Here is a 55,837-nt window from a genome sequence, read left to right as displayed (position 1 = left end):
CCTTGGTAGACCGTTCTACCTGTGGCAGGGAAGGCGGGGGCAACGATGGTCAGCCGCGCATTTAAGGCGTCGAGGAGGTGGTCGGCAACTGGTCCGATGTTGCCGGCGGGTGTCGAGTCGAAGGTGGAGCAGTATTTGAAGTAGAACTGGTCACACCCCTTGGATTGAAGCCAATGAAGGGCGCGAAGAGACCGATCGACCGCATCCTGGACTGATGAAGTGCGTGTCTTGAGAGCCACAACAATCGCATCTGCAGTTGATGGGTCTTGTTCCCTTGTGGGCTGCACGAGCCCGGCTTCGGGAACGACAACGGTAGCGAACCCCGCATTGGTCAATGCGATCGCGAGGTCGGTCGCCCCAGTGAGGTCATCGGCGATGGCGCCTAGTTGCATGGTGTTGCCTCTCATACGACTCCGGTGAGAACCATGAGGTTCAGTACGAGGAAACCGGTGACGCCGGAAATGAGCGAAGCGACACCGATGGATCGAATACCTTGGCCCACGGTCATGTTGGACAAGGTGGTCGTGACCCAGAAGCCCGAGCTATTGGCGTGTTTCATGATCTGAGCTCCGGTGGCACAGGAGAGGTACACCACGATGGGGGCAAGTCCGAGGGTGTCCATGAGTGGTTCCATGATGGCTGCTGCTGTCATGACACCGAGAATGTTGGACCCGGTGATTGTGCAGACTGCGGCTGCAACGAGGAATGGGATCAACAAGGGTGCGATGCCGATCGACTGAATCCCGGTGGCGACGTTTTCCGCCACACCGGTCTCGCGGATGAGCAAAGCCAGCGCGCCACCGACGCCGGTCAGTGCCAGAGGGAGGGCGGCGACTCTTAGACCGCCTTCGAACATGTCGTTCAGGGTCTCTTTGTCTTTCCAGCGGCGGCCAAACATAGGCAGGACCAAGAGGCAACCGAGGAACAAGGCCACCACGGGGGCTCCGATGAACGTGAGTACTTCATAGGCAACGCTGCCTTCTGGGAGCAAAGGAGAAACGAAAGCGGAGATCGTGATCAGCGCGATGGGTGCTAGGACAGGAGCCAGGGCAGAGGCCAGGGAGATTCTATTGGTGTCGATTTTCGTGGTGCCGCTGTGGGCCTGCGGAAGTGCGCTTTCGAGATCGCCGGCTTCGTTGACGAACTCTGGCTTCGGATTCACATGGGTCTTGGTGGTCAGTAGATACAGCGTCGCGGCGATAATTCCGGGAACTCCGACTGCCAGACCGTAGAGGATGGCCTCTCCGATACCTACTCCGAGAAGGGAAGCGGATGCCAGGGGTCCTGGTCCTGGTGGCACTACGGAGGTCATCACGTATGCCCCTATGTAGAGGATGGGGCCCAGTTTCATCATGGAGATGCCAGTTTGTGCTGCGACCATCGAGACCACGGGGATCAGCATGATGACTGCAGAGTCGGCGATCAGCGGGATACCGATCAGGGATGACGCTAGGGCGATGGCCCAGGGCACGCGTTTTTCTGAGAAGAGCTTCAGGGCGGTTTCAGTGATCTTTAGAGCTGCCCCGCTGAGTTCAAGCAGCTTCCCCAGCACGCAGCCCAGGATGACGAGAAGTCCCACGCTGGCCATCGTGTTGCCGAAGCCCTCGTTGACTAAGGCGACAGTCTCCGCGCCACCCATTCCCAGGGCAAGACCGAGAGCAACCACGACAATGAACAGAGTTGCGACCGGGTGAACCTTCAGTCGTGCGATGAGCAAGACAAGGGCTATTACGGCTGCGAGAAATACGGACAGCACATAGACATCGGACATGGAGAATCCTTCGGAAGTGGCGAGAGTAAAAAGGTGTGACCTTCGAGGGACTCCGGTAGGAGTGCCCCGGGGTCCGATTAGAAGTCGACGCTCGTGATGAGTGCGCCCTTCTTGACGTCTCGTGTCAGAGTGTTGTGAGCTGCAGCGTAGAGCGGGGCAGCGGCAGATTCAGGATGCTCCGCGGTGTTGAGTAGAACGGGAAGCACCCCCTCCACCTCGTGGTGGTGGCCTCCCATATGGAGGACGGTGCCGCTGGGGAGGTCAGTTTCTGCCCTCCCGGCCAAAAGGACATTACTGGTAGGCATGCGATCGGACACAGCGCGACCCTGCGAAGCGGCGAAGATCGTTTCGACGGTTTCGATGCCCATCAGGTGATAGGGGAGATAGAGGCATGCAAATCGACCACTACGGCTCACCACGTGGCCCTTACCGCGGAGGATCTCCCAAGTTCCTGAATCGTGGGTTCGCACTACGACGAACACTCCTCCGGCAAAGCTGGCTTCGCCATCGACCCGGAGGGCGCTGAAGACGTCGACTATTCCGTGGGCGTTCAAGATTCCACCCTCAAGGCGCGTGGAGTAAATATCAGCGAGTTCCTGAATACGGGCAATGGGGTAGTGCATGGACTCGGTATCGGCGCTCGTTCCGGTCCACGACGCGACCACAGCCATTTCGCAGTAGTCGGCTGCTGCTTTTCGCGGCAGCGTGGTCGCTAGTTCGGCACGCCGGTTGAGCGTTTCCTGGACGTTGGATCCAAGGTCCAGAAGCTCTGCCATCTCCGGTGCGGGGATCTCTCGGTCCAGATAGCTCAGGGTCGCCTTCGAGGTGCTGTAGATGAGGTCATATTCTCCGGACTTGCCCAACGCGACAACTTCAAGGCCCCAACCAGTGACTCGTTCGTACCACTCGATGAGATTCGCAGGCTGGTCCCCGTGGGCGGGGGTGTACACGACACCGAGGGATCGGGCCTGTTCTGCTAGCTCCACGCCACTGACAGACTCCACCTCTTTGCTGACCATCACCACGTGGCGTTGATGGGCTAAAGCTTCACGGGCGACCTGGGTTCCAGCTGTAGGGTTACCTGTTGCTTCTACAAGGACTTCATACTGGGCGTTGATGAGCATCTCGAGGTCAGGCACGATCGCGATGGTCTCGTCGGGGATGGACTCGAGGTCTTCAGACGGGGTGCATATCTGCAGCTGGTGCTCGGAGTAGCCCAATTCGCGGCACAGAGCGAAGACCTTGTCGGTGTCGCGGTCGCACAGGACCGCTGGTTCGACGTGCTTCGATAGAGCGCTTTGAGCCAGCAGCGTGCGAGCGTAGCCCCCGGCGGCGCCGGTGAGAGCGAAACGAACCTTCGGGTGGGAATTCACCTGGGACCAACCTTTACTCAGTGATATGTGTGGCTTGCGTCTCAGAACCTCTAGAATATGACCATAAAGGAACGCCAGCGTCAAATATACGCTCAAATATTCACACGCCGTATCCTGTAAAAGACTAGAGGAGGACTATTGATCCCTGATCAGAGGCGGGAAGCACTTCTGAGTGCATTGAGGGACTCGGGTGTGCTGAGCGTGAAGGAGCTGTGCAGTCTCCTGAAGGTTTCGCACATGACGGTGCGGCGAGATATCTCAGCGCTGGAGTCGGAGGGGGAGGTCCACTCAGTTCCAGGGGGAGTCCGAATCTCCCGATCGATCCGGATCGAGCCGACTTACCAAGATAAGTCCACGGCCCATCTTGCCGCGAAGCGGGCCATGGCGGCTCACGCGGCCACCATGATCCGCAGCGGACAGACCGTTTTCCTCGATGCTGGCACCACCGTGGGGCACGTGGTACAGCACCTGGAGGGAAAGAAAGATCTCACGCTCGTCACGAACGACCTCACCACGGCGGTGCGACTCAGTGATATTTCCGGACTTGACGTGTTCCAGATCGGAGGTCATGTCGATGTTCGGAACCGATCCACTGTGGGCCTATTTGCGGCCGGCATGTTGGGTCACTTCAATTTCGATCTGGCATTGATGTCGACAAGCTCATGGGACTCCGCGAGTGGGGTGACCACGCCGTCTGAGGCAAAGGTCGGGGTGAAGCAAGCGGCGATGTCGAACTCTGCCATGAATGTTCTTGTGTCCGGGTCGGAGAAGTATGGGCTAATCGGAACGTTTAACGTGGCGCCTCTCGACCTGTTCGACCAAGTCATCACCGATTCCAGTATGCCGAGTGAGGAGTTGGCGCAACTAAGCGAGGCAGGCGTCAAGATTCACGTAACGGAGACCTAGGGCAAGGTTGGAAGCGCTGCTACGCCGACACGTTTGTCTCGCTAATCAGTAGTTTTCTGAGACACCTCGTGCCAACGGTTCGACGTGGTTCTCGGAGCCTAGCGGCGTTCGATTCTGCAAGGGCTATCAGGTTGCGACTTGGCCGTGCCGGTGAGAAGTCGATCGTTCAAGACTGTGGATACTCATCTCGTGGTCTGATGTGTTCAATCAGGGGGGGGTTATACCGTGGTGCCGTGGGCAGACTTACGGAGATGTGGGAGTGGCTGACCCAGGTGTCTGCCTTCCTAGGAGCCATGTTCCTGGTCTGCGTCCTGGTTCTCATTGTCTTCGGCGGGCGGCGGAGATAAGAGGAACCACAACGGGGGAAGGGTGAAGCCTTCTCGACTGTCAGTGACCTGTCTGATGGAGAGCCCCGCCAGGAATGAAAAGTTCAAGATACTGCCCAGTAGGTCTCGAGAAGTGTGCAACAGCTCGCTAGGCTCAGCTCATGCTTATGGGGTTTAAAGATTTCCTTATGAAGGGCAACGTCGTTGATCTCGCGGTCGCGGTGGTTCTGGGGGCCGCTTTCGGGGCAGTCGTGAACGCGATGGTCGAGAACGTGCTGATGCCGTTTATCTCTGGCCTGATCGGGTTCCCAGACTTTGACAGTTTCGCGGTCGTGAACTACAACGGGAACCTTCTTCAGTTTGGTGTGCTCCTCACCCAAGTGGTGAACTTCCTGCTCATTGCTGCCGCGATCTACTTCGTCATTATCTTCCCCATGAACAAGATGATCGAGGCTCGTATCCGCAAGTTCGGCGGGCCAGTCGAAGAAGAGGACCCCCACGTCGTGGTGTTGAAGCAGATCCTTGACCAACTCCGGGTGCAGACCGAAGTGGTCAACCCGGCTGCCTTCGCCGCCGCAGTCGAAGCGGAACGTCTAGCCGAATCAGAAACGCTCGCGAGGATCGAGGACTTGGAGGAGAAGAACAAGACCTTCCTCGGCAAAGCCAAGAACTTCGTGTGGGGTAAGGAAGGCTAGAAGAACAGGCCACGTCTGGAGCTTCGGGAGTAGCGCGATCGGCTCATGGATCTTTCGGAAGCCGAGTCTCTCGTTCTGCTTCTTCTATCGCTTTAGGATGCGTTTGTGAAAAAGCCCCAGGTACTCAGAGCTGCCGGCTCTGCCCTTGCCGCGCTGATGTTGTTCAGCCTGGCTACCCCAGCCTCTGCAGTGACCGAGACCCAGTGGGGCCAGTGGGGCCCATTCGAAGGTGAGGCCCGGGCCTACACCACGACAGTAGAAACCAACGCGATTGGTTTCCCCTCCGCGGATGTTGCTACTGATTCGCGGTCAGGCAGCGGCACTGGAGTCATCAGTGGGGCGAGCACGTGGCTAGGTGCGGGCACTCCAGTCGGGGAGGTGTACGGCTCCAGCCGAGGTCAGCAATATCTGAACCTGCGTCCAAACGCCGATAACGCAACAGCGCCCTCCACGACCACGTACTCCTTCGATTACCCGACCCCCGCGAATGGGTGGGCGTTTGTGCTGGGGGACATCGATGCTGATGAAGTCACGATCAACGCCGTCACAGCCGACGGGGAAGCAGCGGGGGCCGATCAGTTGGGTTTCCAGGGTGGTTTCAACTACTGCGTTCCCGAAGCCGCTGGCCCCTGTAGTTCCCAGGGTTCCGCGACGGACGCCCCTTCCTGGGACCCCGCCACCAGGACCCTGACAGGCAACGAAGCAGCCGCCGATACCTCCGGCGCCGCCGCCTGGTTTCAACCCACCGCACAGCTTGAGTCACTGACTTTCACCTTCACTCGACGCGCCGGGTTCCCGGTCTATCAAACCTGGGTGACGAGTTTGTCTCGATCTGTGACTGGGAGCGTTGTGCTGGAAGACGACAGCCCGGTTCCCGGTGCAACGGTGAATCTCACCAACGACAGCGGCCAGGAACTGAGCTCGACACAGACTGCCGAGGACGGGACCTATTCATTCCCTGAAGTGGTGGCCTCCGATGGGTTCACGGTGTCTGTGGAAGTGCCGGCTGGGTTGGCTCAGGCAGGAACCGATTCATTCCCGGTAGACCTGACCGAGGATGACGCGCAAGTGCGCGATTTTGTCCTTGGTGTACCCGACGAGACTGCCGCGATAGAAGGGGCCGTGGTCTCCGATGACGTTGCCGTGGAAGAAATTGAGGTCCTTGCCCAGGGCCAGGGGGACGACATTGAGGTGCTGACCGATGAAGAGGGGGAGTACTCCTTCGAGGAACTTCCCTTAGGGGAGTGGACGGTCTCGGTCGAGGTCGATGAGGATCTCGTCGCAGTCGAGCCCGGGCAAGCCGAAGTGGTGCTCAGTGAGCCGGGACAACGAGTGAGGCTGGAGAATTTCGTGGCCTCGGCTGCTACCGTCGAGCCGGAGCCGAGTCCTGAACCAGAGCCGGAGCCGAGTCCTGAACCAGAGCCGGAGCCGAGTCCTGAACCAGAGCCGGAGCCGAGTCCTGAACCAGAGCCGGAGCCGAGTCCTGAACCAGAGCCGGAGCCGAGTCCTGAACCAGAGCCGGAGCCGAGTCCTGAACCAGAGCCGGAGCCGAGTCCTGAACCAGAGCCGGAGCCGAGTCCTGAACCAGAGCCGGAGCCGAGTCCTGAACCAGAGCCGGAGCCGAGTCCTGAACCAGAGCCGGAGCCGAGTCCTGAACCAGAGCCGGAGCCGAGTCCTGAACCAGAGCCGGAGCCGAGTCCTGAACCAGAGCCGGAGCCGAGTCCTGAACCAGAGCCGGAGCCGAGTCCTGAACCAGAGCCGGAGCCGAGTCCTGAACCAGAGCCGGAGCCGAGTCCTGAACCAGAGCCGGAGCCGAGTCCTGAACCAGAGCCGGAGCCGAGTCCTGAACCAGAGCCGGAGCCGAGTCCTGAACCTTCGTTAGATCCGGCCAAGATCCCTGCTCATGAACCCAGTTCTGCATCGAGCGCGGTTGGTGGGCTGGGAAGTGTCGCCTCGGAGGAAGATTCAGAGGCTGGGTCCGCTGAGAGTCCTGACTCATCAATCGGCCCTGAAACGGCGCAGGGGAGTCAAGACGCCAGCGCGTCGCCTCTTGCCCGCACGGGAAGCAGCGCCTTGGCGCCTGTGATCTTGGGGGTTGTCCTGATAAGCGTCGGTGTTTTGACTGTGACCTGGATCCGTCGCCAGTCGTCGTATTAGAGATGCCCGCGGTCGCTTGTGCCATCCCTGGTGGTCCGCTGTGGTCTCCGCAGAGGACGGTGGAACCGGCTTATCCAGATCACGAACATGCCGAATACAGCGATCGTGGTGGCAATCGCGACAACATAGGTGGTGACGGAGACGTACCCAGTGGCGGGGTCTAGGAATGGGTAGGGGACCCAGCCATCGGTAGCTCCTCGGATGAGGACCACGGCACACCAGGTCAGTGGGTATATCAGCATCAGCCACACCAGTTGCATGGGCAGTTGGTAACGGTCGTTGAAGAGAATCCAGTCGGCCAGTGCGTAAAGCGGGAAGACGATGTGGAGGACGGCGTTCGCCCATCCGAGATCCACACCGCCAGCGAGTCCATCGAGGAGAGTGTTGTACACGATTCCCACGATCAGCATGTAGGTCGTGGCAGCGGCACGGGCAGGGACTATCCATGATGGGCGGCGACTTCGCCTGGTGAGTTCTTGTGCTGCGGTGATCAGGAGTAATGCAGCTAAGAGGATGTTGCTCTGCATGGTGAAGAAGCCAAAGAAGTTGAACGGGTTGATCGCGCTCCGAGACGCCGTGTCAAAGAAAGTCGCAGTGACAGCGGCGAAGACCCCCATGGCTGCGAGGAACCGGATGGCGGTTCGAGCGATATGTCGTGCTCCTCGCTCTTCATGGTCGGGACTGTGGGGTCTAACTGGGTTCACGGGGGCCCTCGCTTGTTGGTGCGGCGCTTTCTGCCATCATCTCGTTCCGCGAGTCACTATTTCGAAGCACGGTCCGGGTCGAAGGGAAACTCAAGAGAGAGGGCGGTGTTTTCGACGAAGGCATGTGACGGTGTCACGGCTCTGGGTAGGCACGTTGAAGTTCCCTGTAGATCGTCGCGCGAGAGACGTCGAAGAGCTCGGCCAATTCGGTCTGTGTATGAGTCCCAGCCTTGTGAGTGGACAGGAGATGCTTGCGTTTCGAGGGGGATAGCTTGGGTTGCTTGCCGCGGAGCCGCCCTTTCGATTTGGCGATGGCCATTCCTTCTCGAGTTCGCGCTCGAATGAGGTCGGCTTCAAACTCGGCCACCATGCCGAGGACGTTGAAGAGCAGTCGACCCACTGCGTCGTTGGGGTCGTAGAGGCTGCCCCCTATGCTCAGCGTCACCCCTTTGGTGGTGAGTTCATCGGCGATGTTGCGCGCATCGGGGAGAGATCGTGCGAGGCGGTCGAGTTTTGTCACGACGAGGGTGTCTCCTGAGCGGACAGCGGCGAGAGCCTCTCGGAGCCCGGGTCGGGTTCGGTTGGTGCCGGTGAGTCCGTGATCGACATAGACCTGATCGGCGTCCACGCCGAGGGCGATGAGTCCTTCGCGTTGGGCGGTGAGGTCCTGCCCGGTAGTCGAAACCCGGGCGTATCCGATCTTCAGTTCAGTCACGGATCCCAGTGTTGCAGATAAGGGGCCTTCACCGGGCCTTTAATCGGGCGGGGTATACGTGCACCGTCAGCCCAGTATCTATATGAAGTGGTTTTGGGGTGCGGGAGTGCCCGGTGAACGACCGGCTTACGGGCACCCCGCAACGACGTTCCGGGTAGCGTTTAGCTCCATGATTGAGCTACCAGTTCCGCCTACGCTGTGCCAGCCGTCCGTTTCGGTGAGGACCTCTTACCTCATCGGCGAACAGGCCGACATGTTGCACCGGGATTCGGATACTTCGTGGTTGACCGCAGCCAGTCGCGACTTCGATGCCTTCGTAGCCAAAAGAGTAGGCGTCCGGGAGAGATGGGGCGTACCGTCAGAACTCTTTTGGTACACCTCAAACGAGTACTACATAGGATCTCTCGTCATTCGGCATGAGCTGAGTGAAGACGAAGGCGGCGGCCATATCGGATACCACGTTGTTTACCCGTGGCAACGGCAAGGCTACGCAACTCGAATGCTGCGGGAAGCACTGGGCCGGTGCGCAGCTCTCGATATCCGCCACGCATTACTTACTGTCGCGCCGGATAACGCCGCGTCGCTCACTGTTGTTGATCGGTGCGGGGGAGTCGCGGATGGAGTTAACGAGGAGGGTGAGCTTCGGTTCTGGATTGACACGCGTTTGCCGTCTCGTTCCAGCGCAGTGCATGCCGCGCGGTAAGGGACCGTTCCCGGTCTTCCTGCTGGTCCAGGAGCAGCATCATTTAGGCTGAAGCTATGAGAGCTAAAGCCGCTACATACGGATCTGTAGGTATGGCCCTGCTCATTTTCGGTCTTTCTGCGCTGCTTGGCGCAACTGGATCGATTCTTCTCGGCACGCTTGGCGTTCTCGGAGCCACAGCTGGCATCGCATTCTTCGTCGCAGGGGTTGTGTTGTACTTCCGTGATGCCGCCCGAGCCCCTTTGGTCCAGTCGAATCACCGCTGAATGAACGCGGATCTTTAGCGCCTACGCTCGATCGCGATGAGAAGTGCACTGTCAGGGTCCCTCATCAAGGGACTACTTGCGTCGTTGGTACGACATAGAGGCGATCACCATAGCCATACCCGCGACACTGATGATGATGACCATGAGCGCTGTTGAATCCATGGGGCAAGGTTAGTAGGTCAGGTGACCGCATAACCATCCCCTTGCGGGGCCCAGTTCAGTGCTGTGGCTGGCACACTGGCCGCATGGCCTTCGAACGGTTCCCCATCCGAAGACTCACCGAGAATCCGTCCAACACACTTGATCGGCAGAGTTGGCCGGCGACTTTGGCGCCTGTTGCGACGATCCTTGATCACGGACTGGATCTTGGCTTAGCTACGGTTCTGGTGGGTGAGAACGGGTCCGGTAAGTCGACCATCATCGAGGCAATCGCGTTAGCCTACGGGCTCTCTGCCGAGGGAGGCTCGACCGGAGCCCAGCACACCACGCGTTCTACAGAGTCGGTACTCGCGGATCACCTCCACGTGGTCCGCAACGCCGGCGCTACCCGACGCGGATACTTCCTCAGAGCCGAAACCATGCATAGCTTCTATACCTACCTCGAGTTGAACCCCAGCACGAGCCGGGCGGACGTTCCTTTTCACGAGATGTCGCACGGCGAATCGTTCCTCGAACTCGTGGGTGATCGATTTCGCGGTTCGGGTCTGTGGGTCCTCGATGAGCCAGAATCAGCACTGTCCTTCTCTGGTTGCCTGGCGTTGCTCAGCGTGTTGAAAGAACGCGTGGCGGCGGGGGATTCCCAGGTGATCCTTTCGACGCACTCACCGCTACTGGCTGCCTTGCCAAATGCTCAGATCCTCGAAGTGGGCAGTTGGGGTCTGCGTCCTCGACAGTGGGGGGATCTCGACCTGGTCACGAGCTGGCAAGCTTTCCTCGCTTCGCCCGAGCGCTACCTGAGACACCTCTAGCTGAATCACCGCCCCCGTGCCTCATCTGACAACCTCATCTGTACGCTGAGGGATCGGCTTGCGTGCACTTTGACGGCTTCCTGCCGTAGCTTTACTGACAGGTGTTCAGAAAGAGTAGAGTGTCCGCATGTCTGTGACCTCCAACACCCGAGTGGTTGATCCTCGGCCCGCGCGCACTCGTGCGGCCATCTATGCGGCCGTTCGACGGCTCGTGACTGTCGATGGCGCTGAGATCACAGTCAACGCGATCGCGACCGAGGCGGGAGTCAGTCGCACGTCTTTCTACGCCCAATTCGCGGACTTGGACGCCCTAGCGGTGTCGATGCTCGTCGATGCTTTTCGCGACATCGGGCACGAGGACATCACTGCTCGTCAAAACAACCGAGCCACTAGACGCGACCTCGCCCAAGCCTCCTCGCGGCGGTTGGTTCAGCACATCGCTGGGCGGCGACCATTTTACCGAGCATCACTCGACTGGAAACTCACATCACGAGTTCACGAAACAGTCATCGAGGCGTACGCAGACCAAGTTTTGGCCGTCATCGCTGTGGACCCACCTATTTTGCCGGCGGACCTCGATCCAGGTGATGCGGCTCGCTTCGTCGCAGGCGGTGTTCTCGCCGTCTTGACGACGTGGCTTCGCGACGAGGGACACGACTGGGGATCCGATCATCACGTACTCGCAGATCGTCTTGTATCGGCGATGCCGCCCTGGCTCACAGAGTCGAGCTGAGAATCACTTTTCGCCCACCAGGACGAGGACCACGCGCCAGCAGGTGCGTTCACCAAGGAAGATAAGGAGAACACCATGAGCAGGACCTATGTTGTCACCGGATCCGCCTCAGGAATCGGGAAAGCCACTACCAAACGACTCCGTGATCAAGGCCATGACGTCATCGGGGTCGATCTCCGCGACGCCGACGTCACCGCAGACCTCAGCACCCAAGAAGGCCGCACCGCCCTGGTCACACAGGTACAAGAACGCACCGGCGGAACCGTCGACGGAGTGATTGCCGTGGCGGGTCTAGTCGCCGCAAGCCCGGTGACGGTCGGGGTGAACTATTTCGGCGCTGTCGCGACTCTAGAAGGCCTTCGGCCGCTCTTGGAAAAGTCCGCCGCACCGCGGGCCGTCGTGGTGGCCTCACTTGCCGCTCTTGAAGAGACTGACGAGGGTCTACTGAGGCAACTACGCGCCAATGATGAGGCAGCGGCTTTGAAAGAGGCGACTCGCATCGGCACCGAGACCAACGCTGCCGGGAGCAGCCCGATCTACACGACCACGAAGCTGGCGATCTCGCAGTGGGTTCGTGAGCACGCGAAGACTGCAGAGTGGGCCGGTGCGGGAATCGCGCTCAACGCGATTGCTCCTGGTGTGATTGAGACTCCGATGACCCTTGCTGCGCTTGAAAGTGAGGAAGGTCGCGCGGCTCTGGATGAGGGGGCGCCGTCCCCGCTCAATGGTCCTGCTGCCCCGCCTGCTGCTCCTGCTGCGTTGCTTTCCTGGCTGGCGAGTGAGGAAAACACGCACGTCACCGGGCAAATAATTTTCATTGATGGCGGGGCAGAGAGCATCCGTCGTCCCGAGCTCGTCTAAACCGCTCTTGCTACTGAACAGCGGGAAGGGGGACTCCACCGCACCTGCTCAAGTGACCGATAGACCGTCCCTTTGCGGTCACCGCTGAACCAGACAAGACCCTCTGCTAACCGGCAAGGGGTGGAGTGAGGAGCGGACGCAACCACAGGCCCCATTACCGCCGGACGCATTAGCGGCCATCAGCTCGTGCCGCGCGACGGGTCTCCCGCCTTGTACCCGGTTCCTGTCTGTCTGGTTTTCGCTACCCCGGAGATCACTCGTAGGGTGAGGATTGTGTGCAGGGTTGTTCCTTCTCCTGCACATGGGTGTTAGAACGTGTATGAGGCCCCGTCGATCCACCTACCGGTCGGCGGGGCCTTGTTCGTGTCCGTCCCTCCTGAGACGATGATCCTTGCCGGCCTGGTGTCCCCCCCCCGGAAAGCCAGGCCGGTCCAACACCTTTTCGATCCGATGACCTATCGTAGGAGCCACGACCTGGTTCTTGTCCTTTCGCATCAGGTCCGTTCCTTGACAAGGGAACATCAATGAGCAGGAGCCCCGCCGATTCGCATCAGGTCGGCGGGGTTTCGTCATGTGGCCTGGAGCACCTATGATCGACCGGTCGGTGAGGTATGCCCCCTGCGTCCCACCGATGTCCCTACCTCATTGGGGATCTCTGAATAGGTGATGCCCCGTCAGTGTCCTAGCCACCGGCGGGGCATCATCGTCTCAGTCTCAGCATCGAGGCATAAGAGGAATGAGAACCGTGCGTACTTTGCTACTGACCGGCTTCGAGCCGTTCCTGAACTACTCGTCCAACCCGACCCAGCTCATCATTGAGGAACTAGAGGGACGAACCATCGGTGACTACACGGTGGCATCTCGTCTACTGCCGGTGGACTATGCCCACAGCGGGGAGCAGCTCGAGCAAGCGATCACTGCCTTGGACCCGGACGCAGTGATCTCGTTGGGGCTGGCGGCAGGTCGTCACAAGATCACCCCTGAGCGCATCGCCGTCAACGCCAACGACGGGCCGGTGGACAACACCGGATATACGCCTCACGGGGAGAAAATCGCCGAGGACGGCCCTGATGGTATTTTCAGTCGGCTGCCTCTCGCGGTGATGGTCGAGAGGCTCAACCGAGCTCAGTTGCCGGCCGAGATCTCCAACACCGCGGGGCTGTATCTCTGCAACCATGTGATGTACCGCGGTCTGGACAGCCTCAGACGCCGTGGGCGCAACGAGGCTCCTTGTGGATTCATCCATATTCCAGCCTCCTATGACCTGGCCATCAAGCACAGCCAGGTTCCCGGCTGGCGGCAGGAGGACCTCACAGAGGCGATTCGCCTGTGCATTGAGACCCTCTCTGATCCGCAGGCCGATCACCGCACCCCGGGTGGGACAGCGGTCGCCTGGTGACTCAGCATCGAGAGGAGAAGTCACAGCACCTCGTGAGGGAGTCCCGCCCCTCGGCAAGCTGCACCCGGTCGGCGATCGGCTAGCGTGCGCACGTATCCATATTTCATCCTCCGCCGAGGGCTTCGAATCCACCGACTGTAGCCACCGCGACGACTAGTGCCCACGCTACGGTCCCCGCACTGACCCAGAGGAATGACCGTGTCGCGGAGATGCCCATCGCCACAACAGCCACCGCGATGAACTGGGTACCAATGATCGGACCCATCACGGCGAGGGCTGGCATGCCGCCCCGGTCCATGACCCGTTGAACTCGACGTTGGCGCTTGGCGCGCTGAACTTCCTTCCGGGCCAGTGTCTCTTCATCGAGTTTCTTCGCGTCGCGGGACGCACGCCGCCGGGTAAGCCAGCCCCGGATCTGCTCGCCACACCACGCGGCGATGCCGATCGTCAGAAGATTCCCGGTCGTCGCGGCGATGACCACCGGTCCTGCGGGAAGACCAGCGAGGATGCCACCAGGGATCACCACCACAGCTTCTAGCCAGGGCAGCGCCCCGCCGAGGAACATAGTCAGCAGGCCCCACCAGTGCGCGGTACTCACGACAAGTCACCGTTGCCTTTCATTGGCAGTCTTGTCGTGGTGCGGGTACTGCTCCCTCGTCCGCGGACCCACTCACCGGGCCCTAATCGCCAAGGTAGCACGCCGATTCTCTGCCCCTTCGCGTCGTTCTCGGACGGGGTTTCTGGGTGAATCCTGAGCGGCGCGTATGGATTCCCACCGAATCGGCCCCGCAGCCGGTGAATCGCTGGTGATGGTCCGGCTGAGGTGGAAGTGTCGAGAGCAACGCCGTCGGGGGCGTTTGATGACCCCACGGTAGAACCGCGGAAAGGCCGCGCAGCATCTTTGTGATGCAGACGATGGAGGTCAGTACCCTATGGCTACCACCGAGACCAGCAAGCTTCGCACGATCGCCGGCGTGATCGGTGTCGGTTCCCTCGCACTCTTTGGTGCCACTGCCTGCGACGACTCGGGCACTGAGACCGAGGACCCGGTCGAGAACGGTGAAATGGAAGACCAGGGCGGGGACATGGCCGAAGAGTCCCCTCTGGATGAAGAAGGCGACATGTGACCTCACCGTTCTCTGACGATGCCGGCCCATTGATTCCAAGGGCCCTAGTGCGGCCCTGTGGAATCAAACCGCTTAACTCTGCAGAGGTAAGTAACTCTGAGGCAGAGAGTCTTATGGAGAGGAAAAGAGATGCCGACCACGGCTGACGGATCAATTATTGTACGGGCGCCCATCAGCGCGGTGTACGCCCTATGGACGCAGTTTGAAGAGTTCCCCCGGTTCATGGGTGGTGTGACCAGTGTGCGGTTCCTCACCGATACTCGGTTGGAGTGGGTCGCTGAACCAGAGGGGGGGCCGTCAGCAGTGGGAGGCTGAGGTTCAGGAGCTGGTGCCGGAGGAGAAGGTGTCCTGGGTTGGTGTGGATGGTGCGGTGAACTCCGGAACCGCGACCTTCACCGAGACCGAGGAGGGAGACACTCAGATCCATCTGGTCTGTGAGTATCCGCGTGGGGATCAGGACGAAGCGTCCGAGACAGGCCATGTGGAGGTGGTGCGGAACTCTGCGCAGAAGGATCTGCAGCAGTTCAAGGAACTCATCGAAGGCAGTGCCGACGAGACAGGGGAGCCCTATCAGGGCGGCGACGCTGCGGCCGGTGAGCCCACTGGCTGAAACGGTGGGAAATCGCACATTACGACCAGGGTGGTAGGTCTGCTGATGGTCTCTTGCGACCTATTTTTGGAGAGCTTGTTCTACGTAGAGGAGTTTCAGCGTGAACTATAACGACGATCCAGCACGCCCGCCGAGTGGTACGTTTCAGGGCCACGGCGCCGGCGAGCCTTGGGTGATCGAGGGCGAACAGCAACTCCAGGGCTCGTTTTCTGGTGCCGCCCATGTCCTCGGCGGCGCTACCCTAACGATCGCAGAGCATGGGCAGCTCTACGGGCCCTTGACGTTTTTCTCCGGGAGCATCGGGTACTTGGTAGGGGAACATCTCGGTCCACTGCACCTGGAAGAGGGTGCGCACGTCGAGATTGAGGGTCTGCAAAATGGCCCGGCAGAGGTGGATGCTGGGGCGGTGCTGAAGATCGCGCCCCTTGGCAGGCTTGCCGGGACTGCCAGGGTCGCGGGTGTTATTGAGAGTCGTGGGGTCCGTGCTGGGAACACAGTGCTTGCTGGGGGAGAGGTTCACGATATTGACGGTGGTGGGATCGAACCACCGATGATCAACCGTTCAGTCTCCCCTCCAGAGGCTTGAGCCCTGTGCTGCGCAGGGGTCTGGAGTTCGATGTTGACCCGACGGCTTCGCGCCGCTATTCGTAGAGGCGTTCTAGCTGCAAGGGGTTTCAGTGCGCGGTGATTATCCCAGGGCTGCCGGCCGCCGGGATCCTTCTTCAACGAGTTAGTCGAGGAGAGCGTCATGAAGAGCGTCGAAAGCATAGAGGCAGAAGCGACGGATATCGTTGCAGAGATTGGCGAAATCATCAGCGAACGACGGTTGACCGTCGCGGTGGCCGAGTCGCTGACCGGAGGCAAGCTTGCCAACCAGTTTGCGGCAACTGAGGGCTCGGGGGAGTGGTTCGCCGGGGGAGTGGTGGCCTATCAATCCGAAGCCAAGCGTCGTGTGCTGGGCGTACCTCCGGGGCCGGTGATATCCCAGGAAGCTGTCACCAGCATGGTCCAGGGCGTGACCGCCTTGTTTGGAGCCGACTCGGGTATCGCGGCGAGCGGTGCCGGAGGACCCGGCGGACAGGAGGGACAGGCGCCAGGGACGACGTGGATCGCCGCCAGGGTGTCCGACACTGTGGAGACAGAACTCCATTTTTTCTCGGGTGAGCCGCTGGAGATCCTGGCACAGACTCAGCTGCATTGCTTACAGCTGTTGCGATCGGTGTTGATGCGCCAGCGGCCCGCGGCCTGGGAGGCAGAGTTTCCCGGTTGACGCTCCGGCGTCCCGAACTGCCCTACGTTTAGAGCGCCAGCAGTTCGTCGACAACTTCGACGAGATCTCGACCGGTGACATCAGCCGGGAGGAAGACCTCGCCAGGTCTACCTTCTAGGCGTGAACACCACCCAGCCATGGCGCCGGCTTTCTTCGCACCATGGCAGTCCCAGGCATGGACCGCGATCAGCGCCATGTGCTCGAGGCTGCACCCTAGGGTCTCGGCCGAATAGCGATACACCTCTGGAGCGGGCTTCCATACCCCCACCGCGTCAGAGGTCACAACATGAGCCACGTGGGGATCCAGACCTGCCTTCCTGAGGAATGAGCGCGTGTTCTCCGGGTCTCCCACAGTCAGACATCCGATGGTGACCCCCGCCTCGGAGAGTCTGCGTAGGGCAGGGGCAGCGTCCGGGAACGCGGGCATTGCACTGAAGCCGTCCAGGACGTAATCGATATCGTCGTCAGACATAGTCTGCTGGGTTTCGGTGCGCAGTGCCTGGCGTGCAGTTCGGGTGAAATCCGCATTGTCGCCTGCAAGGGACAGTGCCATCGCGTCGCGTTGGAAGCGCATGAAAAACGAACCCAGCGCGGAAGACGGCTGGCCGACCTCCTCCAGCCTGGTCCCGATCTGGTCTAAGTCCAGCAACGTCTCTAAGACGTCGAACACCACCGCTTCAACACGTCTCACCACACGCATCTCCTTCCACCTCGGCCCGTTACTACACTCCTACTCGGAAGTCCTTTACCTCAGGCGAATTCTTCCGAGAGGAAACGTCATGGTCTCCGGGGAACGCCCGGGTGCGCAAGACCCCCGAGTCCGCGGCAAGGACCAGCGGCGGCAGGACTAGGACTCGAAATTTGTAGATGCCGGGCCGTGCCCCACCGTGGCGATGATCTGTTCGGCGAATGTGCGCAGCTTGATGTTGCGGTGGTTCGACGCGCTCTTCAAGATCGTGATCGCCTCCTCCTGGCTGCACCTGTTCTGACCCATGATGATCCCCGCCGCGAGGTCAATCGCAGTACGTGACTCCATGGAGATCCGTCGGTCTTCAGCAGATTCTGCGTGCCCAGCGGTGCGCAGCGCGATCCCGACCACAGCGGAGGCGACCTCGGCATACCGCTGTGCGGATTCACCGTCCTCGTCATTAAAGGCCCCAGGTTCTACGGAATAGAAGTTGATGGCAGCACTGGCCGTCTCATCGAGGCCCAGCGGTACCGCCAGGACGCTGCGCAGCCCATGGTCGCGGACCTCGCACATGTAGCGGGGCCACCGGGTCTCATAGCGCACGTCGGGCACCCTGATCAGGGTGTTCGTGCGCTGGGCCTCTAAGCAGGGCCCTTCATCGAAGCCAGCTTGGACCTCGTCAAGCTGCTCAGCCTCGGAGGAGCTACTGGCCACCACGATGTTCCTTCGGTTGCGCTTGAGCACGATGCCGCAGAGCACTCGGCGGTTGACCGAGAGACGGTCGACGGCGAGCTTGGTGATCGAATCCAACACCTCGGCGAGGTCACAGTCTTCCAGTAGGACCTGGTGAAGTTCGGCGGAAAGATCGCGCACCTCATAGGGGTCAGCCAAGGGAAAATCCGTCCTTTCGTGGGGCGCCAAGCCGGTGACAGTGTGTTCCCGACACTACGGGAGAGCCCCGAGAACTGACTACATCTGACCACCGCGCACCACGGATGACACGGGTAAAAAAAGTAACGAGGAGCAGGGGGATCGGGGCCCTTTACAAGACGCGGGTCCACCCAGTAGCTTGAAAATTGTTGCTCAGGCCACGGGCACTTGAATCTCTTTTCAAGGACTGTGTCATGCAGCATTCTTCTCGCGTCATCATCGACGCCGCTGGCCTCGCTGGCCCCATACGCCTCCAGGTGCTGGGATGCCTGACGCTGAACACGGTTCCGTCGGTCACCGAGATACTGGACCGCGGTGCCGCCTTTCTCTCTTGCCCCGACCTGGTCATCGATCTCCAGGGTCTGGACCATCTCGATCCGGTCGGCATGGCCGCACTCGAGCTCTACATCGACCAGCTCCGCTCCAAAAAGGGCCTGCCGAAGATCACCACATCCCTGCCCGCCCTGCCCTGTGACTGCCAGGCGGTGAGCTCATGAACTGCGTGGCTGAACTTATGTCCCCGGTGGAGCACACCATCGTCTCCACGCAACCGCTCGGTGACGCCGCGAACCTGCTTCGAGACTCAGATGCGGCCGTCCTGGTACGTGACCCCTCGGGACACACCAAAGGACTGCTGGCAGCACGGGACCTCGCCGCCCACGCAGCCCAGAACCCCGAAGGATGGCACCAGATTCTGTGCGCGGCAGCCTGCCCCGCAGGGACCGGATTTCTCCGAGCGCAGCAGCCGGTCGAAGGCGTGCTGTGGCTATACCGCACCGAGAAGGTTCAGCCGTTGCCGGTCCTCAACGGCTGGAAGCCGGTGGGGATTCTCTACCCCGAGCCAGTGTTCCTCTGGTGTGCGGAGCAACCAGATCTGGACTTCCCCGCACCGCCCCAGCCACGCCAGTGACGGTGTCTTCGCAACACATCAACCAGCCATCTGTACCCCGTCCGGGAGCAGGGCCCCAGCACGATGTGAAACCAAGTGTTTCTCCCACCGCGGCCGGTGACCCAGCGTCCACCCGGTCGACAGTGAACCCGAATGACCCGAACGACCCGATCCAAGCTGGATCCACTTTTGGAGGTAAAGATGCCTACACGAATCGGTGACCTTCTCCGACCCATGGGATGTTCCGTGTGTGAGACCCAATCCGTCGGGGCCGCACAGCAGGCTTTGGCTCGAAACCAGAGCGAACTAGTCATCATCCGAGATTTACATGACCGGCCGATCGGGGTGCTGACCAGCGAAAACATCGACGCCTTCACCGCAGCCCACCCACAGGACTGGTGGCATCGACGTTGCGCACAGGCGGTGGTCCAGATGCCCGAGACGCTGGGCCCGGAGGACTCCCCCGGAGCCTGTGCTCAGTACTACCGGGAACACGGGGTACGACCGGTGGTGATCTTTGATCAGGACGACCCATTGGGACTGCTGCACCCGACGGAGGTTTTCCAATGGTGCGCCCAGCACGATGATTCCGTGGTCGAAGAACTCGCTGCCCGGGCCCGCGCGGTGCCCCACCGGCAGCAGAGCCCGGTACCTGCTGCCGCGGGGGGCCGTCCCTGATGCCTTACTAACTCCCAGAAAGAACCAACAACCGACAAAGAAGGAGTGGGGAGATGACCAAAGCACGCGAAATCATGACCGGCGGAGCCGAGTGCATCGGAGAACATCAGAGCCTGGAAGAGGCCGCCCGCATGATGCGAGATCTCGGTGTCGGGGCGCTTCCGATCTGCGGCGAGAACGACCGACTCCAAGGCATGGTTACCGACCGCGACATCGTCCGCGAATGTGTCGCAGCCGGCACCGACCCCAACCAGGTCAAAGCGCGCGAGCTCGGTGGCGGCAAACCGGTCACGATTGGCGCCGATGACACGATCGAAGGCGCGATCGCCACGATGACCGAGCATCAGGTGCGCCGACTTCCGGTCATTGACGGTCACGACCTGGTGGGCATGTTGACTCAGGCCGATATCGCCCGGTCCATGCCCGAGGACCGCGCCGGGGAACTCGTAGAACTCATCTCCTACGAGTAAGCGTCGAGTTCACAAAGAGAACCGCCGGAGCTTTCGTCGGCGAACACGCCGCCGGTGAAGTCCGCGACGAGAAGGGAGAACGATGACGACTCCAATTGCCTCTGCAGAGAAGAAAGAAACCGTGCGGTCCCCGGCCCAGTGGGTCACGCTGAGCTACGCGGCGGTGTTCCTTCTGGTCGGAGCGGCCGGGTTCATTCCTGGCATCACCACCGGCTACGACACGTTGCAGTTCGCCGGACATCACTCCGAAGCGATGCTGTTCGGGATCTTTCAGGTCTCAGCTCTGCACAATATCGTGCACGTGCTCTATGGACTCGTCGGTGTAGCGCTGGCCCGCTCAGCGACTTCAGCACGGCATTTCCTCCTCTGGGGAGGTGTGGTTTACCTCGGGCTGTGGCTCTACGGGCTGATCATCGACACCGATTCGGTGGCCAACTTTGTGCCGCTCAACACCGCTGATGACTGGCTGCACTTGGGCCTGGGAGTCACGATGATTGCGTTGTCCTTCCTTCGACGCGAATCACGTCACGCCCGGAGCATCCGATGAACAACGCACGCACCCGTCGTCGGCGCCCTCCGGAGTAGCACGGGGCGTCGAACGAGTCTGAAGCCACCACCGAGGAGGACAGCATGGCTGTATGCGATACGTGTGGAAATGAGTACGACGCCGCGATGACCATCACTCAGGACCAGACGACTTATACGTTCGACAGTTTTGAATGCGCGATCCACAAGATGGCTCCGAGCTGTGCCCACTGTGGATGCCGCATCATCGGGCACGGAACACGCCGCAACGGGCAGATCTTCTGTTGCGAGCACTGCGCCCAATAGCCCCCCCCCCAACACGCGACGCATCACCCGGGCAGGCAGATCGTGCCCGCTAGTGGGAGTTGCTTCGTCTTGAGGCCTGGCACGACAGGTGTGCAGGCCGCATAAGCCAAGTCTCAGACCGCGGTGACGATTCTGGGACTGGGTGTCATAACGGGCAGCAAGATGTGCTGTGACCGGTGTGGCACGAAGAACGGAGGCGCTGCGCCTCACCTCAGGTCTCAACTGAGACTGAGAACAAAGAGTAAGGAGATTGTCATGGCTGATCAGAACAACCCAGGACAGTTCGGCAACCGCAACGACACCGAAGACCAGGCCAGCAAGGGCGGCCAGCAGAGCACGGGCAGCTTCGGTGAAAAGAACGCTGCCGACCCCAGCCAGGTGGGTCAGCAGGGCGGTCAGCAGAGCTCCGGCAGTTTCGGGGACTCCAACTCGGCGGACCCGAGCCAGGCTGGTCAGAAGGGCGCCGAGGCCCAGTCCACTGAGGACAAGGCCAAAGGCGGCCGGAACAGCTGACCCCATGCCCGTTCATCGGATCCAGCGGCATTATCCGCGGATCGAGCTGGTTCGGCGGGAAGGGTGACTCCCTTCCCGCCGGAGAGCCGCTGAAGGCAAGAGCTTCCGACTCTTCGCGCGGCCCTGGACAGGAGCCCCCCCGGACAGTGGTGGGAATGACCGTGGCGAACAATCCGTGGCGAACCGCTCCGAAGCTCTCCCGCGCGCTGGCCGCAGCCTCTGCCACCGGTGCCTTCGGCATCTTTTATGGCTCCGTCTGGGAAATGTCTCACGCCCTGAGCCTCAGTCGACTGCTGATGATCGCAGGGACCGCCATCGTCAGCATGGTGGTCTGGTTGATCGTGATGAACGGGCTGTGGGATAAGCCCCGTCATCAACGCCTCCGACGAGTCGTCGCCCTCTACAACGGCTCCACCGTTCTGACCCTGTTGATCTGTGTCGCAATGCTCTACCTGGTGCTGGTGGCGTTGATCCTGTCCGGAGCGATGGTCGTGATCGAACCAGGATTCCTGGGTGAAACCCTCGACGCCGAGGTCTCCTTCACCAACTACCTCGACATTGCGTGGCTCAGCGCCGCCATGGGGGTCATCGCCGGTGCGATCGGGTCCACGTTTGACTCCAGCACCAACGTGCGCCAGCTCACCCACGGACAGCGCGAACGCCAACGTCGCCACGATGAAGAACTGGACCACACCCCCAGCGCCGAACTCAGCGAGCGTGTCGACGGCCACCAAGTGCCTAGAACGATACTGCGCCCCCCAGAGAGAAACGCGCCGGACAAGCCTTCGGGGAGATCCTCCAAAGGAGGTGATCGCACCTGAGAACCGCACCTCAAAACACGGGGCAACCACACCTGGTGTGACAGTGCCCGCCCCGTATCAGACGCAGCAACGAATCCTCGAGCTGAGCCTCGTTCCACGATCACCGCTACCTACTTCGCCAACTAGGAGGCCACATGTTTTACCACAAGCAAGCCCTTCAATACCGAGCCACACCTGAGAAGCCTGACGCGGTCTACGCGCGCAAGCTCCAGGAGGTCATCGGTGGCCAGTACGGTGAGATCACCGTGGCCATGCAGTACAGCTTCCAGGCCTGGAACTCACATATCCCCGGCAAATACCGAGACCTGCTGTTCTCCACGGCGGCTGAGGAGTTCGGCCACGTGGAGATGCTCGCGACCATGGTCGCCCAGCTTCTGGAGAAAGCACCCCACGGCATCACCGACGAAGCGGTCCAGGATGATCCGACCGTGGCGGCCGTCGTCGGGGGCATGGATGTCCAGGACGCCATCGTGGCTGGGGCCGGAGCCCGTCCGGTGGACAGCAACGGCAACCCGTGGAACGCGGGGTACGTGACCGCCAGCGGGAACCTGTTGGCGGACTTTACCTCGAACATCAATGCAGAGATGCAGGGACGGACCCAGGTGGCGCGGCTGTATCACCAGACCGATGACCCTGGCGTGCGTGATCTGCTCTCCTTCCTGCTGGCCCGGGACACCCACCATCAGAATCAGTGGCTGGCCGCCGCGCGGGAGCTGCAGGAATCCGGTGTCGAGGAGATGCCGGTGCCGAGCAACTTCCCGATCAAGCAGGAGCACCGGGAGTTCTCCTACCAGGCGATCAACTTCTCCGACGGCAAGTCCATGGCCGAGGGATCCTGGGCCTCAGGTCCCAGCCCTGACGGGCTGGGCGAGTTCACCTACATCGAGACCCCGATGGAAGGTGTGCCGATGCCCCCTCCGACCCATCCTGATGCGAGGTTTTATGGCACCACTGAGGTGCCGAACACCGTGGAGAAGACCGCCGGGGCAGTGCAGGACAAGCTCAACAAAGAGTGATCAACGGCGCCGTCTCGTAGAGAGTGCCCCGAGTTCCCGGAGACTGTTCGTATCTCCGTGAGCCCGGGGCACGGGGCGGCCGGTCTGCCCCGCGTTGTCCCCCTCCGCTCCCGGGTGCCCTCTCCGTGCGGTAGCTATCTAGAAAACAACCAGCAGAAGGTGCGCCGTGAACGACACATCGATCTCCTCCGTCCATAACCCGTTGCCCAGCGCTGGGCCGCTGGAGACGGTGCAGGTGCTGCGCGACGTCATCGGCCCAATGGTCGCCAAAGGTCCCATCATCAGACGGCCCACGATGGTGGCGGCCTCCGAGCGGCTCGATCTGGATGGCAGGGCGGTGTCGCGGATGCAGACGTTGTCGGATAAATACGGGCGTGGACCGCTCATGCTGAACATCCCCGGCCGGCCCGTGGCACTGATCCTGGACCCGGGGGATGTCCACCGGGTCCTGGAGGGATCTCCTGAGCCTTTCGCCGCAGAAGAGACGTTGAAACGACACGCGCTGAAGCACTTCGAGCCCAAGACGGCACTGATCTCCGACGGCACAGAACGAGCCCAACGACGCCGACTCAACGAAAAGACCCTCGACCACGACCACCCCGTCCACCACATGGCAGCATCGTTCATGCCGGTCGTCGAGCAAGAGACGGAGCTCTTGCTCGAGCAGGTGCAGGCAGCCGGTGGCGCGCTCGAATACAAGAGCTTCTACGACGCCTGGTTCAGGATCGTGCGGCGAGTGGTGCTCGGCGACTCTGCGCGGACCGACACCCCGCTCACGGACCTCATGGAAAGCCTTCGACGCGACGGCAACTGGGCCTTCTTCAAACCTGTGGCCACGCGTGGCCGATCGGCGTTGCTTGACGAGATTCAAAACGCGCTGGACCGGGCGGAGCCGGGCAGCCTTGCGGCCTTCATGACACAACAGCCACAAGGTTCCGAGGCGCAGCCAGCCCAGCAGATCCCGCAATGGCTCTTCGCCTTCGATCCCGCGGGGATGGCGACGTTCCGAGCCCTGGCACTGCTCGCCGCCCACCCTGACAGTCTTCGTGCCGCCACGCGCGAGTCCCGTAAGGTCGGGCAGACGGAAGAGGGTGAGAAGCCCACTCCGGCGACGCCGTTGCTTCGTTCCACGGTGTTGGAATCACTGCGACTCTGGCCCACCACGCCCATGATCCTGCGCGAGACCACTACAGACGTGCGATTCACCCATGGTGTGATGCCAGCAGGGACCTCCGTGCTGGTGTTCACACCCTTCTTCCATCGCGACGACCGGCACCTGGACTTCGCCCACCGATTCGCCCCGGAACTGTGGGAACGGCCGCGCACACGCCAAGACTGGCCGCTGGTGCCCTTCAGCGCGGGGCCCGGCCTATGCCCCGGGCGCCACCTGGTGCTCCTGCTCGCCTCCAAGATAATGGCAGAGCTGCTGAGCCAGGCGACGCTGCACCTGGACTCCCACTCATTGGATCCAGAGAAGCTCCCCGGACTGCTGAACAACTTCAGCCTGCGGTTCCGACTGAGCTGATTCGAGCCTCGTCCAGTCACTTACCCACACAGATGAAGGGAACCCCCCCCCCATGACGAAAGTACGAGACATCATGACCCCGGGAGCCTCCGCGCTCACAGAAACCACCACGGTAGCGGAGGCGGCGATGCGGATGAAGATATCCGGAGTGGGGTCCCTGCCCCTGTGTGATGAGACGGGACGTCTTCTTGGTATGGTCACCGCTCGGGAGGTTCTTCGCATCGTCCGTGCGCTGGACTCCCACGCCCAGAATTTCAAGGCTCGCGACCTCATCCGCGACGGTGTCGCTACAGTTCAGCTCGAGGATTCGATCGAGAGCGCCCTCGCAACGATGGCACTCCAAGAACACACGCGCCTACCCGTGCTCTCGGGCAAAGTCCTGGTGGGAGTCCTCAGCAGGGACGACATCGGCAGAGCGGGCCCCGCGATCCAGGTCGAAGAACTTCTCGGCATCATCGCGCAAACATGATGCTGCATCGGCTTCTCGCCTCCCGCCCGACGTCTTTCGGCGAACGTGGAACAACTAGCTGGCGGCTCCCTTGCTGCCCGCCGGTTCGAGCAGCTCGCCCAGGCCGCCGCGACAGGGATGCTGGCGCACCCCTGCGTTGGAGCCGTGTTAGCCGAGATGCAGCTTCGGGTCGAGTGCACCGTCGCCCTGGGCGGACCCCTTTGTGGTGCGGTCCTCGCCAGTCGGAGCGTGAGGCCCACCATGGAACCCATACTCGGCAGGCGGTTCGCTTCCCAGAGGCTGCTCCTGATCTGCGCCGGTGAGTGCTGAGCTGCCCTCTCTGCGTGATCAGGTTTGCTATGTTCGGGCGGCGTGCTGGCGGTGGAGCCAGGCGCTCAGCGGCGCGCTGGAGAGTCCGTGGATCAGCACTGATGTGGTGATGGCCAGGGTGGCGTACGCGAAGATGTCTGGGTTGCCGGTGTGTCGTTCGGCAAGGGTGGCGTAGAACAGGGCAGAGACCCCGACGGGCGCGAACCAGCTCAGGAAGAAGGTCTCGGAGCGGTCGTGGAGGTTGCTGAACAGCGGACGCAGCGCCCAGACGGTGATGAGTCGGCGTCCCAGAATGGCGGCGATGATCACTGCAGGTGCAGCCCACCCGAGCTGACCCCATTCGGCGATCGGCAGCGCGATGCCGAGGAGCATGAAGACTGGCAGCAGGAAGAATCGGTTGACTGCGTCGTCGACCTTGTCCTCTTGGGACTCGTCGCGTTGAGGGATGACCTGCCCGAAGACGGCTGCGGCGATGAACACGGCCAGGACAGCGTCGGTGCCCAGGAGTTTTCCCGCCCCGAGCACGAAGAGTCCGAAGGGGACCACGAAGCCGAGGTAAGAGCTTTCCTCCATGAGGTGCTTGTTCTTCGCCAGCACGAAAAGCTTGCCCAGCAGGTACCCGATCACTGCGCCGAAGACGGCGGCGCCCAGGACCTCCCAGAGCACGACTTTGAGCAGCAGGTCCTGCCACGCCGTGGCGGGGCTGATCATCAGCAGCACTGGCAGCATCACGAACAGGTATCCCAGGCCGTCGTTGATCCCGCTCTCTGCTGAGAGGTTGTACCGGACTCGTTTCGGGATCTTCTCTTCCGCCATGGATCCGGTCACGACCGGAGTCGTGACCACTGGGTCGGTGGGGGTGATAATCGCGGCGATCAGCAGCGCCATCACAAACGGTGCGCCCAGCCCTACGGCGAGGACCCCGGTGGCCACGGCGAGCATCGCGAGCATGCCCAGGCCGATGATCACGCTGATCCATCGGATGTTGCGTTTCCAGTACCCGTGGGGCAGACGCAGAGCGACGCCGGTCAGACCCACCGCAAGAGTGGCACGAGCGGCCTGCTCCAGCAGGGTCCCGGAGGGGACTCCGAAATCCTCTATCCGGATCACGTCCACTGCGTAGGGGCCGATGAGCGCGCCGAACGCCAGAGCCAGCAACGGACCAGGCAAGCTAAGGCGTTGAAAAAGGGTGGAGAACAACGACAGAACCACGATGGCCCCGGCAAACAGAGCCACGATCAGATTCAAGTCCAACTCACTACCTTTCTGCCCACTGGCGAGGGCTGAACTTATGAGCCAAAGCCACTGGGAGACGAAAGTCCACAGCGGCAGGGCTGGAGGCACGTGTTCTACCCCTGACAAAACCACGTGGAGACTTAAGTCTCCACGTGGAGATGGGGTCTGAGTGTGGTCCAGGCGCGCTTGATCCATCCGAGTGCGCCCCTTGGGAAGGGGCACACTTGGACGGAGGGGCTCTCTACCGTCTCGGTCCTGAAGAGCTGAAGTGGATACGTCCCCCGCGCTCCAGCGAAGCAGTCATGACATCCACGTGCCGTTTGGTCTCTTCAGGGTCGGTCCGCGGTTGGAAGATGAACTTCACGTGAGCGGTGGAGCTGACCCACAACGACATGGACTCGTTCTCTCGAGAATTGGGCGCGTTGTCCACTAACCCGTCTATGACGATCCCGTTGTGCTTGCTCAAGCCCAGTTGCATGGTCACCGATAGCGCTTCGACCATGGGATCGGTGGCTTCCAAATTGATGGTCTGCCCGTGCTGATGAATTTCTACCCTGCTCATGGTGTCTCCTTCCACAGCCTCGTCTTCTGACTCAGGAGGTTGAGGTGTGCCCGATCGCGCGCGAGGCCGGTTGGATGTTTCGCGCGGTCACCGTGGGGTCAGCACGGTCTTGAGCCAGCCCTCGTCTCGCCGATCAAAGTTCAGGTATGCCTCCACGATGTCGTCCAGCGGCTCCTGCTGAGTGATGAACGGCGTCGTGTCGAACACGCCGCTGGCCACCAGGTCCAACAGCGGAGGCGTTACCGACCGGTGGTCACAGTTGCCGCCGCGCAGCGTGAGGTTCTTATTCGTGGCCTGCCCGATCGGGAACGAGGTCAGATCGGGCGAGAACACCCCGATGATGCCGATCCGGCCATACTTCGCCACCGACTCCACCGCCCACTGCGCAGAGAGTGACGGCGCATCCCCAGGGACCCAGTTCTCGCTCTGGACATTCGTCACAGGGGCGGTCTGGGCCACCTCGGCGTCGAACTTCTCTGCCTGAGCGGAGTACTTCTCCGCGGCAGGGCCGCTGCTGGGCCGTTGGGCGTCCACGCCTACCGCTTCGATCACCGCGTCGACCCCGACACCCATGGTGGCGTCCATGAGCGCCTCCACGGGGTCCTCTCGGTTGAAGTCGATGACCTCGGCCTTCTGCTCCGCGGCCTTGACCAGGCGAGTCTCGACGCCGTCGATGGCCCAGACTCGTCCCGCGCCCTGGCGGTAGGCCGAGGCGATCGCGAGCTGACCCACTATTCCCGCCCCGTAGACGGCCACGGTGTCCCCGCGGGTGATTCCTGCCAGCTGGGCGCCGAACCAGGCTGTGGGGAAGATGTCCGAGAGCAGGATTGCTTCGTCGTCGGAGACCTTGTCCGGCAGCGGGATCAGCGTGTTGCTGGCCCAAGGGATGCGGGCATACTCGGCTTGCAGGCCATCGACGGAACCGGTGGGCGCGGGACCGCCGAAGAAGCAGGTGCCGGCCTGGGGCCCGTTGGGGTTGGCGACATCACACTGAGCGGTCTGACCCATCCGGCAGTAGCGGCACACCCCGCAGGACATGGTGGAGCAGACGATGACGCGGTCGCCGGGGGTCAGCCCGCGCACGGCGGCCCCGACCTCTTCGACGACTCCGACGGCCTCGTGGCCCAGGATGGTGCCCTCGCGCATGCCCGCCATGGTTCCGCGGATGAAGTGCAGATCAGTCCCACAGATGGCGCTGCGCGTGATGCGCACGATCGCGTCGTTCGGGTCTTGGATCGAGGGATCGGCCACGTTGTCGAGGCGAATGTCGCCTTCGCCGTGCCATACAAGTGCCTTCATGGGTGAGCTCCTTCTCAGGTGTGCAGTGAGGTTCCCGCGTAGAGAGCAGGATGTGAGGTAACACTGTGTGAGGAGCCCGTGGCTTGAGCTGATTCCAAGCTACCCGCTGGCCTGGTCGGGGTAAAGGAATGTTTTGGGTCCCGTTAAGCGTCCAAAACCAGCGGTCATCCCGTTCGAGGAAGGCCTTAACCCAACACACGTGAGGAGCAACTCGACTTCTTCACCTCCAGCGCGCCGTGGGTATCCGCGTGCCCGCTCAGTGATCTAGGACTAAGCGTTGGCTTCGTCGCCCCGGAGAGCTGGTCTCATCCTGAAACCTCGGGGTTCTCGGAGGTTCCTTGCCGGGCTTGGCGCGCGGAGGCCACATCGTCGACGACGATCACAATATGTCGCATGCTCGAGATCAATGACCCATAGATGGGCCACGTCTCTCCTGGGAGCGCGTTGTCCTGAGACATCTGCTTTGAGAGCGAGGTGAGGTCATCATGCAGCGGGGCGACTTCTGCATCGGGATTCGCGATTCTGCGGCCGGCGTCACCGACGATCTTCGCCCATCGGTTGCGGAAGTCCTGATCCCAGTCGCCCTCTGTATAGGTGGCCTCGCGCAGGGTGCGGGCGAGGTGGCGCAGATGTGAGACGCCTTCGTCGACGCGTTCGAGGATCTCTTCGTAGCTGGCTTCCTGGGCGTTCCAGTTGCTGGTCTCGAGGGACTGGCGTCCCTGCCGCGCGCGTGGGTTGGCTCGTCGGGATTCTCGAGCGAATCTCACCACGGTCCAGGCAGAGTTGAGCTCCTGGGTCATCGACTCGGTCTCCTGGAACCAGGGCTCTGCCTTGTCGGTGTCCCAGTTGTCAGAGAATTCTTCCGAGATGCTGCCCAGAACGGCTCCCATGCGTTCGTTGATGCTGTCGACGTACCGGCCGGCTTGTTGGTCGCGCAACGGCGGGAAGATGAGCAGGTTCACTGCCACTCCTGCTGCGACTCCTATGACCACTTCAAGGATGCGGTCATCTAACAGGGGTGCTTGCTCATCGAACCCGCTGCCGAACACGAAGATCGCGGTGGTCGCGATCGCGACCCCTTCGTCGCGGATCCACGAGATTCGAGCTGCGGTGATCCCGACCAGCAGAGCCAAGGCGAACGTCCACAGGTTCACCTCGAGGAAGTATCCGATCAAGAAAGAAACACCCACCCCGATCCCTGAGGCGATGGTGGTCTGAATCCCGTGAGATAACGAGCGGTGCACGGTGGCGTGCACGGTCAGCAGCGCCGTCCACGGGGCTAAGAAGGCCAGCTCGGAGTCCAGTACGGCCGTGGAGACCCACCAGGCCCCGGTGCCTGCGATTACGGTTTTGATGATCTGCAGGACATCGGTGGTGAGCTCCGGACGCCGCAGCGTCCTGCGCAGCGTGCCCCAGCGACTCTGCGCATGATGGTTAGCCCCGGTGCTGCTGCCGGGGCGGTGGTGCTGGTGAGTCAATCCTGACCTTCCTTGAGTGTTTTTCACGTGGTCTGTGGCGGCTCTACGGTGCGTGGTGTTCGGCGGGCCGGTCGTCTTGAGGTGCGTCTCGTGTGCGGTAGATGCGCAGCAGGAACCCGGTGAGGGTCAGGCCGGCTCCTACCCCCAAATGCAGCCACCCGCCGAAGGTCAGCCCCTCAGGTGCTACGGCCACTGGGGCTGCGAAGATGAAACGCATCAGCGCCCAGATCAGAAGCAGCACTCCGGCGACGAGCACGTAACGCCGGGCCGCTTCCGCCTGACGGGTCAGACTCAGGGCCACCCCCACCAGGCCCATCACGACGTGGACCACGTTGCCCCAGCCGGACTCCGGAAACACCCCGACCAGGACCACCAGGGAGCTCTCCTCACCCCAGGTGAGGGTCTCATCGGTGTCAGCCACCCCAGGGACGAATCCCGCGACCCCCAGTCCCAGTAGCCCCACGGCGACGACCAGTGCCGTCACCCGGGCGACTGATTCACGTTTCCGGCGTCCCCGCCGGGACAGCCTCACACGGTGGGAGCTACCGGGCCGCTTCTGCGCGGTTGACGCGTCTTCTTCGTTGCGCCCCGGGCGGGAAGCCGACTCGGAGTTCACTGGGCCCGAGACGACGGAGCATCCTCGGCGGGGAGTTTGACGTGGTCGACGAGCTCTTCAACATTCACCGCCGGACGTTCGTGGCCGATCTGGGCGCTGGTGAGCATGCCGCAGACCCGAGATCCGTCCAGGACCGGGAGGTACCGGGTCTGATGGATGGCCATCTGGGCCATGGCCTTCTCCACCGCGTCGTGAAGGTTGATGCTGGGTGCTTCCGGGTCCATCAGGTGCTGGGCTCTCAGGGAGTGTGAAAGTTCTCCGAGTGAACGGAAGGCCCGAGAGATGTTGTGACGGGCCACCACCCCGAGCAGCGTGCCGTCTGCCTCACACAACGGCAACGCGTCCAGACGGGCCTGGTCCATGGTGCGGGTGGCGTCTTCTAGGGTGCAGTGTCCACTGAGGTGTGGCACGTCGGGGGTCATGAGGTGAGCGACAGTGGCCATGAGCGGGTTTCTCCTTCGCGACGTTCATGTTCTAGACCACCGGGCTGAGTCCAGTGGTCGAAGAGTTACGGGGGCGGCTGGTCCTGATCCAGCGGCAAGAGTGGGATAACAAGGGTGAGACGAGATATGCCCGGGCGAGAAGACCCCGGCCCGGCTGTGGGATGGAACCCGCCTGCGACTCGCACTGACGGTCTGCATAGCGCGTGAGATGGGCAGTCCCGGCTGAAGACGCGACTCACGGGTCCGCGAGATCAAAATCGGCGGGCTCACGGTTCAGCGGTCTGACGATTCAGCGGTGTCGTGTCGATCGGTGGTCTCTGCTCGGTGGTGGTCGAGGCCAAGACGTATTCCGGGTAGAGGATCCCGGTGAGGTGGTCTCCGTTGAAAACCAGCAAGGGGCGGGGGCCACCGTCGCGGTAGCAGGCGAAGACCCCGTCGATAGAGTCATCGGGGCTCAGCCGGTGGGTGAGGGGCTCCATGAGGTGGGCACACCGGGTTCGGCTCCACCGGCCAGGGTGCTGTGCCGCCTCGCGGGAAACTGCGGCTTTCGTGATCAGGCCGACCGGCTGATGACGCAGATCTACCACCACAACGGCCGGTGTCTGATGATCGAAGAAACTGACCGCCTCGCTCAGAGACTGGGTCACCCAGACGCTTCGCGGTAGGGAGGCCATGAGTTCATACACGCGGGTCACACGGTGCCCCAGTGGAATCTCGACGCCGGAGCCGTGGTGGACCGTGGACGCCAGTGCGCGCCAGAAGCGCGGAAAAGAGAAAAGTGCTGCAAAAGGCCACCCTTGAACGTTGAGTCAAGAGCCCATTGCTTGAGCTACGACGCCAGCCTACCTGGGGGATTCAACCCCGGAGAAATCCCCTCAGACCCTGCTCGATGAGCAACGGCTTCACAGGCCTGGACACTGGGTCGGTCCGAAGTCGGTGTCGAGACGAGCACGCTTTCCGGGTAGAGGAGACCCACGATGTGGTGGTCGTCGAAGACCGGCAACGGCCGGGGACCGCGGCGCCGGTCATGGAACCACACTTCCTCGAGGGGGTCCTCTGGCCGCAGAGTCAGCGTCCAGGGGTCCACCAGATCGAGGCACCTAAGCCTGCCCCACCGGGCCGGGTTCCTTGCAGCCTCGCGGGAAATGGCCGCCTTCGTGAGGAGACCGATCGGGCGGGCCCGTGAATCGACGACAACCGCCACCGGGGCGCGAGCATCCAGGATGCTCACCGCCTCGGTCAGGGATTGGGTCATCCAGACGCACTGCGGAGGGGGAGACATCGAATCCGCGACCACGCTCACAGGAGACTCCCGCGGCACTGAAGGTCGAGACAAAGGCCCACTCGGGGGGCTAGGCCGCCGGTGAGGCGAGGAAAGAGACCATGCTGCATGGCGCGCACCCTTGAACGTTGAGTCAAGAGCCCGCTGCTTGAGCTATGGGGACACTCTACCTGAGCGTCTTTTCGACCAGGGGTCGCGGGGAAACGATCCCCGCATTTCTGGGCAGTTGGAGGGGGAGGTTCAGCTGTCCTTATCGCCGACAGCTCGGATGAGGCCGTGGAGGAACCGTGCCGCGCCGGCACGGTCCTGGTCTGACAGTGCCTCGGTCTCCGCGATCATTCGCGCATGCATACCGCTCAGCGTGGCCTTGACCTCCCGGTCGGTCTCACCGAGGATCTCCAACGCGACGGACCGACGGTCCTCCGGGTGGGGGATCCTTCGGATGTACCCGTCCTTGGAGAGCCGGTCGATCAACACGCTGGTCGAGGCGGGCGTTAGCTCCAACGCCTCGGCGAGATCGCGTTGACGCGGTGTTCGTCCGGCCGAGCGTTCTCTGACCAAGAACCGCAGGGCGACCAGGTCGGTCTCTCCCATCCGCATCGATTCCCGGGTCCTGGCGCGCATCTGCTTCTCGGCGTCGCGATACTGACGCAGCAGATTCAGCAGGTCGATCGAGGAAAAGGACTCGTCATTACGGGCATACCAATACCCGCCAGCGAATCCTGGCTCACCCTGCGCGGCGGTCGGCTCCACCCCGGAACCGAGGCTCGCGGCATCACGCTTCGTCGTCGCCGGTGTTACCACTCGTGTCGGCGTCGTGACGCTTGATTCTCTCTGGTCCATGGAATAGCCCCCTTGTCCCAAGAAATTGTACCCGATTGCGTTACACCGTCTAACCGTTATATGTTCTAACTGTTGGGTGATGAGGGTGGCATTTCCCAACAGTTAGAGGGTCGCTCCTCATCAGAGCGACCTGCGGCACGGGTATCGCAGGAGAAAATATGGACGAGACGACGACAGATCAGCCAAAGACGACCATCACGAACGCATCGGGAGAAGAGCTTCACGACATCGAGGTCGTGAGCCACGGGAATCCCGCCCCATCATCGAGTGAAACGCTCACAGACCGGGCGCATGGCGAGTCGGAGTTGATGCCTCAGCGGTATGACCAGATGGCCAAGGCCGCCTCAGCCGGGCTGATGGCGCATAAGGACGTAGAAACCGCCATCGTGGAGATCTCCGGGGAATCGCAGGAGCTGGTCTTCCACCTCACCTGCACCCTGGTCGCTGATATCGACCCCTCAGCGGTGATGGAACTCATCACTCACGGGGTCATCCCGAATGTGGAACGGATGCTCGGAGAATCTTTCGCTTCCCGAGATCTGCAGTTCGGCTTCGCCCCTTCAACGTCAGCGGTGCGCTGACTCCCACACCCCTGCAGCCGCATCGCACGTGGTGTGCTGCCGCTCTGATCTGTTCTGAACGATTTCGAAGGACTTCCCCCATGGATATGGCACTGCTTCACACGCTCAACGGCTTCGGATTGGCCGCTCTGATGATCGTGACGATTTTTCTGAGCACCAAAGCTTTCACCACCCTGACCCCCACCACGGCAGCCCAGCAGGCCGAGGGAACACCGGAGTTTTCAGCTGTTCCCGCAGGAGCACACGCCCCATAAATCTCTGCGGTGCGACGGGCGTCACTGCGATCCCACCAGGTACGAGCTCCTGGCGGCGCGAGGGCTGCGCCACTGGCCGAGGTCCCGCGCAGCCGCTGTGTGCGACTACTGAGAATCAATTGACCGAGAGAAAGCCTGCGATGCACACGATTGACGAGCTCATGGACTCCACCCCGATGCGTCTGCGCATGGACTCCCCACTGACAGAGGCGGCCCACGAACTGGCTCGGACATCCACAGAGGCGTTGCCGCTGTGTGACCCCCACGGGTACTTCCTCGGAGTCCTCACCCACGCTGGGCTGAAGCATGCGCTCGGTTCCATGGGAGACCTCGCTTACTCGCTGAGGGCTCAGCATCTGATGACCACCACGACCCCGGTGGTCTCGACGGACCACACGGTCGACGAGGCCTTGAGCCTGATGGCCACCCACCAGATCGAATACCTGCCAGTGGTGGAGGAAGGCGTGCTGCAGGGGATGCTGACCAGCCGCGCGATCGCCGCGGCTGATGCTCCCACCACGATCGCCGAGCTCCCCGAGACGGGAACCGACCCGTCTCTCACCCTGGACCGCCCGTCTCTATCGAGCCGATCGGTCAGCCGAGTGGATCTCGAGGCGGCATGACCCAGACACCGCGCCCGTGCTGAAGAGACCAGCCGACGGTTCACCTGCCCGACGAGAGCACCAGGCAACGGGTTCGACTCGTCGTGGGACTCGGAAGCGTGAAAAGTTCGCCCGACTCACCGCGATGGTCGTCGCTGCGGGGTTGTTGGCTCTGGGGATCGTCGGACTCGTGTGGGGCCTCGGCGGTGCCCCTGAAGGGTCGGGGATCAACGCGGCAGGGGCTTTGGGGTCCCGTTCAGGGGTCTTGCCTACCGGGATGTGGGCTCACTTGGCGCACATGGTCCTGGGGGCAGCGGGGCTGGTGCTGGTCCTCTTCCGTGGCGGGGAAGCAGCACGGAGATACGTGCTCTTCTCCGGGGTGGTGCTGTTGGTGTGGGCCTTGATGCGGTTCATCTTCGAAGACCCGGTGACAGCAGCGCTGCGTGGATGGACGTACCCGGGCTGGTGGCACCTCGGGGGCGCGTTCATTGTGACTGCTATCGGGTTCGGGTTGCGCAGCAGGCGGCCCCGAAAGTCGCCTAAGTCGTTGGAGGAGATCTCCGGGGAATGAAATCGGCCGACGTGTCCTGCAACTGCAGGTAGGCGATTGGGGAGTCTTTCAGGCATCGTTCGAGTCGATCGAGACTGTCGGTGTCTTCAGGGGCGCGTATGTCGCGCCCGGATAAACGCTCGCTGGGGGATCCTCAATCGTTCGCTTCCTTCTCGCAGCTAGCACCGTTCCCCTAGCTCCAGGGAGCTCCCGGGCCACGACCACTGCCTGTCCACGAAAGCTCTCTAGTGTCGTAACTACCTCTTGAAGGTGCGAGTGATTCAGTAGACCCCGCGTCCGGAAACAGTGTTCCCTCACACTCCGGCCGCGGGGTTTGCGCGTTCCTGGTGCAAGTATGCGATCTCAGGGCCGGGCTCGTAGCGGCATTCTCCTTAGTGTCCGTCAAAGCACCCCCAGTCGAACGTTCTGTATCGCTGCTTCGTGCAGGTGTCTCGCAACGGACGAAGAGTGCACAAAGATATCGAGACACTGTTGCGAAGCGCTGGGGGGAATCGTCCTCTGCGGGATCCTGGGGGTCTTGAGCGGGGGAGAGGTGTCTCGTCCGCTGCCTTGCAACCTAAGGGTTGTAAGACTGTGCCAAGGCTCGTATGTGTGCCACCAAGAGAGGTTCGCCCGTGGGCGCGGTGCTGTTGACGAGACCCCGGAAGGGTTAGTCGTGGGCCATCAAGAAGATCCCGAAAACGATGAACGCTACACCGGGAAGGATCACAGCCTGGGGGGAGGTGGTGTTCTCCATCATTCGTCCTGCCCTGGGGTCGAGCTTCTTGTTCGTGCGAAAGATGAAAGCTCCCACCGGTTTATGAAAGACAACGAGTACGATGCCCGTGATCAGGAAGAATAGACCGTCCAGGATATTGACCATAAGTTCCAACGCTATCTGTCGTCATAGCCCCTAATCGGGTGGCACACCCTTCCCTAGTGTTCTAGGACGAAGATGATTGTGAGTCCGGCTGCGATCATCGCTATACCGAAGAAGATGGCGTAGATCCGGAAATAGATCGGATCAGTGTCCGCGAAGCGGGGGTGTAGTTGGGTGGCGTCGCTGGCTCTGCGGTGCGCTGCGAGGATGCCGATTCCTGCTCCGACGCAAACCATGCCGATGATCAATGTCTACATCTGGTGAAGCTCTCTGGTTCCTTTGGCACAGCGGGTCCCGGGGTGGGCCGGAGTCGTGGTGTGTGGAGGTGTCTCATCGACCGATCACACCGTAGACGGCTAGGACGTCGCCGAAGACTATGAAGGCCACGCCAGTGATGGCGACAGTGCTCGGTGTGGTTCGTCGTCCGAGGGACGTTCCACGAGTGCCGTAGATCTTTTCATTGATAGACACCATTGCCCTACGGACGGGGCGTTTGTACATGATGAGGAGGCACCCGATGATGATCGGGAGTGGGGCGGCCAACAGTGCCGGTAGGTACATGTCCCATCGTTTCCTTAGCGGATCTCTTGGGTTCTGAACTCCCTTGGGGTTCTCATTCCGCGCCGGAAACCAGAACCCCAAGGAGCCCGTGTGTGTGGGGGGGGGGGGGGGTCTTTAGATGGCCGCTGGTGCGTCCCACTCGGGGCGACGCTTTTCTGGCTTCGATCCTCGGGCGAGCAGGATCAAGACGATGATCCAGCCGATGACTGGGATGAACCAGAGGAAGAAGATCGGTCCGGGGAGTCCGGTGTCGTGGAACCTGCGCCAGGTCACCGCGAGTAAGGGCGAGATGGTGGCGGCCCAGATGAGGAAGTGCAGGATTGCAGCGATGGTGACGATGGTTCCTGCGGTGCCTTCGAACCAGATCTGGTAGGAGAACTGTGCGCTCCCGGCTGGATTAGAGGATTCAGTCACCACGTCGTCTGGGAACGCTGTTCCCACAATGACAGCGGTGACGACTCCTAACGCGAGGTGGGTGAGGAAGAGTATGAGCCAAGGCCACCAGAACTCGCCCCGGGTGGAGTACCCCTTGAACTGTGCATAATTCTTGAAGAACGAGCCGATCGAAGCTTGTGGTCCCACTGGTCTCGATTTCGGGGAGTCGGCTTCGTTAGGCGTGGTGCTCATCTGTGCTCCTAAAGTGAGTCGAGGGGTGCACGTCGGTTGGAAGCGGCATGGCTTCACGAGGTTCAGCGCACCTCTATGGGGTTGGTAGATAGGAGGGGTGCCCCACCAGCGCTCACGCGAAGGCAGGGCATCCCAAATTTAAAAAAAATTATCTATTTATACCGAAAACTATAAATGCAATCCCAAACCCAGCAGCGCCAATACCAAATAGTATGACGTTTATACGCTTGTGTCCTCGGGTTTCAAAATTATACCAGGATTTCATTTGTCTAGTCATCAAATTATATATTGGCCTGTTGAATACTATAAATATTACTGATACGCAAATTAGTAGTATTCCTATTATTGTCATGAAAATACCCTCAGTCATGGTTTAGTTTAACGAGAAGGCGTAGCCGCCGCCAGCGCTACACCCAACGCTTCCTCCCGCCTGACCGCCAAAGGAACCGCCGGCTCCGGTATCAGCGCTGTAAGTCCCTTGGGCGTAAGGTCCGACGCCTGCGACAGCGGCGCATCCAGCGCTTACCGTGCCACCCTCGGAGTACCCATTACCTGCGCCGGCGCGACCAGTGACGCCAGTCTCGGGGCCAACGCTTCCCCCGACGTAGAGACTACTGTCACCGCTGGAACTTTCTTGGTATGCAAGGCTCAGGCATACCCCGAAACAGGCCTCGATACCGGCTTCCATATAGGCTTCGAGTCCCAGTGGGTCCGCGTAGTTGATTGGGTTTCCCGCTGCGTAGAGATACTGGCTGCTCTCTGCGCCCGAGGGGTCAGGCTGGGTGAACCGGCCCGTGGTCGGGTCGTAGTAGCGGTGCCCCATCTTGTACAGCTCAGTTTCGAGGTCATACTGAGCCCCGGCGTAGCGGAAGATGTTCTCCTCCGCCGCGCCCTCCGTGGTTACTCGTTCCTGACCATAGGGGTCGTAGGAGTACCCGCCGGTCTTCTCGCCGTCTTCATCGAGGAGGACGACCACGCTTCCGAGGTGGTCGGTGACGTAGAAGGTGCGTTCACCCTCCTTAACACCAGTGTCAGCGTCCGTTTCTGTCGCAGCGATCAACCCGCCACCGCGTGGGTCCCGAGAGTACGTCACCCCAGCTTCTGGATCATCAGCGTCCGCGGTGCGGTGCAGTCCTAGGTCGGAGCGGTACTCCATCTGGTCCCCGTAGACCTTGCGGTTGTTGTTCGATTCACCGAAGATCTCCACCTCCGTGGTCTCTCCATCGAGGGTGAAGGACTGGGCATCCTGGCGCGCCCCATAGGTCGCTTCCAGCCCGGTGTTGGGGTTGGAGGTCACATTGCCAGCCTCGTCATGGGAGACGTCGTCCCCATCAATGGTGGCCAGCTGGTTATCCGCATCATAGGTGTAGCTGATATCTTCGCTGTCTCGTCCGGTGTCCCCGGTCGAGGAAGCTTCGGTGCGGTTGCCCGCCCCGTCGTAGGCGTACTCCCACGACGCATTGGACTCACCGTCAGCGTCGACTTCTTCTGCGGCGGTGAGCCGGTTCTGCGCGTCGTAGGTGTAAGTGGTCACAGCCTCCGTGGGGACGCCTTCTTCGACGTAGGAGGTCTTGGACTGAATCAGACCCCGATCGGTGCCATCAGCGTCGGCATAGGTGTACCCCACATCGAAGACCACCTCATCAGAGGCATCGGTGACCGTGATCCGTGTCGGCCGGGAGGAGGCGTCGTACTCGATCTCCTGGATCGCTCCACCAGGGAATACCTTCTCGGTGGGGTTGCCCTTGGAGTCATAGCTAAACGCCACACAATCTCCACCAGCAGAGGCCGGAGAATCGGCTGAGCAGGACTCATCCGAGGCTGCACCGGGCAAAGTCAGATACTGCATCTGCGCGGCCGCATCGAACGAGGACCGCTCCACACCGCTGATCGCGCTGGTGTCAGCAAACGAGGTAGTGGACCGCACAGGCAGACCCCGATCATCGACCCCATGGTTGCGGGTGAAGTTGTTCTCATCCTCGGCCCCAGTCTTCTCCGTGAAGGCCTCAGTGAGCGGGTCGCCATAGATCTCGGCGCCACCGGTGCGTTTGGTGAGGTAGAAGTCTCCCCAGCCGCTGTCTTCCCAGACAAACGGGGCGGCCTGCTCGAGACGATCATGAACCGTATCGAGTACCACCGTCTCATCTCCATCGGAGAGGGTCACGGGTCCGAAGTTCTGCCCCACGTAGTACTGATAGGTGCTCTCAGTCCCATCGGGGCCGACCACACTGGTGGGTCGGCTGATCGAGTCATAGCTGATCGTGGTGACACCGAGTGAGGGCTGATCGATCTCGATGAGATCCCCGTCATCGGAGTAGGTGAAGCTGGTGGTCTCACCGTTGGCGTTGGTCGCCGTGCAGGTGAACCCGGCAAACCCGTTACACACACTGCGGTCTGCGTCCTCACGGGTATAGGAGAACCCTTCAACTCCGCCGGATTCGTTGGTGACTCCCACCAGGTTCCCGGCGGAGTCGTAGTCGTAGGTGGCTTCGTTGCCTTCGGCGTCTTCGGAGCATTTCACCTGATACGGGGTGCCAGAGCCCCCGTTATCGCAGGCATCACCGACCTGATAGCTGGCTGAGGCAGCAGCACCAGTGGGCAGAGAGATGCCGGTGCGGTTTCCGGCCTCGTCGTATTCGTATTCGGTGAGGTCTCCGGCTGGTCCGCCGCCGGTGGCGCCACTGGTCGAGGAGGTGGCGTCGCTGTTGGCGTTCCACTCCTGGGATCGCTCACGCCCCAACTGATCCGTCGCCGAAATCTGTCGGCCCTGGTCATCGAGCTCAATGGTGGACTCATTGCCCGCCCGGTCAGTCACCACGGCTTCACCGTCGCCGTAGGAGAAGGACTCGGTGCGTTCTTCCGCACCCAAAGTGCCCTCGGCATCGAGGACGTAGTACCGCTGGTAGGTCATCTCCGAGACCCGGTCATCGGAGTCGTAGGCGACCTCGAGTCCGATCTCGGAGCCGGTGTGGTTGAACTCCGCGCGCAGCTCAGTGAGCAGGTCATCACTGTTGTAGGTGTAGTTGATCTTCTGCAGCGTCTCAGCATCAGACCCGCTGCCCCGGATATAGGCGGCTGATTCGAGCATGTCGTCGTCATTCTGGGTGTAGACGATCCGGCGCTGCTCGTCAGGGAGGATATAGGTGATGGTGTCGGCGTCATCGTCGTATTCGACCGTGGTGACGCGCCCGGCGGGGTCTTCGACTTCGGTGACCCGACGGTTCTCGTAGGAGTAGCTCATCCCGACCCCGTTACGGTCAGTGGACTCCAACAGATACCCGCCGGAGTTGAAATGCATCTGCTGACCGGTCCGGTTGTAGTCAATGAGGAACCCGTTGTCATCGGTACGTTCGAGGGTGACATTGAGCCCATCCGGGGCCACCCGGTTCCCGTCGTCATCGGGGGTGAAGTACTGGTTGAACCCGGACCCGTCCCGGAACCTCAGGTCCCCATCGGTGAACCGCACCCCAGTATCTTGGCCGATTCCTGAACGCCAAGTACCGCCGAGGGAGCCTGAGGTGGTGTCTCGGGAGTTGTAGTGATCGGTATACATCGCCGGTACCCCAGCAGAAGACAGTTCCGTCTGGGTGGCTCCGATGACCAGGTTGCCGGTGGCCAGGTTCACCCCGGCGGTGGTGTTGGAGAACAACTCCACGGTGTGCATCGAGTAATACGGCAGCACTCCGAGCATCTCGGAGACCTCCACATCAGCCGCCACCGCATCATCCTCGGCCTGAGCCTCACGGCGCTGGAACTGTTCGATATCTTCCTCTGATTCCTGCTCACCCCACTCGCCCTCGGGCTCTTGCTGCTCAAAGTCTCGATTGACCTCCTCTGGGGCCTCCCAGATCTCAAGATCCTCATATTCCTGGGCAGTGCGGTCGACCTCTTCGCGCACCTGCTGGTCTTGTGCTTCCTGTTCAGGGGAAGCCTCCTGCGTGGCGAACGCGGGGGTGAGTCCGCCGAAGGTGGCCAGCACAGCAGCGGAAAGAGAAAACCCCACGATCCGCTTCGCCACTGAAGGACGAGACGCACCACGGGGTGAGGGGGGCAATGAAGGAGAAGCGGTCGAGGGCGGCGTAGGCGGGCGTGCAGTACTCAAGGGCGACTCAATTCAATAGTCATGTAGATAAAAGCATGTATATACCAAAGTAACTATCCACTTAAGGCCACGTGAGTAGCACTCTAATATAAGATGGTTACAAGATAAAACTATCCTGAGTAAAAAACCTTAGTCAAGGGGTGCAAAGACTCGAATCATGTGGGGTCCAGTCGTATCCCACTCGGCGCAGAGGCGCTGACCTGCTGTGATGCTTGCGAGTGTGTGAGGTCGTCCGCGTGATCGGGTGAGATGGACGCCGTCATTGTTCGACGATTGCGGTCAAGCGTTGTGTCGCCTAAGGCATGGGCCCAGGCGCAAAAGTGTGGGTTCAGGGTGCGCGCTGACGTCCTGGGAGACGTCCTCTTGGCTCTATTGGACTAATCAGTGACATCGGCTGGTCTAATATCAGAAGACTAGTAAGGCCTCAGATTTAGGTCGCAAGGAAGCGCGCCTGGGACCGCCAGCGAGCCCATCGAGGACGGAGACGCTATCAACCTGCGCCAGTTTCGGTACTTTCTCGCTGTGGTGGACCAAGGGGGAGTGCATCGGGCCGCAGACTCACTGGCAGTCGCCCAGCCATCAGTGTCGCAAGCTCTGCGCAGCCTCGAGCAGGACCTGGGAACCAGCCTGTTTAATCGGACGGGGCGGACCCTCACCCTTACTGCCGCCGGTGAAGCCATCATCCCCGCCCTGCGTGAGGTCATGCATGGTGTAGATCTGGCACGGTCGCTGGTTGACGCGGTCGAGGGGCTCCAGGGTGGCCGACTGGTGATCAGTTCGACGCCCTCCCAGGCGGCCAGTCCGCTGGCTCCGCTGGTAGGTCGTTTTCTGAAGAAGCATCCCGGGGTGCAGATCGTCGTCAAGTCTGCCGCCAGCCGGGGGGATGTCATCGCGTCTCTTCGGGAAGGTGGATCTGAGCTTGGACTGATGGCGCGGTCCACGAGCGATGCTCCACCGATGGACCTCGCGATCCAGCCCCTCGAGGTTCAGAACTACCTCTGCGTCGCCAAAGACCCGCAAGAACTTCCTTCAGGAGGGGAGCTCCTGCCCCCGGAAGCGCTCTTCGGGGCACGCCTGATAGTGGGCCAACCTGGAACCGGGGTCCGCCGCGCAGCCGATCTTGTCCTTGCCGGAGCGCCCGGCAGCAGAATCGCCGTCGAGATTGAAAGTCGAGAAGCCCTCCTCCCTCTTGTCCTCGCCGGGGCAGGGATTGCGGTAGTAGCTGATGGCTTCCGTGCGGCGGCCGAAGCCTCAGGGCTGACCGTCAGAGCGCTAGACCTGCCGGAATCTCTCGCCGTTGACCTCACGCACCGCCCTGGCCCGGTGAGCCCTGCAGCCAGAGAATTCCTCTCTCTTGCCCGTGACTGGTCCTCCAAGCCCACTCCGCGAAATCAAGGCTGATAGGAATCGCCTATCACCATGACCACTTCTTAGTCTTGGACACTATGGCCGCTCATGTTGTGTGATGTAGCTCATGCTGAATACCAGTTGTGCATCCGAACAACGTCCTACGGCATCAACGACGAGCCGTTCGACCCGACGACCCAAGAGGACCAAACCATGAACGAGCAGGCGCCACGAGGCACAACCCACGAAGGACCTCCTGACCGGTCGGGCGAGCCGGGACCTGCGCGGCCACCAGCGAAAACCTGGGCCTTCCGCGGCCTTGGGGTCATCCTCGCCGTCTTGGTCTGGGCACTCCTGGGTGCCGCGGAGATGTCAGCGGATGCCCGCCTGGTCGCTGGAGTAGTGGTCCTTATGGCCGTGTGGTGGATGACCGAAGCCATGCCGCTCTCGGTGACGTCGCTGCTGCCGATCGTGCTGCTGCCGGTGCTGACCGCGCTCGAGATCGGTGAGGTGACTGCCCCCTACGCGAATCCGATCGTTTTCCTCTTCCTGGGCGGCTTCCTGATCGCTATCGCCATGCAGAAGTGGAACCTTCATCGACGCATTGCGCTGCTCACTCTGCAACGAGTGGGAACCCATCCACGCCGGATCATTCTCGGCATGATGATCGCCACCGCGTTCCTCTCCATGTGGGTCTCCAACACCGCGACCACTCTCATGATGCTGCCGATCGGGCTCAGCGTGCTGACCCTCGTGGTGGAGAACAGCCGCGACACGGGCACCCGCGCTGAGACTCAGTCAATGAGCGAGGACATCCGCTCGGGCAAGGCCATCAGCGACGTCATTGAGAATCGCGAGGTGCGGATCTTCGGCGTCGCACTGGTGCTGTCAATCGCTTGGGCGGCGACCATCGGCGGACTCGGCACCCTGCTGGGTTCCCCGCCCAATGCCATCGTGGCCGGCTACATCAGCGATGAACTTGATCAGACGGTCGGATTTGCCCAATGGATGATCCTCGGGGTCCCGATCGTGATCGTCTTCATCGGTCTCTCCTGGCTGCTGATCACTCGAGTTATGTTCCGCTTCCAGCTCGACGAGATCCCAGGTGGCAAGAAGCTCATCGACCAGGAGATCGCTGGTCTCGGGAAGATGAGTCAGGGCGAGAAGGTGGTCCTGGGTGTCTTCATCCTCGCCGCGTTCTGCTGGATCGTGCCCGGGGTGCTCTCCGGCATCGACGGCGTCGGTGAACAGCTGCCCTGGCTGGAGCTTTTCGATGACACCGTGATCGCCATCGGCGCCGGTGTGCTCCTCTTCCTCATCCCGGGTGATAAGCGGGGCAACATGACCCTGCAGTGGAAGGACGCAGAAGAGGGCCTCCCCTGGGGTGTGCTGCTGCTCTTCGGCGGCGGCCTCTCACTCGCTGCAGCCGTTGCCAGCACTGGTCTCGACGCTTGGTTCGGTGAACAGGTCAGCGGCCTTGGAGCCCTGCCCATCGTGTTGCTGCTGGCGGTGGTGGTGGCGATCGTGTTGCTGCTGACCGAGGTCACCAGCAACACTGCCACAGCCGCGACCTTCATCCCGATCCTCGGCGGCGTCGCAGTCGGCATCGGCGTGGACCCGATCACGCTGCTCATTCCGGCGGCACTCGCCGCGACCTGTGCGTTCATGCTTCCAGTCGGCACCCCGCCCAATGCCATCGTCTACGCCACTGGATACGTCAAGATCACCGAGATGGTCCGCGGTGGCATTGTGCTCAACGTGGTGGGCGTCATCCTGATCACGATATTCACAGTGCTTCTCGGCCCGCTGGCCTTCGACATGGTCTTCTGAACACAGAGGTGAGAAGAGGTGGCCCTGGTGGGGTGGGCACAAGGAGGCCATGATCGGGTGAGGACGGACCAGGCCCTGGAAGTGAGTCGCTCCACGGTCGTCGCAGAAGCGCTGATGACCACTCCTGGTGGGGGCTAACGAAACCCTTCGGTCCGCCGACAGTGTGTCCTGAAAGGACGTGCTGATGATCGTCGTGACCCGGCTCAACGGATCCCGCTTCGCGGTGAACCCCGATCTGCTCGAGCGCATCCAGGAGCACCCGGACACGGTGCTGCTGATGGTCAACGGTGCCCGGTATGTGGTGCGTGAGCCGATGAATGACGTCATAGGTCTGATCGTCGGCTTCCGCGCTCGTGTGGTCGCGGCCGCGTCCACCAGCGCTTCGTCCGCATCATCCCACCTGCCCGCTGAGCCCCCACCCAGGATGGTCTGATGGATCCCGCAACTCTGCTCGGACTGCTCCTTGCCTTCGGCGCCATGTTCGCGATGCTCTTTCTCGAGGGCGCGCATGTGAGCTCCATCTTGCTGCCGGCGCCGATGATTCTGGTCTTCTTCGGCACCATCGCCGTCGCGGTGGCCGGTGGCACGCTCAAAGACGCGCTCCTGGCGGTCAAGGCGCTGCCCAAGGCCTTCACCGGCCGGGTCGCCGCAGCCGAGGATCGCATCGACCGGCTGGTCTCGCTCGCTGAGATCGCGCGCAGCGACGGTCTGCTCGCTCTGGAGGCCGAGGCGCAGCTGGAGGAGGACCCGTTCCTCGCCCGTGGCCTGCAGTCCCTGGCCGACGGCGTGGACGGCGACTCGCTGCGTCAGCAGCTCGAGGACGATATCGCGACCAAGGACGCCGCCTCCCAGGTGGCCTCGCGGTTCTTCGCTTCCATGGGTGGCTACGCGCCCACGGTGGGCATCATCGGCACCGTGGTCTCGCTGACCCACGTGCTGGAGAACCTGTCCGAACCTGATGAGCTCGGGCATATGATCGCCGCCGCGTTCGTCGCCACGCTCTGGGGACTGGTCTCGGCGAACTTCATCTGGCTTCCGATCGGCGCACGACTGGGTCGCCTGGCGCAGCTGGAGCAGGAACGCATGGAGCTGACCATGGAGGGCCTGCTCGCGATCCAGGACGGCAGTCAGCCGATCCTGCTCGGTGAACGTCTGCGCGCCATGGTCCCCGCGCACGAGCTGCGTTCTGGGCCTGCGGCGTCGACCGCGCCGACGTCGGCGGACCTCAACGAGGCACTGTGAGTTCCCACGGATCGCCGATCCGACGGTCGTCGACTGCCCACGGCCAGGGTGGAACAGCGCGCGGTTCCCGACGTCGCGGACGCGGCTCCTCCGCCTCAGGTGGCTCGGGACACGGCGGCGGCGAGGAACGCTGGATGGCCTCCTATATGGACATGGTCACGGTGCTGATGTGTCTGTTCATCGTGCTCTACGCCATGTCCACCGTGGACCAGGACAAGTATGAACAGCTGCGAGACTCGCTGGCCACCGGATTCGGCACGGAGACCAGCGAGACCGTGGACACCGCCTCCGGGGTGGTCGTGCCCCCCGCTCTGGTCGATCAGGAGGGCCCCTCCTCCGAGCTCAGCCAGGCCGAGCAGGGGCTCATCGAGGACGCCACCGAGGACCGGGTCGCCCTCGCCCAGGCGGAGATCGAGGACCTCCGGGAGCTGCAGCGCGAGCTGGAGCAGCGGCTGGACGAGGCTGGACATGAGGGCAGCGCCGAATTCGTGCTCGACGAGCGCGGACTGACGGTGCGCCTGGTGGGCGCCGAGACCTTCTTCGACCCCAACAGCTCCACGCTCAACGAAGAGGGCCAGGAGGTCATCGATGCCATCGCGCCGGTGCTCGCGCCCACGCCACGGTTCTTCGAGGTCGGGGGTCATGCCGATGTGCGCCGGCCGGTGGAGCCCTATCCCACCAACTGGGAGCTCTCCGCCAGCCGTGCCACCGGAGTGCTCCGCGAACTGGTCGAGGTCGGCGGCGTCGACGCCAGCAAGATCATCTCCGTGGGTTACGGCGATGCCCATCCGGTGGACGACCGGCTGTGGCTGAACCGCCGGGTGGATGTCACGGTGCTCTCCGATGAGCCCGAACAGATCCGCGAGTTGCTTCCCGGCCTGGCTGAGGGTGCGGAGGAGGCCTAGGAGACTCGCGAGGCTCGGGAGGCTTAGGAGACTCGGGAGGCTGGGGTGAAAAATAGTCTCACTCATCCGCTAACCGGCAGGTCAGAGCCTCCGATAGTGGGCGACGTGTCCTCTACGCTTCTGCCGCTGTCGCATGATGTGGTGCCGGTGAGCGCCCCTGCCTCGGCGGATGAGCCGGTGCTCTACGACTTCCGCCGTCCCACCACGCTCTCCCGCGAACACGCGCGCACGCTGGAGCTCGCCTTCGAGACCTTCGCCCGCCAGTGGGGCACCCAGCTGACCGCGCGCGTTCGGGTGCTCTCCCAGGTCACACTGGAATCGGTGACCATGCAGACCTATGACGACTACGTCGCTCGGCTGCCTTCCGTCACCGCCATGGTGCTCTGCGGACTCGAGGGACACGACGCGCGGGCGGTCTTTCAGTTCCCGGCCGCCGGCGCGCTGAACTGGGTCTCCCATATCCTCGGCAGCCCGCACGCAGTGGACGTCGAGGAGCGCAAGTTCACCGGCATCGAGCAGACGCTGGTGCGCAACCTGGTCACCGAGACCCTCGAGGATCTGCACTACTCCCTCGGTGGGCTGCTCAAGAGTTCGGTCACCGTGGACACGATCCACTACAACGCCCAGTTCGCTCAGGCCGCCACCAAGCTGGACCTGATGCTGGTCGCCGCCTTCTCCATCCGCGTGGGGGAGCGCTCCGTGCCGGCCACCGTGGCGCTCCCGGGAGACGCGATCCTCCCGCAGCTGGGGGAGGAGAACCCGATCGACACCGGCGACCATACCGTGGAGCTGCTCCACGACCACGTGGTGCACGTTCCGATGGAGCTGGCGCTGAGCGTCAACGACGCCCAGATCACCCCCGAACAGATCCTGAACCTCTCGGTGGGCGACGTTCTGCGTCTGCCGCACCCTTCCCACCGTCCGCTGAACCTGACCGTAGATGGTCAGCGGCTGGGCACAGCAGCCGCTGGCTCCCATGCCGGGCGGATCGCCGCCGTCGTCGTCTCCACTGAGGAAAACACACTATGAGCTCGCCCCAGAAGACTGAGTCCGGCCACGCCGTGGACACCGAGATCCTGCATGCCTCCGCCGCGGAGGCGCTGTGCGCGGCGCTGCCGGTCAGCGTCGCCGTCACCGCCCGCCCGTGGCAGGACGAGACAGGCGCAGCGCCCGGCGATTCCGCGACTCCGGACCTCGCCGCGCTGGCTGGCGCCGGAGACCTCGTGGTGGCGGCCTTCGTCGGCGGCATCTCCGCCGACGTCGCCGTGCACGTGGACCCCGCGATCCTCGGTGACGCCGCTGACCTGGACCCGAAGCTCGTCTCCCTGGACGATGTGCTGCGCCCGGCCTTCGAGGCGGCCACCGGGGTCCTTGGCACGGGTGTGCTCTCCACGGTGCCCAGCAGTGCGGCGCCGGCGTTGCTGCAGGACAGTGACACGGCCCTCTTCCAGCTGGTCACCGACGATCGCGCCGTCGGCTGGTTCGCGCTGCGGCTGCGTGAACCTGCCTCCGCAGCCACCGCGAGTGGCGGCCGTGCCCCGAGCGGCGGCCGAGCCCCGGGCGGCAGCCAGACCCATGCCGCGCAGGGCACGACGACGACGGCACAGCACCCCGACCAGGGCGTCACCTCCCGGCTGAGTCGGCTCAACAACGTGCAGATGGCGCTGACCGTGGAGATCGGGCGCACCCGTGTCTCGGTCCGCGACGTGCTGGCCATGGAGCCTGGCGCGGTCATCGAGCTGGATCGCAATGCAGGAGCCCCGGCCGACGTGCGACTCAACGGCCGTCTCATCGCCCAGGGCGAGGTGGTGGTGATGGACCAGGACTACGGCGTGCGCATCACCAAGATCCTGGACTCTGCGGAAGGCCTCGCCTGAGTGGACGGCTTCTTCCTGATCCTCCGGGTCGCGGTGTCCCTGGCCGCCGTCCTGGGGCTCATCTGGTTCATCAATCGCCGCTGGTCGGGTCGGGCCACCTCGGCGTCCGCGCATGCGGTCACGATGATCGGACGCCAGGCTCTGGGGCAGAAGTCCTCGGTGGCAGTGGTGGACATCGATGATCGCCGCTACGTCCTCGGGGTCGCCGAGCAGAGCGTCACCCTCTTGGAGAGCTACCCGGCTCCCGACCCTCCGGAGGTGTCTCCGGCTTCTTCCTCCGGACGCCACTCGGTGGTGAGTCGCGGCTTCGAGCAGAAACTGCGTTCCGCCGTCGCGCTCGCCCAGGGCAGGACCGGTCATGACCGTATCGGCAGCCAGGCCTCTCCAGACGGCCGGGTCTCGTCCCGCAACCAGGATCCGCACCAGGACCCGACGCAGTGAACGCCGCCGCGCACACCAGCGTCATCACACCGGGCCCTGCGCCGGCCCCCGCATCAGCACGGGGGCCCGAGCTGCGACGGCTCAGCCGGAAGGTGCTGCTGGTCCTGATCCTGGTCCTCGCGGTGGCGGCCTCGCTGTGGCTCTCCGCCGGATCGGTCTCGGCCACCCCGGTGGAGCCTCCGGAGCAGCCGGCGCCCGGGGAGCCGGCCCCCGCTCCCGGTGATGACGGCGGCGAAGGCGGCGGCGGCGCCGGAGGTGGGGAAGACGAGGGCGGCGAAGGCGGCGGGGGTCTCTCCGTGGACATCAACGGTCCGGACGGGACGCCCAGCTCCGCGGTGGTCACGCTCATCGCGATCACCTTGCTCTCGGTGGCTCCGGCGCTGCTGCTGATGATGAGCTCCTTCACCAAGATCTTCGTGGTGCTCGCGCTCACCCGCAATGCGCTCTCGCTGCCGTCGATCCCGCCGAACCAGGTGCTGGCCGGGCTGGCGCTGTTCCTCTCGCTGTTCATCATGTCCCCGGTGCTCAGCGAGATCAACGAGCTTGCAGTGCAGCCCTATACCGACGGCGGACTGACCTTCACCGAGGCGCTGGAGGCCGGCTCGGAGCCGCTGCGCCAGTTCATGCTCGCGCACACCCGTGAAGAGGACATCGCGCTGATGACCCGGGCCGCTGACCTGGAGAACCCCGGCTCCCCGGAGGACGTGGCGCTGACCACCCTGATTCCCTCGTTCATGATCTCGGAGCTGCGCGCGGCGTTCATCATCGGCTTCGTGATCTTCGTGCCCTTCCTGGTCATCGACCTGGTCGTGGCCTCCGCGCTGATGTCCATGGGCATGATGATGCTGCCGCCGGTGATGATCTCGCTGCCGTTCAAGATCCTGCTCTTCATCCTCGTCGACGGGTGGGGACTCATCATCACCGCTCTGGTCGGCAGTTATTCGGGAGGTGGATAGGCGTGGATACCAATGCCGTGCTGGACATCGGGCTGGCCGGACTCGTGGTCGCCGCGAAGCTCTCGGCTCCGGTGCTGATCACCTCGCTGGTGGTCGGCTTCGCGATCTCGCTGTTCCAGTCGATGACGCAGATCCAGGAGATCACACTCTCCTTCGTGCCCAAGGCAGTCGCCGTCGCGATTGCGCTGGTGGTCTGCGGACACTGGATGATCTCTGAGATCGTGAGCTTCACCCATACCCTCTTCGATCGCATACCGGCCCTGCTCGGAGGCGGATGACGTGGAGTTCACCCTGCCGCTGACCTGGCTGGAGGCCACGATGCTGGCGGCCGTGCGCGTGACCGCCTTCATCGTCATCGCGCCTCCCTTCTCGCACGGCTCGGTGCCGATGCGCATCCGGGCGGCCATGGGAGCCGGGTTGGCGCTGGTGGTGGCCCCGCGCGCCGTCGCTGATTATGTGCCCTTGGACACCGGGGGCTTCATCGCCGCGCTGCTGCTGGAGATCCTGGCCGGAGCGGCGCTGGGCTTCCTGGTGATGCTGCTCTTCGCCGCCGTGCAGTCCGCCGGTGGACTCATCGACCTCTTCGGCGGCTTTCAGCTGGCCATGGCCTTCGACCCGGGATCCCAGATCAACGGCGCCCAGTTCACCCGGCTCTTCCACTTCGCGGCGATCGCGCTGCTCGTGGCCTCCGACGGCTACCAGCTGATCCTCGCCGGGCTCTTCCGATCCTTCGACGCGCTGCCACTCGGTGCTGAGATCAGCCTCGCCGCGCTCGCGGAGAACGCCGTCAGCGGCTTCACCGAGATGTTCATGGCCGCGGTGCAGATCGCCGGGCCGCTGCTGGTGGTGCTGTTCCTCGCCGACGCCGGACTGGGCCTGCTCACCCGCGTCGCCCCGGCGCTGAATGCCTTCTCGCTGGGCTTTCCGCTGAAGATCTTCCTCACCATGACCCTGGCCGGCACGGTGTTCGTGGTGCTGCCGGCGGCGGTCTCCACCCTTGTGCAGTCGGCCCTGCGGTCCTTCAGCGGGGTGATCTGATGTCCGAGCCCACCGGAGAACGGACCGAGAAGGCCACACCGCAGCGGATGAAGGAGGTCCGGGAGAAGGGCAAGCTCTCCCGCTCCCAGGACCTCACCGCCTGGCTGGGCATCGGCGCCGCGACGGCCGCGATGCCCTGGGTGCTCGACGCCGGTCGGGAGGCCGGCCAGGCGCAGCTCGGTGCGGTCCAAGCAGTCATCGACGCCCCCGATCCCTCCGTGGCGGTCACTGCGCTGGCTGAGGCGGGCGGCTCCATGGCGCTCACGCTGGGACCGATGCTGGGCGCCGTCGTCCTGGCCGTGCTGGCCGGCGCGGTGCTCCAGGGTGGGGTGACGTTCAAGAAGTTCGCGCTCAAGGGGGAGCACCTGGATCCGGTCAAGGGCCTCAAGCGCACCTTCGGCCTGCAGGCGCTGTGGCAGGGGCTCAAGGCGCTGCTCAAGACCCTGGTGGTCGGGCTGATGCTCTGGTACGTGATCCGCTCGCTGATGCCGCTGCTGCTCAACGCGGGTCTGCTGCCGGTCCCCTCCATGCTCAGCGCCGCCGGCAGCGGAACCGTCTCGCTGCTGCAGGCCTCGATCCTCGCCGGCGTCGGACTGGCCGTGATCGACCTGCTCGTGGTCTCGCGACGCAACCGCAAGCACACGCGGATGACCAAGCAGGAGGTCAAGGATGAGAACAAGAAGACCGACGGCGATCCGCTCGTGCGTCAGCATCGGCGCAGCCGCGCGCTGGAGATGAGCAGGAACCGGATGATCGCGGCCGTGGGGGAGTCCGACGTGATGCTGGTCAACCCCACCCACGTGGCCGTGGCGCTGTCCTACCAGCCGGGCTTCGCCGCGCCCAAAGTGGTGGCGCTGGGTACCGACAACATCGCGCTGCGTCTGCGTGAGGAGGCCGTGGCCAAACGGGTGCCGATGGTCCGCGATGTGGCCCTCACCCGCGCCCTGCACGCGCAATGCTCCCTTGGCGACGAGGTCCCGGTGGAGCTGTTCACCCAGGTGGCCCAGGTGCTCGCCTTCGTCATGCAGCTCAAGGAACGAGGCAACACCTCCGGGATCCACACCGTGCCCGCCCCCCGCCGTCAGCCCCCCGTCGGGACCAAGGAGAAGCGACCGTGAAGTTCAACAACCTCTCAAAGGTGGCCGTCCCGCTGGGGGTGGTCGCGATCGTGATGCTGCTGGTCGTGCCGGTCCCCGCCGGACTGCTCGACGTGTTGATCGCGGTCAACATCCTGCTCGCGATCCTGGTGCTGATGACCACTATGTTCGTGAAGAAGCCGCTGGACTTCTCCGTCTTCCCCTCGCTGCTGCTGGTGATGACGCTGCTCCGGCTCGGGCTCAACGTGGCGTCGACCCGCCTCGTGCTGGGCAACGGCTACGCCGGAGAGGTGATCGGGGCCTTCGGGAACATCGCCGTGGGAGGAAGCCTGATCATCGGCTGCGTGGTGTTCCTGATCCTGGTGGTGATCCAGTTCGTCGTCGTCACCAAGGGCGCCGAACGCGTCGCCGAGGTCGGGGCCCGCTTTACCCTGGATGCGATGCCCGGCAAGCAGATGGCCATCGACGCCGACCTCAACGCAGGCCAGCTCACCGACGCCCAGGCGCGGGAGCGGCGAGCAGAGGTCGCCGCCGAGGCTGACTTCTACGGGGCCATGGACGGAGCCTCGAAGTTCGTCAAGGGCGACGCCATCGCCGGCGTCGTGATCACCCTGATCAACCTCATCGGCGGCATTGCGATCGGGATGCTCTCTCAGGGGCTCGGCGCCGGGGACGCCGTCAACACCTATTCGCTGCTGACCATCGGCGATGGTCTGGCCACCATGATCCCCTCGCTGCTGATGGCAGTGTCCACCGGCATGATCGTGACCCGCTCCAATGCGGAATCCGATATGGGCTCCTCTGCCTCGAAGCAGCTGGCCCAGTCCCAGACGGCGCTGCTGGTGGCCGGGGCCGCCGCGATCGCCCTGGGACTGATCTCCGGGATGCCGAAGCTGCCCTTCATGGGGGTCGGGCTGGTGCTGATCATCGTGGCCTACCGGATGCGCGCCGGAGAGTCCGCCGAGGCCCGGCGCGCGGCCGAGCAGGAGGCGGAGCAGACCGCCCGTCCCGCGGAGACCACCGAGGACCTGATCGACCACATGCGAGTGCACACCCTGGAGATCCAGCTCTCCCCGGACGTGGTCGACATCGTCGGCGGTGGGGGCGATGACCTGCTCGCCCGGGTCAAGGCGCTGCGCAAACGGATCGCCCTGGAGCTCGGCATCCTGGTGCCCCCGGTGCGCACCCGGGACAGCGTGGAGCTGCCTCCGGCCAGCTACGCGATCCGCATCGCCGGGGTCGAGGTCGGCCGCGGGCAGATCCCGCGCGGGAAGATCCTCGCCCTGGGTGAGCAGCTGGGATCGCTGCCCGGCACCACCGTGGTGGAACCGGTGTTCGGGCTCTCCGGAAAGTGGGTACCCACCGAGCTGCGGCACAGCGCGGAGATGAGCGGCGCGATGACGATCGACCGGGTCTCGGTGGTGGTCACCCACCTGTCCACGCTGATCCAGCACAATGCCGCGCGACTGCTCACCCGCGAGGACGTGCGGGTACTCACCGACGCGGTCAAGGAGATCAACCCCTCCGCGGTGGAGGAGCTGGTCCCCTCGGTGCTCACGCTGGCCGAGGTGCAGCGGGTGCTGCAGGGGTTGTTGGAGGAGCAGGTGCCGATCAATGACCTGCAGCGCATCTACGAGGCGCTCGCCCTGCGCGGGAAGGTCTCCGGCGAGCCGGAGGGGCTGATCGAGGCGGCCCGCGCGGCGCTGGGACCGGCCATCGCGGCCAAGCATCTCCAGGAGGGCAGATTGCGAGTGATCATGATCGACCCGAGCCTGGAACACTCGATGCTCGAAGGACTGCGCACCGCCGACGGCGCGAGCCAGATCCTGCTGGACACCAGCCGCATCGAGGCGATCCACGCCTCGGTGAAGGAATCGCTGGCGGAGGCGGAGTCCCGGGGACAGAATCCGGTGCTGGTCTGCGCACCGGCGCTGCGCCCCGCGGTGCGGCGACTCGTCGCGCCCCAGGCCGGAGGGCTGCCGGTGCTCTCCTATCAGGAGGCGTCCTCGGGCGGAGCAGAGATCGAGACCGTGGGGGTGGTGCGTGGAACCGAACAGATACGTCCTTAAGGGCAGGTCCCTGGCCAAGCTGGGGGTGCAGGCGCTCGCCGACCACGGGCCCGAGGCGCGCATCGTCTCGGCCGAACGGGTGACCCGCGGAGGGATCGGCGGGTTCATGGCTCGCGAACACTTCGAGGTGGTGGTGGAGGTGCCGGCCCCGCGCGAACAGCACTCGCCCTCGCTGCCGCCGCCCCCCGAGGAGGATTCGCGGCGTCGTCGTCGGCTGCGCGAAGAGGCTCAGGACCGCCAGACGCGGGGGCAGCAGGCTCAGGGCCAGGCTCCGGGTCAGCAGACTCACTCGGAGGATCTCGATGAGGACTTCGCCCGGATGATGGACGAGCTGTGGCTGGCCTCCCGGAACCCGCCCGGTTCCCCCGCCAACCCGGCCGCCGAGGTCCGCGAAGAGACTGCGCCTGATCCGCTGACGGATTCCCGTCCCGCTGTCTGGTCCCCCATCCCGGATCCCGCTCCGATTGCCGGTGTCGGTGACCGTCCGGCCACGGTTCCGGTCCCGGCCGGGGCTCCCGCTGCCCAGGCCCCTGAGGTTCTGCGCGCCCCCGGGTCGCTGATCGTGCTGGCCTGTCTGGGCGCGGACGAGTCCGCTGCACTGGAGGCCATCGGTGGGGACCCAGGTCTGGAGGCCTGGGGAGATCCGGTGCTGCTCGCGGCCGCAGAGTATGCCGGTAAGCCGCTGCGGGAAGCCAAGCAGGTGCTGCGCGAGGCGCGGGCACGAGCCGTGGCACTCCAGGTGCCGGTGCTGGCGACCTGCCCCGTGCAGTTCCCTCGCCCGGAGCAGCGCAGCGGTGCCGAATCACCCGCCTTCCTCGAGGCGGACCAGCTCTGGGCGGTCGTGGATCTGCGCCGCAAGCCCGAGGACATCAGGCATTGGCTGGCAGCGCTGGAAGAGTCCCGCGCCATCGACGGACTGGTGCTGACCTGCGCCGATGAGACGCTGAGTCCTGAGACGGGACACCAGCTGGGCTGGCCCGTCTCCGTTAGGATGAACCAGTGCTAGTGCTCACACGCAAGGTCGGAGAACAGCTCCTCATCGGCGAGGACGTGGTGATCACGGTGCTGGAGGTCCGCGGCGACGGCATCAAGATTGGCATCGATGCTCCGCGCGACGTCAAGGTCCAGCGGCGCGAGGTGCTGCTCTCGGTCTCCGAGACCAACCTGGAGTCCGCCCGGGCCGCGAGCCCCGAGGCTGAGACCGCGCTGAAGGCGCTCTTCGGCGTGCAGGAACAGGGTGACCCTGCGCAGCCACGCGACACAGGGTCGGCCGCACCGCGGGAGTCAACAGAGACTGACGACTCAGGCCGCCCGCAGTAGCCTCAGCCCTCCACGCTGCTCGAGCCCGGCGGCATGGACCCGCCGAAGAGGGGCTCGAAGTTCGGCCGCTTCGCGT

General features: G+C 62.9%; 63 protein-coding genes and 1 riboswitch (2 of these 64 only partly in view). Of the genes, 42 read left to right on the top strand and 21 right to left on the bottom strand.

Annotated elements, in window-relative coordinates; translation table 11 throughout:
- The 3 genes from otnK to H4W26_RS06020 all read right to left on the bottom strand — a co-directional run.
- On the bottom strand, positions 1-392 hold the start of the coding sequence (gene otnK, locus H4W26_RS06030) for a 3-oxo-tetronate kinase (protein WP_192591199.1). The gene continues 856 nt to the left of window position 1, outside the view; only the first 392 of its 1,248 coding nucleotides appear in the window; the start codon lies at positions 390-392; the stop codon falls past the left edge of the window.
- Between the two features lie 11 nt (positions 393-403).
- Positions 404-1,771 (bottom strand): GntP family permease, encoded by a 1,368-nt coding sequence (locus H4W26_RS06025; protein ID WP_192591198.1) that lies wholly within the window; start codon positions 1,769-1,771, stop codon positions 404-406.
- Positions 1,772-1,848: 77 nt separating this feature from the next.
- Positions 1,849-3,144 (bottom strand): homoserine dehydrogenase, encoded by a 1,296-nt coding sequence (locus tag H4W26_RS06020; RefSeq protein ID WP_192591197.1) that lies wholly within the window; start codon positions 3,142-3,144, stop codon positions 1,849-1,851.
- Positions 3,145-3,282: 138 nt separating this feature from the next.
- Between H4W26_RS06020 and H4W26_RS06015 the strand changes: the two genes are divergently transcribed.
- The 3 genes from H4W26_RS06015 to H4W26_RS06005 all read left to right on the top strand — a co-directional run bounded on the left by H4W26_RS06015 (position 3,283) and on the right by H4W26_RS06005 (position 7,228).
- Positions 3,283-4,050, top strand: coding sequence for a DeoR/GlpR family DNA-binding transcription regulator (locus tag H4W26_RS06015; RefSeq protein WP_225939613.1), 768 nt, complete (start codon positions 3,283-3,285; stop codon positions 4,048-4,050).
- Positions 4,051-4,537: 487 nt separating this feature from the next.
- Complete coding sequence (gene mscL / locus H4W26_RS06010; protein ID WP_192591195.1) at positions 4,538-5,071, top strand: large conductance mechanosensitive channel protein MscL; 534 nt, start codon at positions 4,538-4,540, stop codon at positions 5,069-5,071.
- A gap of 834 nt (positions 5,072-5,905) precedes the next feature.
- On the top strand, positions 5,906-7,228 hold the full coding sequence (locus tag H4W26_RS06005) for a carboxypeptidase-like regulatory domain-containing protein (protein WP_192591194.1): 1,323 nt from the start codon (positions 5,906-5,908) through the stop codon (positions 7,226-7,228).
- Here H4W26_RS06005 and H4W26_RS06000 read toward each other — a convergent pair.
- Both H4W26_RS06000 and H4W26_RS05995 read right to left on the bottom strand, forming a co-directional pair.
- Complete coding sequence (locus H4W26_RS06000; protein WP_192591193.1) at positions 7,225-7,845, bottom strand: Pr6Pr family membrane protein; 621 nt, start codon at positions 7,843-7,845, stop codon at positions 7,225-7,227. The genes H4W26_RS06005 and H4W26_RS06000 overlap by 4 nt on opposite strands.
- Positions 7,846-8,065: 220 nt before the next feature.
- Positions 8,066-8,647 carry a recombinase family protein gene (locus H4W26_RS05995; protein ID WP_318779785.1) on the bottom strand — a complete coding sequence of 194 codons (582 nt, stop codon included), beginning with the start codon at positions 8,645-8,647 and terminating at the stop codon, positions 8,066-8,068.
- 82 nt (positions 8,648-8,729) lie between these two features.
- On the opposite strand from H4W26_RS05995, the gene H4W26_RS14130 reads away from it, so the two are divergent.
- The 5 genes from H4W26_RS14130 to H4W26_RS05970 all read left to right on the top strand — a co-directional run bounded on the left by H4W26_RS14130 (position 8,730) and on the right by H4W26_RS05970 (position 13,577).
- The gene (locus H4W26_RS14130) at positions 8,730-9,350 is read left to right on the top strand and encodes a GNAT family N-acetyltransferase (protein ID WP_404821823.1); all 621 of its coding nucleotides are present in this window, start codon (positions 8,730-8,732) and stop codon (positions 9,348-9,350) included.
- Between the two features lie 511 nt (positions 9,351-9,861).
- A complete protein-coding gene (locus tag H4W26_RS05985) occupies positions 9,862-10,584 on the top strand; it encodes an AAA family ATPase (RefSeq protein ID WP_192591191.1) in 723 nt (240 codons plus the stop codon).
- Between the two features lie 127 nt (positions 10,585-10,711).
- Positions 10,712-11,317: a TetR/AcrR family transcriptional regulator gene (locus tag H4W26_RS05980; RefSeq protein WP_192591190.1), complete on the top strand. Its 606-nt coding sequence runs from the start codon at positions 10,712-10,714 to the stop codon at positions 11,315-11,317.
- 75 nt (positions 11,318-11,392) lie between these two features.
- Positions 11,393-12,178, top strand: a complete 786-nt coding sequence (locus tag H4W26_RS05975; RefSeq protein ID WP_192591189.1) for an SDR family oxidoreductase — start codon at positions 11,393-11,395, stop codon at positions 12,176-12,178.
- A gap of 745 nt (positions 12,179-12,923) precedes the next feature.
- Positions 12,924-13,577 carry a pyroglutamyl-peptidase I gene (locus H4W26_RS05970; protein ID WP_192591188.1) on the top strand — a complete coding sequence of 218 codons (654 nt, stop codon included), beginning with the start codon at positions 12,924-12,926 and terminating at the stop codon, positions 13,575-13,577.
- 103 nt (positions 13,578-13,680) lie between these two features.
- Here the strand turns inward: H4W26_RS05970 and H4W26_RS05965 are convergent, their stop codons facing one another.
- A complete protein-coding gene (locus H4W26_RS05965; RefSeq protein ID WP_192591187.1) occupies positions 13,681-14,175 on the bottom strand; it encodes a small multi-drug export protein in 495 nt (164 codons plus the stop codon).
- A 21-nt stretch (positions 14,176-14,196) separates the two neighbouring features.
- Positions 14,197-14,261: riboswitch (guanidine-III (ykkC-III) riboswitch) on the bottom strand.
- A 248-nt stretch (positions 14,262-14,509) separates the two neighbouring features.
- On the opposite strand from H4W26_RS05965, the gene H4W26_RS05960 reads away from it, so the two are divergent.
- The 5 genes from H4W26_RS05960 (at position 14,510) to H4W26_RS05940 (ending at position 16,584) form a co-directional block, all read left to right on the top strand.
- Complete coding sequence (locus tag H4W26_RS05960) at positions 14,510-14,704, top strand: hypothetical protein (RefSeq protein ID WP_192591186.1); 195 nt, start codon at positions 14,510-14,512, stop codon at positions 14,702-14,704.
- A 129-nt stretch (positions 14,705-14,833) separates the two neighbouring features.
- A complete protein-coding gene (locus H4W26_RS14125; RefSeq protein WP_192591185.1) occupies positions 14,834-15,019 on the top strand; it encodes an SRPBCC family protein in 186 nt (61 codons plus the stop codon).
- A 28-nt stretch (positions 15,020-15,047) separates the two neighbouring features.
- Positions 15,048-15,314 carry an SRPBCC family protein gene (locus H4W26_RS05950; RefSeq protein ID WP_192591184.1) on the top strand — a complete coding sequence of 89 codons (267 nt, stop codon included), beginning with the start codon at positions 15,048-15,050 and terminating at the stop codon, positions 15,312-15,314.
- 100 nt (positions 15,315-15,414) lie between these two features.
- Entirely contained in the window at positions 15,415-15,900 is a 486-nt protein-coding gene (locus tag H4W26_RS05945) for a hypothetical protein (protein WP_192591183.1), read from the top strand.
- Positions 15,901-16,062: 162 nt separating this feature from the next.
- A complete protein-coding gene (locus H4W26_RS05940; protein ID WP_192591182.1) occupies positions 16,063-16,584 on the top strand; it encodes a CinA family protein in 522 nt (173 codons plus the stop codon).
- A 28-nt stretch (positions 16,585-16,612) separates the two neighbouring features.
- Here H4W26_RS05940 and H4W26_RS05935 read toward each other — a convergent pair whose 3' ends face one another.
- A complete protein-coding gene (locus H4W26_RS05935; protein ID WP_318779784.1) occupies positions 16,613-17,278 on the bottom strand; it encodes a haloacid dehalogenase type II in 666 nt (221 codons plus the stop codon).
- Between the two features lie 153 nt (positions 17,279-17,431).
- A complete protein-coding gene (locus tag H4W26_RS05930; protein WP_192591180.1) occupies positions 17,432-18,163 on the bottom strand; it encodes a GAF and ANTAR domain-containing protein in 732 nt (243 codons plus the stop codon).
- Positions 18,164-18,396: 233 nt separating this feature from the next.
- Here H4W26_RS05930 and H4W26_RS05925 point away from each other — a divergent pair, with 233 nt between their 5' ends.
- The 10 genes from H4W26_RS05925 (at position 18,397) to H4W26_RS05880 (ending at position 25,414) form a co-directional block, all read left to right on the top strand.
- Positions 18,397-18,699 carry an STAS domain-containing protein gene (locus tag H4W26_RS05925; protein ID WP_192591179.1) on the top strand — a complete coding sequence of 101 codons (303 nt, stop codon included), beginning with the start codon at positions 18,397-18,399 and terminating at the stop codon, positions 18,697-18,699.
- Between the two features lie 5 nt (positions 18,700-18,704).
- Complete coding sequence (locus H4W26_RS05920; protein ID WP_192591178.1) at positions 18,705-19,112, top strand: CBS domain-containing protein; 408 nt, start codon at positions 18,705-18,707, stop codon at positions 19,110-19,112.
- Positions 19,113-19,337: 225 nt separating this feature from the next.
- Positions 19,338-19,769, top strand: coding sequence for a CBS domain-containing protein (locus H4W26_RS05915; protein ID WP_192591177.1), 432 nt, complete (start codon positions 19,338-19,340; stop codon positions 19,767-19,769).
- Positions 19,770-19,822: 53 nt separating this feature from the next.
- Complete coding sequence (locus H4W26_RS05910; protein WP_192591176.1) at positions 19,823-20,239, top strand: CBS domain-containing protein; 417 nt, start codon at positions 19,823-19,825, stop codon at positions 20,237-20,239.
- Between the two features lie 82 nt (positions 20,240-20,321).
- Positions 20,322-20,786 (top strand): DUF4383 domain-containing protein, encoded by a 465-nt coding sequence (locus H4W26_RS05905; protein ID WP_192591175.1) that lies wholly within the window; start codon positions 20,322-20,324, stop codon positions 20,784-20,786.
- Between the two features lie 539 nt (positions 20,787-21,325).
- Positions 21,326-21,583, top strand: coding sequence for a stress protein (locus tag H4W26_RS05900; RefSeq protein WP_192591174.1), 258 nt, complete (start codon positions 21,326-21,328; stop codon positions 21,581-21,583).
- Between the two features lie 161 nt (positions 21,584-21,744).
- A complete protein-coding gene (locus tag H4W26_RS05895) occupies positions 21,745-22,404 on the top strand; it encodes a hypothetical protein (RefSeq protein WP_192591173.1) in 660 nt (219 codons plus the stop codon).
- Between the two features lie 134 nt (positions 22,405-22,538).
- Complete coding sequence (locus H4W26_RS05890; RefSeq protein ID WP_192591172.1) at positions 22,539-23,420, top strand: manganese catalase family protein; 882 nt, start codon at positions 22,539-22,541, stop codon at positions 23,418-23,420.
- Between the two features lie 166 nt (positions 23,421-23,586).
- The gene (locus H4W26_RS05885; RefSeq protein ID WP_318779783.1) at positions 23,587-24,945 is read left to right on the top strand and encodes a cytochrome P450; all 1,359 of its coding nucleotides are present in this window, start codon (positions 23,587-23,589) and stop codon (positions 24,943-24,945) included.
- Between the two features lie 73 nt (positions 24,946-25,018).
- A complete protein-coding gene (locus H4W26_RS05880; RefSeq protein WP_192591171.1) occupies positions 25,019-25,414 on the top strand; it encodes a CBS domain-containing protein in 396 nt (131 codons plus the stop codon).
- 336 nt (positions 25,415-25,750) lie between these two features.
- On the opposite strand, the gene H4W26_RS05875 is transcribed toward H4W26_RS05880, so the two are convergent.
- The 9 genes from H4W26_RS05875 to H4W26_RS05835 all read right to left on the bottom strand — a co-directional run bounded on the left by H4W26_RS05875 (position 25,751) and on the right by H4W26_RS05835 (position 33,482).
- The gene (locus H4W26_RS05875; protein ID WP_318779845.1) at positions 25,751-26,935 is read right to left on the bottom strand and encodes a cation:proton antiporter; all 1,185 of its coding nucleotides are present in this window, start codon (positions 26,933-26,935) and stop codon (positions 25,751-25,753) included.
- A 265-nt stretch (positions 26,936-27,200) separates the two neighbouring features.
- Positions 27,201-27,521 (bottom strand): hypothetical protein, encoded by a 321-nt coding sequence (locus H4W26_RS05870; protein WP_192591169.1) that lies wholly within the window; start codon positions 27,519-27,521, stop codon positions 27,201-27,203.
- Positions 27,522-27,608: 87 nt separating this feature from the next.
- A complete protein-coding gene (locus H4W26_RS05865) occupies positions 27,609-28,820 on the bottom strand; it encodes an alcohol dehydrogenase catalytic domain-containing protein (protein ID WP_192591168.1) in 1,212 nt (403 codons plus the stop codon).
- A 305-nt stretch (positions 28,821-29,125) separates the two neighbouring features.
- Entirely contained in the window at positions 29,126-30,298 is a 1,173-nt protein-coding gene (locus H4W26_RS05860; protein ID WP_225939609.1) for an FUSC family protein, read from the bottom strand.
- 43 nt (positions 30,299-30,341) lie between these two features.
- On the bottom strand, positions 30,342-30,782 hold the full coding sequence (locus H4W26_RS05855; RefSeq protein ID WP_192591167.1) for a DUF4383 domain-containing protein: 441 nt from the start codon (positions 30,780-30,782) through the stop codon (positions 30,342-30,344).
- Positions 30,783-30,910: 128 nt separating this feature from the next.
- On the bottom strand, positions 30,911-31,357 hold the full coding sequence (locus H4W26_RS05850) for a CBS domain-containing protein (RefSeq protein WP_192591166.1): 447 nt from the start codon (positions 31,355-31,357) through the stop codon (positions 30,911-30,913).
- A gap of 266 nt (positions 31,358-31,623) precedes the next feature.
- The gene (locus tag H4W26_RS05845) at positions 31,624-31,836 is read right to left on the bottom strand and encodes a hypothetical protein (RefSeq protein ID WP_192591165.1); all 213 of its coding nucleotides are present in this window, start codon (positions 31,834-31,836) and stop codon (positions 31,624-31,626) included.
- A 350-nt stretch (positions 31,837-32,186) separates the two neighbouring features.
- Positions 32,187-32,639 (bottom strand): CBS domain-containing protein, encoded by a 453-nt coding sequence (locus tag H4W26_RS14120; RefSeq protein ID WP_225939871.1) that lies wholly within the window; start codon positions 32,637-32,639, stop codon positions 32,187-32,189.
- 240 nt (positions 32,640-32,879) lie between these two features.
- Complete coding sequence (locus H4W26_RS05835; protein WP_192591163.1) at positions 32,880-33,482, bottom strand: MarR family winged helix-turn-helix transcriptional regulator; 603 nt, start codon at positions 33,480-33,482, stop codon at positions 32,880-32,882.
- 158 nt (positions 33,483-33,640) lie between these two features.
- Between H4W26_RS05835 and H4W26_RS05830 the strand changes: the two genes are divergently transcribed.
- The 4 genes from H4W26_RS05830 to H4W26_RS14005 all read left to right on the top strand — a co-directional run bounded on the left by H4W26_RS05830 (position 33,641) and on the right by H4W26_RS14005 (position 35,490).
- Positions 33,641-34,063, top strand: coding sequence for a hypothetical protein (locus H4W26_RS05830; RefSeq protein ID WP_192591162.1), 423 nt, complete (start codon positions 33,641-33,643; stop codon positions 34,061-34,063).
- Between the two features lie 80 nt (positions 34,064-34,143).
- Entirely contained in the window at positions 34,144-34,317 is a 174-nt protein-coding gene (locus tag H4W26_RS05825; protein ID WP_192591161.1) for a hypothetical protein, read from the top strand.
- Positions 34,318-34,457: 140 nt separating this feature from the next.
- Positions 34,458-34,940 carry a CBS domain-containing protein gene (locus tag H4W26_RS05820; protein ID WP_192591160.1) on the top strand — a complete coding sequence of 161 codons (483 nt, stop codon included), beginning with the start codon at positions 34,458-34,460 and terminating at the stop codon, positions 34,938-34,940.
- Positions 34,825-35,490 (top strand): DUF4383 domain-containing protein, encoded by a 666-nt coding sequence (locus H4W26_RS14005; protein WP_225939608.1) that lies wholly within the window; start codon positions 34,825-34,827, stop codon positions 35,488-35,490. Before H4W26_RS05820 ends, H4W26_RS14005 begins: the two co-directional genes overlap by 116 nt.
- 649 nt (positions 35,491-36,139) lie before the next feature.
- On the opposite strand, the gene H4W26_RS05810 is transcribed toward H4W26_RS14005, so the two are convergent.
- The 3 genes from H4W26_RS05810 to H4W26_RS05800 form a co-directional block, all read right to left on the bottom strand.
- Positions 36,140-36,352 (bottom strand): hypothetical protein, encoded by a 213-nt coding sequence (locus H4W26_RS05810; protein ID WP_192591158.1) that lies wholly within the window; start codon positions 36,350-36,352, stop codon positions 36,140-36,142.
- A 672-nt stretch (positions 36,353-37,024) separates the two neighbouring features.
- Entirely contained in the window at positions 37,025-37,537 is a 513-nt protein-coding gene (locus tag H4W26_RS05805) for a DUF805 domain-containing protein (protein WP_192591157.1), read from the bottom strand.
- 373 nt (positions 37,538-37,910) lie between these two features.
- The gene (locus tag H4W26_RS05800; RefSeq protein WP_192591156.1) at positions 37,911-41,540 is read right to left on the bottom strand and encodes an RHS repeat-associated core domain-containing protein; all 3,630 of its coding nucleotides are present in this window, start codon (positions 41,538-41,540) and stop codon (positions 37,911-37,913) included.
- Between the two features lie 570 nt (positions 41,541-42,110).
- Between H4W26_RS05800 and H4W26_RS05795 the strand changes: the two genes are divergently transcribed.
- The 15 genes from H4W26_RS05795 (at position 42,111) to csrA (ending at position 55,761) form a co-directional block, all read left to right on the top strand.
- Positions 42,111-43,040, top strand: a complete 930-nt coding sequence (locus H4W26_RS05795; RefSeq protein WP_318779844.1) for a LysR family transcriptional regulator — start codon at positions 42,111-42,113, stop codon at positions 43,038-43,040.
- 285 nt (positions 43,041-43,325) lie between these two features.
- The gene (locus tag H4W26_RS05790; RefSeq protein WP_264080820.1) at positions 43,326-44,816 is read left to right on the top strand and encodes an SLC13 family permease; all 1,491 of its coding nucleotides are present in this window, start codon (positions 43,326-43,328) and stop codon (positions 44,814-44,816) included.
- Between the two features lie 184 nt (positions 44,817-45,000).
- A complete protein-coding gene (locus H4W26_RS05785) occupies positions 45,001-45,249 on the top strand; it encodes a flagellar FlbD family protein (protein ID WP_192591154.1) in 249 nt (82 codons plus the stop codon).
- Positions 45,249-46,058 carry a motility protein A gene (locus tag H4W26_RS05780; RefSeq protein ID WP_192591153.1) on the top strand — a complete coding sequence of 270 codons (810 nt, stop codon included), beginning with the start codon at positions 45,249-45,251 and terminating at the stop codon, positions 46,056-46,058. The genes H4W26_RS05785 and H4W26_RS05780 overlap by 1 nt, the downstream gene beginning before the upstream one ends.
- A complete protein-coding gene (locus H4W26_RS05775; RefSeq protein WP_318779782.1) occupies positions 46,055-46,963 on the top strand; it encodes an OmpA/MotB family protein in 909 nt (302 codons plus the stop codon). The genes H4W26_RS05780 and H4W26_RS05775 overlap by 4 nt, the downstream gene beginning before the upstream one ends.
- 105 nt (positions 46,964-47,068) lie before the next feature.
- Positions 47,069-47,992, top strand: a complete 924-nt coding sequence (locus H4W26_RS05770; protein WP_318779781.1) for a flagellar motor switch protein FliM — start codon at positions 47,069-47,071, stop codon at positions 47,990-47,992.
- Entirely contained in the window at positions 47,989-48,840 is an 852-nt protein-coding gene (gene fliN / locus H4W26_RS05765) for a flagellar motor switch protein FliN (RefSeq protein WP_192591152.1), read from the top strand. Before H4W26_RS05770 ends, fliN begins: the two co-directional genes overlap by 4 nt.
- Positions 48,841-49,281: a FliO/MopB family protein gene (locus H4W26_RS05760; protein ID WP_192591151.1), complete on the top strand. Its 441-nt coding sequence runs from the start codon at positions 48,841-48,843 to the stop codon at positions 49,279-49,281.
- Complete coding sequence (gene fliP, locus H4W26_RS05755; protein WP_449867026.1) at positions 49,278-50,237, top strand: flagellar type III secretion system pore protein FliP; 960 nt, start codon at positions 49,278-49,280, stop codon at positions 50,235-50,237. Before H4W26_RS05760 ends, fliP begins: the two co-directional genes overlap by 4 nt.
- A gap of 2 nt (positions 50,238-50,239) precedes the next feature.
- A complete protein-coding gene (gene fliQ / locus H4W26_RS05750; RefSeq protein WP_192591150.1) occupies positions 50,240-50,515 on the top strand; it encodes a flagellar biosynthesis protein FliQ in 276 nt (91 codons plus the stop codon).
- A gap of 1 nt (position 50,516) precedes the next feature.
- Complete coding sequence (locus H4W26_RS05745) at positions 50,517-51,275, top strand: flagellar biosynthetic protein FliR (RefSeq protein WP_378626025.1); 759 nt, start codon at positions 50,517-50,519, stop codon at positions 51,273-51,275.
- Positions 51,275-52,393, top strand: coding sequence for an EscU/YscU/HrcU family type III secretion system export apparatus switch protein (locus tag H4W26_RS05740; protein ID WP_192591149.1), 1,119 nt, complete (start codon positions 51,275-51,277; stop codon positions 52,391-52,393). Before H4W26_RS05745 ends, H4W26_RS05740 begins: the two co-directional genes overlap by 1 nt.
- 53 nt (positions 52,394-52,446) lie before the next feature.
- Positions 52,447-54,441, top strand: a complete 1,995-nt coding sequence (locus tag H4W26_RS05735; protein ID WP_264080840.1) for a flagellar biosynthesis protein FlhA — start codon at positions 52,447-52,449, stop codon at positions 54,439-54,441.
- Positions 54,416-55,447: a hypothetical protein gene (locus tag H4W26_RS05730; RefSeq protein WP_192591147.1), complete on the top strand. Its 1,032-nt coding sequence runs from the start codon at positions 54,416-54,418 to the stop codon at positions 55,445-55,447. The genes H4W26_RS05735 and H4W26_RS05730 overlap by 26 nt, the downstream gene beginning before the upstream one ends.
- Positions 55,441-55,761, top strand: a complete 321-nt coding sequence (gene csrA, locus H4W26_RS14000; protein WP_192591146.1) for a carbon storage regulator CsrA — start codon at positions 55,441-55,443, stop codon at positions 55,759-55,761. The genes H4W26_RS05730 and csrA overlap by 7 nt, the downstream gene beginning before the upstream one ends.
- 2 nt (positions 55,762-55,763) lie before the next feature.
- Here the strand turns inward: csrA and H4W26_RS05720 are convergent, their stop codons facing one another.
- Positions 55,764-55,837, bottom strand: the 3' portion of a protein-coding gene (locus H4W26_RS05720) for an SGNH/GDSL hydrolase family protein (RefSeq protein ID WP_225939863.1). It continues 769 nt past the right edge of the window; 74 of the gene's 843 nt are visible here — the last part of the coding sequence; its start codon lies off the right edge, out of view — the gene reads right to left on this strand; it ends in the stop codon at positions 55,764-55,766.

It is taken from the genome of Nesterenkonia halotolerans (assembly GCF_014874065.1).
In the GTDB taxonomy this organism is placed as follows: domain Bacteria; phylum Actinomycetota; class Actinomycetes; order Actinomycetales; family Micrococcaceae; genus Nesterenkonia; species Nesterenkonia halotolerans.
This window is presented reverse-complemented; position numbering and strand designations above follow the sequence as displayed.

What these genes read in the sequence shown, in the direction of transcription:
- H4W26_RS06025 (WP_192591198.1), bottom strand. Translation starts at nt 1,771, where the DNA reads ATGTCCGATGTCTATGTGCTGTCCGTATTTCTCGCAGCCGTAATAGCC.
- mscL (WP_192591195.1), top strand. Translation starts at nt 4,538, where the DNA reads ATGCTTATGGGGTTTAAAGATTTCCTTATGAAGGGCAACGTCGTTGAT.
- H4W26_RS06000 (WP_192591193.1), bottom strand. Translation starts at nt 7,845, where the DNA reads ATGGGGGTCTTCGCCGCTGTCACTGCGACTTTCTTTGACACGGCGTCT.
- H4W26_RS14130 (WP_404821823.1), top strand. Translation starts at nt 8,730, where the DNA reads ATGAAGTGGTTTTGGGGTGCGGGAGTGCCCGGTGAACGACCGGCTTAC.
- H4W26_RS05985 (WP_192591191.1), top strand. Translation starts at nt 9,862, where the DNA reads ATGGCCTTCGAACGGTTCCCCATCCGAAGACTCACCGAGAATCCGTCC.
- H4W26_RS05980 (WP_192591190.1), top strand. Translation starts at nt 10,712, where the DNA reads ATGTCTGTGACCTCCAACACCCGAGTGGTTGATCCTCGGCCCGCGCGC.
- H4W26_RS05975 (WP_192591189.1), top strand. Translation starts at nt 11,393, where the DNA reads ATGAGCAGGACCTATGTTGTCACCGGATCCGCCTCAGGAATCGGGAAA.
- H4W26_RS05960 (WP_192591186.1), top strand. Translation starts at nt 14,510, where the DNA reads ATGGCTACCACCGAGACCAGCAAGCTTCGCACGATCGCCGGCGTGATC.
- H4W26_RS14125 (WP_192591185.1), top strand. Translation starts at nt 14,834, where the DNA reads ATGCCGACCACGGCTGACGGATCAATTATTGTACGGGCGCCCATCAGC.
- H4W26_RS05940 (WP_192591182.1), top strand. Translation starts at nt 16,063, where the DNA reads ATGAAGAGCGTCGAAAGCATAGAGGCAGAAGCGACGGATATCGTTGCA.
- H4W26_RS05925 (WP_192591179.1), top strand. Translation starts at nt 18,397, where the DNA reads ATGCAGCATTCTTCTCGCGTCATCATCGACGCCGCTGGCCTCGCTGGC.
- H4W26_RS05910 (WP_192591176.1), top strand. Translation starts at nt 19,823, where the DNA reads ATGACCAAAGCACGCGAAATCATGACCGGCGGAGCCGAGTGCATCGGA.
- H4W26_RS05905 (WP_192591175.1), top strand. Translation starts at nt 20,322, where the DNA reads ATGACGACTCCAATTGCCTCTGCAGAGAAGAAAGAAACCGTGCGGTCC.
- H4W26_RS05900 (WP_192591174.1), top strand. Translation starts at nt 21,326, where the DNA reads ATGGCTGATCAGAACAACCCAGGACAGTTCGGCAACCGCAACGACACC.
- H4W26_RS05890 (WP_192591172.1), top strand. Translation starts at nt 22,539, where the DNA reads ATGTTTTACCACAAGCAAGCCCTTCAATACCGAGCCACACCTGAGAAG.
- H4W26_RS05880 (WP_192591171.1), top strand. Translation starts at nt 25,019, where the DNA reads ATGACCCCGGGAGCCTCCGCGCTCACAGAAACCACCACGGTAGCGGAG.
- H4W26_RS05870 (WP_192591169.1), bottom strand. Translation starts at nt 27,521, where the DNA reads ATGAGCAGGGTAGAAATTCATCAGCACGGGCAGACCATCAATTTGGAA.
- H4W26_RS05865 (WP_192591168.1), bottom strand. Translation starts at nt 28,820, where the DNA reads ATGAAGGCACTTGTATGGCACGGCGAAGGCGACATTCGCCTCGACAAC.
- H4W26_RS05850 (WP_192591166.1), bottom strand. Translation starts at nt 31,357, where the DNA reads ATGGCCACTGTCGCTCACCTCATGACCCCCGACGTGCCACACCTCAGT.
- H4W26_RS05845 (WP_192591165.1), bottom strand. Translation starts at nt 31,836, where the DNA reads ATGGAGCCCCTCACCCACCGGCTGAGCCCCGATGACTCTATCGACGGG.
- H4W26_RS14120 (WP_225939871.1), bottom strand. Translation starts at nt 32,639, where the DNA reads ATGTCTCCCCCTCCGCAGTGCGTCTGGATGACCCAATCCCTGACCGAG.
- H4W26_RS05835 (WP_192591163.1), bottom strand. Translation starts at nt 33,482, where the DNA reads ATGGACCAGAGAGAATCAAGCGTCACGACGCCGACACGAGTGGTAACA.
- H4W26_RS05830 (WP_192591162.1), top strand. Translation starts at nt 33,641, where the DNA reads ATGGACGAGACGACGACAGATCAGCCAAAGACGACCATCACGAACGCA.
- H4W26_RS05825 (WP_192591161.1), top strand. Translation starts at nt 34,144, where the DNA reads ATGGATATGGCACTGCTTCACACGCTCAACGGCTTCGGATTGGCCGCT.
- H4W26_RS05820 (WP_192591160.1), top strand. Translation starts at nt 34,458, where the DNA reads ATGCACACGATTGACGAGCTCATGGACTCCACCCCGATGCGTCTGCGC.
- H4W26_RS14005 (WP_225939608.1), top strand. Translation starts at nt 34,825, where the DNA reads ATGCTCCCACCACGATCGCCGAGCTCCCCGAGACGGGAACCGACCCGT.
- H4W26_RS05810 (WP_192591158.1), bottom strand. Translation starts at nt 36,352, where the DNA reads ATGGTCAATATCCTGGACGGTCTATTCTTCCTGATCACGGGCATCGTA.
- H4W26_RS05805 (WP_192591157.1), bottom strand. Translation starts at nt 37,537, where the DNA reads ATGAGCACCACGCCTAACGAAGCCGACTCCCCGAAATCGAGACCAGTG.
- H4W26_RS05785 (WP_192591154.1), top strand. Translation starts at nt 45,001, where the DNA reads ATGATCGTCGTGACCCGGCTCAACGGATCCCGCTTCGCGGTGAACCCC.
- H4W26_RS05780 (WP_192591153.1), top strand. Translation starts at nt 45,249, where the DNA reads ATGGATCCCGCAACTCTGCTCGGACTGCTCCTTGCCTTCGGCGCCATG.
- fliN (WP_192591152.1), top strand. Translation starts at nt 47,989, where the DNA reads ATGAGCTCGCCCCAGAAGACTGAGTCCGGCCACGCCGTGGACACCGAG.
- H4W26_RS05740 (WP_192591149.1), top strand. Translation starts at nt 51,275, where the DNA reads ATGTCCGAGCCCACCGGAGAACGGACCGAGAAGGCCACACCGCAGCGG.
- H4W26_RS05735 (WP_264080840.1), top strand. Translation starts at nt 52,447, where the DNA reads ATGCTGCTGGTCGTGCCGGTCCCCGCCGGACTGCTCGACGTGTTGATC.